50 protein-coding genes, 1 tRNA gene and 1 pseudogene (2 of these 52 only partly in view) are annotated in these 57,671 nt (G+C 51.1%); 23 read left to right on the top strand and 29 right to left on the bottom strand.

Features of this window, described 5'->3' with window-relative positions; all coding sequences use genetic code 11:
- On the bottom strand, positions 1-468 hold the beginning of the coding sequence (pcrA, locus tag CFREI_RS03690; protein WP_084170798.1) for a DNA helicase PcrA. It extends 1,962 nt beyond the left edge of the window; only the first 468 of its 2,430 coding nucleotides appear in the window; its start codon is at positions 466-468; its stop codon lies off the left edge, out of view.
- A 44-nt stretch (positions 469-512) separates the two neighbouring features.
- On the opposite strand from pcrA, the gene CFREI_RS03685 reads away from it, so the two are divergent.
- Positions 513-830, top strand: coding sequence for a chorismate mutase (locus CFREI_RS03685; protein WP_027013132.1), 318 nt, complete (start codon positions 513-515; stop codon positions 828-830).
- A gap of 427 nt (positions 831-1,257) precedes the next feature.
- On the opposite strand, the gene CFREI_RS03680 is transcribed toward CFREI_RS03685, so the two are convergent.
- The gene (locus tag CFREI_RS03680) at positions 1,258-1,389 is read right to left on the bottom strand and encodes a hypothetical protein (RefSeq protein WP_276201892.1); all 132 of its coding nucleotides are present in this window, start codon (positions 1,387-1,389) and stop codon (positions 1,258-1,260) included.
- A gap of 61 nt (positions 1,390-1,450) precedes the next feature.
- On the opposite strand from CFREI_RS03680, the gene CFREI_RS03675 reads away from it, so the two are divergent.
- Positions 1,451-2,044, top strand: a complete 594-nt coding sequence (locus CFREI_RS03675; protein ID WP_027013131.1) for a DUF7822 domain-containing protein — start codon at positions 1,451-1,453, stop codon at positions 2,042-2,044.
- A 9-nt stretch (positions 2,045-2,053) separates the two neighbouring features.
- Here the strand turns inward: CFREI_RS03675 and CFREI_RS03670 are convergent, their stop codons facing one another.
- Positions 2,054-3,529: an NAD-dependent succinate-semialdehyde dehydrogenase gene (locus CFREI_RS03670; protein ID WP_035112308.1), complete on the bottom strand. Its 1,476-nt coding sequence runs from the start codon at positions 3,527-3,529 to the stop codon at positions 2,054-2,056.
- 78 nt (positions 3,530-3,607) lie between these two features.
- On the opposite strand from CFREI_RS03670, the gene pgi reads away from it, so the two are divergent.
- Positions 3,608-5,248: a glucose-6-phosphate isomerase gene (gene pgi, locus CFREI_RS03665; protein WP_027013129.1), complete on the top strand. Its 1,641-nt coding sequence runs from the start codon at positions 3,608-3,610 to the stop codon at positions 5,246-5,248.
- Between the two features lie 892 nt (positions 5,249-6,140).
- Positions 6,141-7,649, top strand: a complete 1,509-nt coding sequence (locus CFREI_RS03660; protein WP_027013127.1) for a hypothetical protein — start codon at positions 6,141-6,143, stop codon at positions 7,647-7,649.
- A gap of 75 nt (positions 7,650-7,724) precedes the next feature.
- Here CFREI_RS03660 and CFREI_RS03655 read toward each other — a convergent pair whose 3' ends face one another.
- Together CFREI_RS03655 and CFREI_RS03650 are read right to left on the bottom strand one after the other, a co-directional pair.
- Complete coding sequence (locus CFREI_RS03655; RefSeq protein ID WP_027013126.1) at positions 7,725-8,111, bottom strand: YccF domain-containing protein; 387 nt, start codon at positions 8,109-8,111, stop codon at positions 7,725-7,727.
- Between the two features lie 39 nt (positions 8,112-8,150).
- Positions 8,151-8,705: a lipoprotein LpqH gene (locus tag CFREI_RS03650; RefSeq protein ID WP_027013125.1), complete on the bottom strand. Its 555-nt coding sequence runs from the start codon at positions 8,703-8,705 to the stop codon at positions 8,151-8,153.
- Between the two features lie 94 nt (positions 8,706-8,799).
- Between CFREI_RS03650 and CFREI_RS03645 the strand changes: the two genes are divergently transcribed.
- Positions 8,800-10,059, top strand: a complete 1,260-nt coding sequence (locus CFREI_RS03645; protein WP_051256029.1) for an MFS transporter — start codon at positions 8,800-8,802, stop codon at positions 10,057-10,059.
- Here the strand turns inward: CFREI_RS03645 and CFREI_RS03640 are convergent.
- Positions 10,010-10,822, bottom strand: coding sequence for a DNA-formamidopyrimidine glycosylase family protein (locus tag CFREI_RS03640; RefSeq protein WP_027013124.1), 813 nt, complete (start codon positions 10,820-10,822; stop codon positions 10,010-10,012). The genes CFREI_RS03645 and CFREI_RS03640 overlap by 50 nt on opposite strands.
- Before the next feature lie 408 nt (positions 10,823-11,230).
- Between CFREI_RS03640 and CFREI_RS03635 the strand changes: the two genes are divergently transcribed.
- Positions 11,231-12,580 (top strand): HNH endonuclease signature motif containing protein, encoded by a 1,350-nt coding sequence (locus CFREI_RS03635; RefSeq protein ID WP_027013123.1) that lies wholly within the window; start codon positions 11,231-11,233, stop codon positions 12,578-12,580.
- On the opposite strand, the gene CFREI_RS03630 is transcribed toward CFREI_RS03635, so the two are convergent.
- Positions 12,577-16,740, bottom strand: a complete 4,164-nt coding sequence (locus CFREI_RS03630; RefSeq protein WP_035112350.1) for a DEAD/DEAH box helicase — start codon at positions 16,738-16,740, stop codon at positions 12,577-12,579. The genes CFREI_RS03635 and CFREI_RS03630 overlap by 4 nt on opposite strands.
- Before the next feature lie 35 nt (positions 16,741-16,775).
- Here CFREI_RS03630 and CFREI_RS03625 point away from each other — a divergent pair, with 35 nt between their 5' ends.
- Genes CFREI_RS03625 through CFREI_RS03615 form a run of 3 tightly spaced genes read left to right on the top strand, consistent with a single transcriptional unit; the run spans position 16,776 to position 19,074 of the window.
- Entirely contained in the window at positions 16,776-17,534 is a 759-nt protein-coding gene (locus CFREI_RS03625) for a 3'(2'),5'-bisphosphate nucleotidase CysQ (protein ID WP_027013122.1), read from the top strand.
- Between the two features lie 8 nt (positions 17,535-17,542).
- Positions 17,543-18,391 carry a DNA-processing protein DprA gene (locus CFREI_RS03620; protein WP_027013121.1) on the top strand — a complete coding sequence of 283 codons (849 nt, stop codon included), beginning with the start codon at positions 17,543-17,545 and terminating at the stop codon, positions 18,389-18,391.
- Complete coding sequence (locus CFREI_RS03615; protein ID WP_027013120.1) at positions 18,370-19,074, top strand: DNA alkylation repair protein; 705 nt, start codon at positions 18,370-18,372, stop codon at positions 19,072-19,074. Before CFREI_RS03620 ends, CFREI_RS03615 begins: the two co-directional genes overlap by 22 nt.
- A gap of 9 nt (positions 19,075-19,083) precedes the next feature.
- Here CFREI_RS03615 and nagE read toward each other — a convergent pair.
- The 3 genes and pseudogenes from nagE to CFREI_RS03600 form a co-directional block, all read right to left on the bottom strand.
- Positions 19,084-21,138, bottom strand: a pseudogene (gene nagE / locus CFREI_RS03610) (N-acetylglucosamine-specific PTS transporter subunit IIBC).
- A 28-nt stretch (positions 21,139-21,166) separates the two neighbouring features.
- Complete coding sequence (locus CFREI_RS03605; protein ID WP_035112305.1) at positions 21,167-21,991, bottom strand: PRD domain-containing protein; 825 nt, start codon at positions 21,989-21,991, stop codon at positions 21,167-21,169.
- 323 nt (positions 21,992-22,314) lie between these two features.
- Positions 22,315-22,644, bottom strand: a complete 330-nt coding sequence (locus CFREI_RS03600; protein ID WP_035112303.1) for a hypothetical protein — start codon at positions 22,642-22,644, stop codon at positions 22,315-22,317.
- A 467-nt stretch (positions 22,645-23,111) separates the two neighbouring features.
- Between CFREI_RS03600 and CFREI_RS03595 the strand changes: the two genes are divergently transcribed.
- The 3 genes from CFREI_RS03595 to CFREI_RS03585 are packed head-to-tail and all read left to right on the top strand — an operon-like array spanning position 23,112 to position 24,663.
- Positions 23,112-23,912, top strand: coding sequence for a thymidylate synthase (locus CFREI_RS03595; RefSeq protein WP_027013115.1), 801 nt, complete (start codon positions 23,112-23,114; stop codon positions 23,910-23,912).
- A complete protein-coding gene (locus CFREI_RS03590) occupies positions 23,913-24,380 on the top strand; it encodes a dihydrofolate reductase (protein WP_027013114.1) in 468 nt (155 codons plus the stop codon). It begins immediately after the preceding gene.
- A gap of 28 nt (positions 24,381-24,408) precedes the next feature.
- Entirely contained in the window at positions 24,409-24,663 is a 255-nt protein-coding gene (locus CFREI_RS03585; protein WP_027013113.1) for a mycoredoxin, read from the top strand.
- Here the strand turns inward: CFREI_RS03585 and cobF are convergent.
- From cobF to CFREI_RS03570, 3 genes are all read right to left on the bottom strand, one after another.
- The gene (gene cobF / locus CFREI_RS03580) at positions 24,660-25,397 is read right to left on the bottom strand and encodes a precorrin-6A synthase (deacetylating) (protein WP_027013112.1); all 738 of its coding nucleotides are present in this window, start codon (positions 25,395-25,397) and stop codon (positions 24,660-24,662) included. The genes CFREI_RS03585 and cobF overlap by 4 nt on opposite strands.
- 71 nt (positions 25,398-25,468) lie before the next feature.
- Complete coding sequence (locus CFREI_RS03575; RefSeq protein WP_027013111.1) at positions 25,469-25,747, bottom strand: cg0963 family protein; 279 nt, start codon at positions 25,745-25,747, stop codon at positions 25,469-25,471.
- A gap of 135 nt (positions 25,748-25,882) precedes the next feature.
- A tRNA-Arg gene (locus CFREI_RS03570) sits at positions 25,883-25,955 on the bottom strand.
- Positions 25,956-26,127: 172 nt separating this feature from the next.
- Between CFREI_RS03570 and CFREI_RS03565 the strand changes: the two genes are divergently transcribed.
- Positions 26,128-26,961: a DUF1906 domain-containing protein gene (locus CFREI_RS03565; protein WP_035112302.1), complete on the top strand. Its 834-nt coding sequence runs from the start codon at positions 26,128-26,130 to the stop codon at positions 26,959-26,961.
- Between the two features lie 4 nt (positions 26,962-26,965).
- Here CFREI_RS03565 and CFREI_RS03560 read toward each other — a convergent pair whose 3' ends face one another.
- The 7 genes from CFREI_RS03560 to CFREI_RS03530 all read right to left on the bottom strand — a co-directional run bounded on the left by CFREI_RS03560 (position 26,966) and on the right by CFREI_RS03530 (position 35,397).
- Positions 26,966-28,327 (bottom strand): cation:proton antiporter, encoded by a 1,362-nt coding sequence (locus CFREI_RS03560; RefSeq protein WP_051256027.1) that lies wholly within the window; start codon positions 28,325-28,327, stop codon positions 26,966-26,968.
- Positions 28,327-29,106, bottom strand: a complete 780-nt coding sequence (locus CFREI_RS03555; protein ID WP_051256026.1) for a hypothetical protein — start codon at positions 29,104-29,106, stop codon at positions 28,327-28,329. Before CFREI_RS03555 ends, CFREI_RS03560 begins: the two co-directional genes overlap by 1 nt.
- Before the next feature lie 82 nt (positions 29,107-29,188).
- The gene (locus CFREI_RS03550) at positions 29,189-30,835 is read right to left on the bottom strand and encodes a monocarboxylic acid transporter (RefSeq protein WP_027013109.1); all 1,647 of its coding nucleotides are present in this window, start codon (positions 30,833-30,835) and stop codon (positions 29,189-29,191) included.
- Positions 30,836-30,838: 3 nt separating this feature from the next.
- On the bottom strand, positions 30,839-31,183 hold the full coding sequence (locus tag CFREI_RS03545) for a DUF485 domain-containing protein (protein WP_027013108.1): 345 nt from the start codon (positions 31,181-31,183) through the stop codon (positions 30,839-30,841).
- A gap of 338 nt (positions 31,184-31,521) precedes the next feature.
- On the bottom strand, positions 31,522-33,801 hold the full coding sequence (locus CFREI_RS03540) for an HAD-IC family P-type ATPase (RefSeq protein ID WP_027013107.1): 2,280 nt from the start codon (positions 33,799-33,801) through the stop codon (positions 31,522-31,524).
- 40 nt (positions 33,802-33,841) lie between these two features.
- Complete coding sequence (locus tag CFREI_RS03535; RefSeq protein WP_027013106.1) at positions 33,842-34,573, bottom strand: enoyl-CoA hydratase; 732 nt, start codon at positions 34,571-34,573, stop codon at positions 33,842-33,844.
- Complete coding sequence (locus CFREI_RS03530; protein WP_027013105.1) at positions 34,570-35,397, bottom strand: aldo/keto reductase; 828 nt, start codon at positions 35,395-35,397, stop codon at positions 34,570-34,572. The genes CFREI_RS03535 and CFREI_RS03530 overlap by 4 nt, the downstream gene beginning before the upstream one ends.
- A gap of 771 nt (positions 35,398-36,168) precedes the next feature.
- Between CFREI_RS03530 and CFREI_RS03525 the strand changes: the two genes are divergently transcribed.
- From CFREI_RS03525 to CFREI_RS03515, 3 genes are read left to right on the top strand one after another with little or no spacing between them, the layout of a single operon-like run.
- A complete protein-coding gene (locus CFREI_RS03525) occupies positions 36,169-37,671 on the top strand; it encodes a carboxyl transferase domain-containing protein (protein ID WP_027013104.1) in 1,503 nt (500 codons plus the stop codon).
- Between the two features lie 11 nt (positions 37,672-37,682).
- Positions 37,683-38,846 carry an NAD(P)-dependent malic enzyme gene (locus CFREI_RS03520; protein WP_027013103.1) on the top strand — a complete coding sequence of 388 codons (1,164 nt, stop codon included), beginning with the start codon at positions 37,683-37,685 and terminating at the stop codon, positions 38,844-38,846.
- A 15-nt stretch (positions 38,847-38,861) separates the two neighbouring features.
- Positions 38,862-39,365: a hypothetical protein gene (locus tag CFREI_RS03515; protein WP_027013102.1), complete on the top strand. Its 504-nt coding sequence runs from the start codon at positions 38,862-38,864 to the stop codon at positions 39,363-39,365.
- Here the strand turns inward: CFREI_RS03515 and CFREI_RS03510 are convergent.
- The 4 genes from CFREI_RS03510 to CFREI_RS03495 all read right to left on the bottom strand — a co-directional run bounded on the left by CFREI_RS03510 (position 39,338) and on the right by CFREI_RS03495 (position 43,269).
- Positions 39,338-39,526: a hypothetical protein gene (locus CFREI_RS03510; RefSeq protein ID WP_156907787.1), complete on the bottom strand. Its 189-nt coding sequence runs from the start codon at positions 39,524-39,526 to the stop codon at positions 39,338-39,340. The genes CFREI_RS03515 and CFREI_RS03510 overlap by 28 nt on opposite strands.
- A 598-nt stretch (positions 39,527-40,124) precedes the next feature.
- A complete protein-coding gene (gene fkpA, locus CFREI_RS03505) occupies positions 40,125-40,484 on the bottom strand; it encodes an FKBP-type peptidyl-prolyl cis-trans isomerase FkpA (RefSeq protein WP_027013101.1) in 360 nt (119 codons plus the stop codon).
- A 133-nt stretch (positions 40,485-40,617) separates the two neighbouring features.
- Positions 40,618-41,856 carry a citrate synthase gene (locus tag CFREI_RS03500; RefSeq protein ID WP_051256059.1) on the bottom strand — a complete coding sequence of 413 codons (1,239 nt, stop codon included), beginning with the start codon at positions 41,854-41,856 and terminating at the stop codon, positions 40,618-40,620.
- A 510-nt stretch (positions 41,857-42,366) separates the two neighbouring features.
- Positions 42,367-43,269, bottom strand: a complete 903-nt coding sequence (locus CFREI_RS03495) for an aldose 1-epimerase family protein (protein WP_027013099.1) — start codon at positions 43,267-43,269, stop codon at positions 42,367-42,369.
- A gap of 86 nt (positions 43,270-43,355) precedes the next feature.
- Between CFREI_RS03495 and serC the strand changes: the two genes are divergently transcribed.
- On the top strand, positions 43,356-44,483 hold the full coding sequence (serC, locus tag CFREI_RS03490) for a phosphoserine transaminase (RefSeq protein WP_027013098.1): 1,128 nt from the start codon (positions 43,356-43,358) through the stop codon (positions 44,481-44,483).
- Here the strand turns inward: serC and CFREI_RS03485 are convergent.
- Positions 44,480-45,916, bottom strand: a complete 1,437-nt coding sequence (locus CFREI_RS03485) for a TIGR01777 family oxidoreductase (RefSeq protein ID WP_035112296.1) — start codon at positions 45,914-45,916, stop codon at positions 44,480-44,482. The two genes, serC and CFREI_RS03485, sit on opposite strands and share 4 nt — an antisense overlap.
- A 210-nt stretch (positions 45,917-46,126) precedes the next feature.
- On the opposite strand from CFREI_RS03485, the gene sepH reads away from it, so the two are divergent.
- Together sepH and CFREI_RS03475 are read left to right on the top strand one after the other, a co-directional pair.
- Positions 46,127-47,053 carry a septation protein SepH gene (sepH, locus tag CFREI_RS03480; protein ID WP_027013096.1) on the top strand — a complete coding sequence of 309 codons (927 nt, stop codon included), beginning with the start codon at positions 46,127-46,129 and terminating at the stop codon, positions 47,051-47,053.
- Between the two features lie 3 nt (positions 47,054-47,056).
- Positions 47,057-47,914, top strand: coding sequence for a DUF6928 family protein (locus CFREI_RS03475; protein WP_027013095.1), 858 nt, complete (start codon positions 47,057-47,059; stop codon positions 47,912-47,914).
- A 673-nt stretch (positions 47,915-48,587) separates the two neighbouring features.
- On the opposite strand, the gene CFREI_RS03470 is transcribed toward CFREI_RS03475, so the two are convergent.
- Positions 48,588-49,502 (bottom strand): hypothetical protein, encoded by a 915-nt coding sequence (locus CFREI_RS03470; RefSeq protein WP_027013094.1) that lies wholly within the window; start codon positions 49,500-49,502, stop codon positions 48,588-48,590.
- Positions 49,503-49,642: 140 nt separating this feature from the next.
- Here CFREI_RS03470 and CFREI_RS03465 point away from each other — a divergent pair, with 140 nt between their 5' ends.
- A complete protein-coding gene (locus CFREI_RS03465; RefSeq protein WP_051256025.1) occupies positions 49,643-50,338 on the top strand; it encodes a CPBP family intramembrane glutamic endopeptidase in 696 nt (231 codons plus the stop codon).
- A gap of 2 nt (positions 50,339-50,340) precedes the next feature.
- Here the strand turns inward: CFREI_RS03465 and CFREI_RS03460 are convergent, their stop codons facing one another.
- Positions 50,341-51,189, bottom strand: coding sequence for a CPBP family intramembrane glutamic endopeptidase (locus CFREI_RS03460; RefSeq protein WP_169719167.1), 849 nt, complete (start codon positions 51,187-51,189; stop codon positions 50,341-50,343).
- 109 nt (positions 51,190-51,298) lie between these two features.
- Here CFREI_RS03460 and CFREI_RS03455 point away from each other — a divergent pair, with 109 nt between their 5' ends.
- Both CFREI_RS03455 and CFREI_RS03450 read left to right on the top strand, forming a co-directional pair.
- Positions 51,299-52,480 carry a sensor histidine kinase gene (locus CFREI_RS03455; RefSeq protein WP_169719166.1) on the top strand — a complete coding sequence of 394 codons (1,182 nt, stop codon included), beginning with the start codon at positions 51,299-51,301 and terminating at the stop codon, positions 52,478-52,480.
- Positions 52,477-53,136 carry a response regulator transcription factor gene (locus tag CFREI_RS03450; protein WP_027013090.1) on the top strand — a complete coding sequence of 220 codons (660 nt, stop codon included), beginning with the start codon at positions 52,477-52,479 and terminating at the stop codon, positions 53,134-53,136. The genes CFREI_RS03455 and CFREI_RS03450 overlap by 4 nt, the downstream gene beginning before the upstream one ends.
- 11 nt (positions 53,137-53,147) lie before the next feature.
- On the opposite strand, the gene CFREI_RS03445 is transcribed toward CFREI_RS03450, so the two are convergent.
- Together CFREI_RS03445 and CFREI_RS03440 are read right to left on the bottom strand one after the other, a co-directional pair.
- Positions 53,148-53,975 carry a TrmH family RNA methyltransferase gene (locus CFREI_RS03445; RefSeq protein ID WP_027013089.1) on the bottom strand — a complete coding sequence of 276 codons (828 nt, stop codon included), beginning with the start codon at positions 53,973-53,975 and terminating at the stop codon, positions 53,148-53,150.
- A gap of 429 nt (positions 53,976-54,404) precedes the next feature.
- Positions 54,405-55,868, bottom strand: a complete 1,464-nt coding sequence (locus CFREI_RS03440; protein ID WP_027013088.1) for an NCS2 family permease — start codon at positions 55,866-55,868, stop codon at positions 54,405-54,407.
- Between the two features lie 110 nt (positions 55,869-55,978).
- Between CFREI_RS03440 and CFREI_RS03435 the strand changes: the two genes are divergently transcribed.
- Positions 55,979-57,671 carry the 5' portion of a chorismate-binding protein gene (locus CFREI_RS03435; protein ID WP_027013087.1) on the top strand. The gene runs 128 nt beyond the window's last position, so only the first 1,693 of its 1,821 coding nucleotides appear in the window; the start codon lies at positions 55,979-55,981; its stop codon lies beyond the right edge, outside the window.

Raw genomic sequence — 57,671 nt, 5'->3', positions numbered from 1 at the left:
GATCAGGCGCTTTGAATCATCCGAATCATAGATAGTGAAATTAGTATTGAGCCCCTCCACCAACTTTGCATGCTGACGCAAAATCCGCACACACGTGGAGTGAAACGTAGACACCCACATCCGCTCCGCCACCGGCCCCACCAAATCAGCCACCCGATCACGCATTTCTGCAGCAGCCTTATTAGTGAAAGTAATGGCCAAAATCTGCCCCGGCTGCACCCGACGATGCCCAAGTAAAAATGCAATGCGACGAGTAAGTACCGCTGTCTTACCCGACCCGGCACCCGCAACAATCAATAATGGGCTACCAATATGCTCTACCGCAGCACGTTGCTGCGGATTTAAACCAGCCAACACATCCGGACCAGTCCCAATAAACGCCTGGGCGGGCTGCATGGAAGAAGTACTTGTATTGCTAGGGACTTCGGCTTTTTGAGCAGGAAACGGGGAAGAATCTAAATTCGTCATAGTGCTTCCAAATTACCCCACCGCAACATGGCAAAATGTTCGATATGAGTGAAGCACAAGCCACCGCTGGGGAAGACTTTGCAATCCGCATGCCTTCCGGCACTGACGATCCCCTTTCTGATGCTGAAATCCAACAATACCGAGAAGAAATCAACCGACTCGACCGACTCATACTCGATGCCGTAAAACGCCGCACCAAAATTTCCAAAGCAATTGGCAAAACCCGCATGGGATCTGGAGGTACCCGGTTAGTACACACCCGAGAAGTAGCGATTATCAACCAATTCCGCGAAGAACTCGGCCCCGAAGGCCCCGCCCTAGCTAATGCCCTCCTCCGACTTGGACGCGGCCGCCTCGGCTAGCCCTGCGCCACCCCACGAGACAGCAGCTATCAAGCCCCCTATCACGGGGAGTTTATTTAGAAAACTATATATCCTAGGCAAATCGCATGCCTTGATTATTGATGTTCAGCTACCTCCTGAAGCAAAGTAATGTTTATTGTCTCTGCAATCGAATTCGAATCTTTATAAGTAAGAGAACGGAAATATACTCACTGTAACTAAAATATGAAATCCGAATTTCACTTTACATACGATCCGGATGCAGATGCAGCTTATCTAACTCTGGTTGCCACAAATAATTTTCCTGAAAAGTAAATTTCTGGAATTACAACCTCCGGTATGGATGGGGAAACTTGTGTCTTGAAATCCGAGGTCAGTGATGACGTATTCGCTATACCGGTTCGGGCTGCTTTCGGGTTTGTGTCTGTCTGGCAGATTGCGCTATCAGCTATTTACATTCCTGCACCCCGCCTCCGCGATCAACTGCGGAGGCTTTAACGTTTCCCACCGCCGGCATAGCAGACATAGTAGCGAACACAACATTCATATTATTGCTACGCTTAAGATGCGTAAGGCTCATGCACTTTTAAGCTAACTATTCGCTACCATATGTTCTAAAGACGCTCTGGAAGGCTTCTATTATGGCGAACCGCACTTACCTTTACGCCGAACGCCCACACGAAGACGGCAATTCTAGGATTTTCTCCATCGGTGAATTTTCATCCGGAATCCCTCTCGCATACCGGCTACTTTGCAGTGCGAATACCGAGCGAGTTCCATCAAAGATCTTTGATGATCACCCAAATGACGAAACCGGCGAAATCATCGGCCCAGGTGCTTTCCGCGGATCATTCCCAGAAGGCCGGGAAATACTCCTGCAATTTATGGAGCGCCTTGCAGACACCAATAGCAAAAACCTCCACCTGCCAGAAGACACACTGGCAGAAGAGTTCGCCAGCACCCGTAAAGAACTCTTCCACGAACGCCTACTCGGCTGCACACATTTCTGGCTCGAACCATTAGAAGTCCTTGCACTCGGCGACAATATTCCTGACGAACTAGAGTCCCTAGCAGCGGCAATCCCACAAACGGAATCCGAGATCAACTACGTACTAGACATGTGGGAATCCGGTGATTTTGAACCCTACAATTCCGCACAGGAATACTTCTACTCCCTGGGATTTGGTTCATGGAGCGATATTCTCTACTTCCAATTCCAAAACCCAGACAACTAGATGTAACTATTACATCGGCAAAGCAATAAATTTAGGTTCCAAATACTCATGGATACCTTCAAACCCACCCTCACGCCCCACACCGGATTCCTTCACCCCACCAAAAGGCGCGGCAGGATCAGAAAGCACACCACGATTCACCGCAACCATACCGGCTTCAATCTGTTCGGCGACCATGAGGGCGTCAGGCAATGGTCCAAAAACATATGCAGCTAAACCGAATGGGGTTTCATTTGCGCGGTAAATAGCTTCATCAATGCTGGAAATCTTAGTTACACTCACTACTGGACCGAAGATTTCCTGCTTATGGATAAGAGATGATTCCGGCGCACTCATAAGTACCGCACCGGGATACCAATATCCAGAATCAAACTCATTTCCTAAGTCTGGAATTGGGCCAGCCCACACCAAGCGTCCTCCGCGAGCAACCGCGTCATCCACCAAAGTACGTACGGTTTCTACCTGGTCCGCACCAGAAAGCGGACCAAAGGTTACGCCTTCATACCAACCCGGACCAAGCGTAAACTTTGCCATTTCTTCGGCTACTTTATCGGCAAATTCTTCTGCAATAGATTCATGAACAAGGAATCTATTCGCAGCAATGCACACCTGGCCAGCACCACGCATTTTCGCCACTGCAATTTCACGGGCAGCAAGATCCAGGTCCGCGCCTTCCAAAACTATATATGGAGCATTCCCACCCATTTCCAGGCTTGTACGGATTGAATGTTTTGCTGCTTTCATCGCAAGTTTTTGCCCAACCAATGTAGACCCAGTGAATGTGAGTTTGCGTAGGCCTGGGGCGTCGAGAAGCGATGAAATGCGGGAAGCATGAGCAGATGGAAGCACACTTAATACGCCTTCAGGCAGGCCCGCCTCCTGCAAAAGTTTAGCCAAATAAAGCATGGTCAGAGGGGTTTTCGAGGCCGGTTTTGCAATCACAGTGCAACCTGCAGCAAGCGCCGGGCCAATTTTGCGGGTGCCCATTGCCAGCGGGAAGTTCCATGGGGTGATGGCTAAGACAGGACCGACCGGCTCTTGACGAACAAGTATTCGTCCAGTTCCTGAGGGGTTGGTTCGGTAATCACCGCGAATACGCACAGCTTCTTCCGCGAACCAGCGGAAAAATTCAGCACCATACGCCACCTCCGCCCGAGAATCCGGCAGGGCGCGCCCAAGCTCTAGGGTTTGCAGGAGCGCTAATTCTTCCGAGTGTTCGTGAATTAATTCGAAGGTCCGGTAGAGGATTTCAGAACGCGTACGAGGAGGCGTGTCCGCCCATTGCTTTTGCGCGGATAGCGCGGCGCGTAAAGCGGACTGGGCGTCGTCAGTAGTTGCCGAAGCAACCTGTGTGAGTTCGAAACCAGTTGCGGGATTGTGGACGCTTAAAGTGCCGCCGTCGGAAGCCGCAGTCCAGCGTCCCGCTAAGAACAAATCTTTGGGCACGGACTCGATAAGTGCATGAATGTGGGATTGCTCTGCCATGCAACCCACAGTAGGTGTTCTCGGACTAGTGTGGGGAAGGAAGTAACGCTCATATCAAGAAATACACAAGGAGACAGCATGGCTGCTGATATCACCGCCACCGAACAGTGGAAGGCACTTAAAGCGCATCACAACGAGCTCAGCGAAACTACACTTCGCACAATGTTTGCCGCCGATGCCGAACGCGCAAACAAACTTACTTTCGACGCCGCTGGGCTTCATGTAGATCTTTCAAAGAACCTGATCAACGATAAGACAGTCGAACTTCTTATTGATCTAGCCAAAGCCGCAAAACTCCAAGAGCGCACCGAATCCATGTTCAATGGCGAGCATATTAACAACACCGAGGATCGGGCCGTTCTTCACACCGCCTTGCGGTTACCTGTAGAGCGTGATTTACAGGTTGATGGCCAAGATATTGCCGCTGATGTACATGAAGTACTTGGCCGCATGCGTGATTTCGCTCACGCTCTTCGCTCCGGTGATTGGTTAGGCCATACCGGGCGCACAATCAAAACGGTAGTGAATATTGGTATCGGTGGTTCCGATCTTGGCCCAGCCATGGCCGTTCTAGCATTACGCCACTACGCCACCGCGGGCATTTCCGCGCGGTTTGTGTCCAATGTGGACCCTGCGGATATTGTGGCCAAACTTGAGGATCTAGACCCAGCTTCCACCCTCTTTATCGTTGCTTCAAAGACGTTTACCACTCAGGAAACGCTGGCGAACGCACATGCAGCAAAACGCTGGCTTTTAGAGGCTTTCGATGGCGATGAAAGCGCCGTTGCTAAGCACTTTGTGGCGGTTTCAACCAATGCTGAAAAAGTGGCTGAATTCGGCATTGATACCAATAATATGTTCGGTTTCTGGGACTGGGTTGGCGGCCGTTACTCCGTCGATTCCGCTATTGGCCTTTCCCTAATGTCTGTGATTGGCCCCATGGACTTTATGCGATTCCTCTCCGGATTCCATGCCATGGATGAGCACTTCCGCACCACACCACTAGAACAAAATATCCCAGTACTCATGGGTTTGCTGGGTGTTTGGTATGGAGATTTCTATGGTGCCGCCACCCACGCAGTGCTTCCCTACTCCCAAGACCTGGCGCGCTTCCCTGCCTACCTGCAACAACTAACTATGGAATCCAATGGCAAGTCTGTCCGCCATGACGGCACTTCAGTACATTGCGATACCGGCGAAATCTATTGGGGCGAACCAGGCACCAATGGCCAACACGCGTTCTACCAGTTAATGCATCAGGGCACCCGGATCGTGCCCGCCGATTTTATTGGCTTTGCCCGCCCGAAAACAGATTTGCCAACTGCCGATGGCACCGGCAGTATGCATGACCTACTAATGAGTAATTTCTTTGCCCAGACCAAGGTCCTCGCTTTTGGTAAAAACGCCGCCGAAATTTCCGCTGAGGGCGTTCCAGTCGAACTAGTAACCCATAAGGTTATGCCCGGCAACCGCCCAACCACGACGATTCTTGCAGAGGAACTCACCCCCGCGATCCTCGGCGCACTAATCGCGTTATATGAGCACATCACCTTTGTCCAAGGCGTAATTTGGGACATCAATTCCTTCGACCAATGGGGTGTGGAATTAGGCAAAAAACAAGCCGGCGATTTGCTGCCTGCAGTGACTGGCGCTGAAGCCCCCGATTCCGGTGATTCCTCCACCGACAACCTAATCACCTGGTACCGCGATAAGAAATAACACCCCCACATCGCGTTTCGACGCCCCTACCGCACAACATTGCAAAATGCTTGCGGTGGGGGTTTTGACATATTGAGGTGGTGCGTTGGAGTGCGTTAGATCTGCCTGATGCTCTGGGCTGGTGGGCTGGTTTTCAGGGCTTCCCGGGGGGTTACGTTGGTTTCCTGGGGTGTTTGAGCCGGCTTCCCGAGCTTTTTGAGCCGCTTTCCCTGCAGTTTGAGCTGTTCCAGCCGCTTTCCCTGCGGTTTGATAGGCTAGCCCTATTGAACTAGTGATGTTTTCATACTGAGTGTCGCAGATTCCATAAAATCGCCTGAAAAAATGGAATTCGTGACAGCAACCAACATTGCACACAAGCGTTGACCTGGGGTTTGTCGCAGATTCCATTAAAACAGCGAAAAAAATGGAATTCGTGACAGGTTCCCTACCTATCGTGTCGCAGATTCCATAAAAACAGCCGAAAAAATGGAATCTGTGACAACACGCCCAACCAGCACCCAAAAAGGCCGTTCAGCGCCCACCCTGCCATTGGGGGTAATTTAGGGCGCGAAGCAATCTTTGACGCATCCAAGTATCTATTTGTTTTCCGCCCCCACAATCACAGAAGCACAAATATTTAACTACGCCACAAATTAATAGCGCACTTCATATTAGGAGAGCATTTTTGTCTCGACCATTTGTTCCATTCCCCAATATATAATTACGCAATTTAGTTACCCGCAATCCAATTGTGCGCATTTGGATTACACTCTTGATATATAATCGTTGAAACTCCAACAAGTTTGTTCAATGACGATAATTCGCATATGTGATAATTCCGGCCATTAAAACACACATGCTAGACTAAGGAAACCCAAATAAAGCCACGAAAACCAGTTAAGGCAAGTCTGCAATGTCTGAATCAAAATTTCGAACTGTAGAGAAATTAACAAGTAAACCTGCCCGGGAAACTGTTATTGACCTTCCGGAAAATGGTGCCCTTGCCACATACTCCTCAACTGTCGAAGTTTCCTCTTCTAGCAGCGAATATGGCCAAGATTGTGAACCCAATCAGAGCACGCACCATATTACCGGGGCATCGCGCGAGCCAGCCATTGGTTCGATGGCCGCATTCCAAACAATGTCATCGTTTTACCGCAATGAAAAAGGCAAGCAGCGCGGAACTACATTACTCCAAGCTCTTTTATTCTGCGCAACTTTTTTCATATTCTCGGCAAATTTCCAAACCCTTGGAATGTTTTTTGGAGGAGCCGAGCCAAATCCTCCGTTTGCAATAACAATCACTATTTTAGCCTTGTTTATTGCCATATCCGCATACCTAAAATCAACGGCTACGCGCGCGGAGTCGAAAATAAAAACTACACTGGGTAAACTGCGCCCAAATAATCAATATACAGCGCGCCCCGAGCATCCAGAACACTATGTGAAGAATGCGGCGCAGTATATTGTGACATTTAGCAAAATTGACTCCACATTGAAATTATTGCAGCACAGCTTAATCTATGTATTAACTGTACTTGCCGCAATCTGGACAGTTTTTGCTATTCATATTTCAGTAAGTCGCTTTGAGTCTATTGCCTTTGCAATTACATGTTTACTTGTTGCCGGCATTATTCAAATTATTTTGCGGATGGACTTCTTCGGCTATGACGAGGACGTAAAGAAGCTTCTTCGCACTATTGAAAATGATTCAAAATACTCTGCGGTGCTTCACTGGGCGCGTATCCCTGCCGAAGACCAAGAACAACGCAAAGTAGTGCAAATTTCCCATGCGGAATTTGAAGAACTTCCACCCGCTATTTCATTGAATCTTTTGCGCCTCATCCTTATGTATGGCCTTGCAGCGTTTTTTACCGGCCTGCTTAATATGGTGTTTGCAGAACGATTCTTGAGCAAACCAATTTCGGATGTCTTTACATTGACAGTGATTACTTCTGTTCTTTCGCTGCCGATCATTGTGTCCAGCTATAAACGGCTTCGCTTCCCCCTTGAATTACGGAAACGTTATCTACTACACCAACGCCTACTGCTTATTATCGTTCTCGTTGGCGCATTTATGGTGTTTGCTTCTCCGGTATTTGCAATGTCTGAGGTTCTTGCCAATCAGTACGGTGTAGAACCACCTATTGGGCTCATGCTTGCACAGGTTGGGATCACTGCAATCATTCCATTTTGCCTTGCTGTTTTGGAAAGCACACGGTTTGCCCATGCAGCAAATAAAATCCTCCGCGGAACTCTTACACCGTATACATCGCTAGTGACTTTGCCATGGCGAGCCGACCGCCCAATCCGGCTAAGTACCATTCCTCGAGGCTTTGCTCAAGATATTCTGGATATTAAAAAGCAGCTCAGCGCGCATATCGTGGATAAAGAAGCGACAATGCGCCCACTGATTACCTAGCGGTAGATACGAGCACTGGGGTTGGAATTTCTTCCAACCCCAGTTGTTCTACCCGACTGTTATTCCTCCTTGGGCCTATAGAATACCGCCTTGAGAAGAAACAATCGCTTTCCCAAAGGGGAAGCACGTTACTGGAATCATTTTAATATTGGCTATAGCCAAGGGAATACCAATAATTGTTAATGCTTGAGCAAAAGCGGTGGCAATGTGCCCCATAGCTAACCAAATTCCCGCCACTACGAACCAAATAACATTGGAGATGCCTGCAAGCGGTTTGGTACCGGGCGTCGATACTACTTCCCTACCGAATGGCCACAGTGCATAATTTGCCATCCGAAATGATGCAACTCCAGCAGGAATAGTTACAATAAAAATACAGGAAAACAGACCGAATATAATGTAGCCTGCGGCAAGCCAAATTCCTCCGGTAATTAACCAAAGGATATTTAAAATAAGTCGCATATTCCCTCTTGCCTTTCTGGTTAGGTTTTCACCTTTACATTACGCCGGGCAAACAACACGAACTTTTACTTTGGCTGGCAATTCGGTGTCATTATCACCTTTGTGCACACCTTCGCCCTCGATATTCCACGTTTCACCTTCACGAATAACCATTGCCTGCGCCTGGAAACGCTCATCGATCTTAACGTCAAGCGTAGTTGTCTTAATTTCTAAATTTGTTAGAGAAGGCATCCCATCAGGATCGCTGATATGCGCATCGATTTCCGCGTGATTTTCAATGCCGCCCTCAATCTTGAGACCTTGTGGCGGATCAACATAGTCACTGATACATACCACCGGCGTAAATTGTTCCTCAATTACTTTGCCATCAACTTCAACTTTCACCTCTCCAGGGGCAGTTTCATTCATTACTGAAGTTGGTGAAGTTTCCGAGCCTTTATCCACCGCTGGTGTTGAAGATGTTGAGCTTGTAGAAATTGCAGACGCAGATTCAACACCAGACTGTGCTTGACCAAATTCAGGCTCACCGTTATCACAGGCCACTAAACCACACACCACCACTGGCACCATTGAAAAAATCGCGATTTTCTTCATACTTCTACCTCCTGCTTAGTAACTCTCGAGCCCCAGAGTACTCACCTTGGGCGACCCCAGCTATAGCAAAACTGAATAGTATAAAGTGTTACGAGTGCTTCAACGGCGAACTTCAGGTTTAAATAACCCTAAATTTATTGCGCTCCTTGCAATTATTTTGACGGCGCTTAATTTAAGAGCTGCTGTAACTGCGCTTCCACCACTTATTCCCCGCATCCAAGAAGCGCTAGGTATTTCTGCCACGTCTATTGGCATCCTCGGTATGATCCCCACTGCAATGTTCGCCATGAGTGCATTTACGACGCCCTGGCTCCTCCGCAAGCACTCACTCCATGCCGTGCTTATATCGGCCATGGTCCTTACTGCAAGCGGCCAAATCTTACGTGTCCTGGGGCCCTCATTCCCCATGCTTATTACTGGCAGTATTATCACATTGTTCGCCATTGGTGCGACGAACGCCCTAATCCCTATAGCCATTCGAGTACATTTTCCATTACGTATTTCCGGGCTTTCCACCACATATATGTTCGCAATGCAGGTTGGAATGTCTACCGCACCACTGTTTGCCGAACCTATCGCCGCCGCCACTAGTTGGCAGTTCTCCTTGGCTTCCTGGGCATTCCTCGCCATCCTCGGCGCCCTGGCATGGTTACCACTATTCCACGCCAGCTCTCGCACCTCACCTACTCCCAACACCAAGCGCCAAAAACTCGCCGTATGGCGGACTCCAGTCGGGCTTGGAATGGCCATCATGTTCGGCTGCACCAGCCTGGTCACATATTCATTAATGATGTTTATCCCCCGCATCTACGTCGATGCCGGCGCAGACCTGCAATTCGGCGCCACAATGCTCGCTTGGTGGTCCGCCCTAGGATTACTCCTGGCATTTGTGGGACCTTGGGTCGTCGCACGTTTTAACGATCCCTTCCCAATTGTCCTGGTATTTATCGCGCTGTTCCTTATTGGCAATGCTGGCATGGCCTGGGATGCTATGTCCGCACCCTGGCTTTGGATCACCCTTTCCGCACTAGGCCCTTGCAGCTTCCCCATTGCCCTTACCCTTATTAATCTCCGCGCCAAAACTATCGACGGCGCGACCGCACTGTCTGCATTTGGGCAAGGCGCTGGCTACACCACGGCCTGTATCGGCCCTCTAGGATTCGGTCTTTTATACGACTACACCGGCGACTGGTTCGGACCCACAATATTTACCTCTACCAGCTTGCTTTTTGTCGCACTAGGTAGCTGGTTTGCCACTCGAAACATCCATGTAGAAGATCAACTACCGCATGTTATTTCGAAAGCTACTGAGCGAACATCGGTTTTGGCTGGCAATTCGGACACCACCAGATAATTCGCTCCAATTCATCGATCTCGCCACCCAAATCGGGCCCGCCCAACGAACCTTGAGCAATAAGGGCCCCACACCGGCGACATGGGCGTCGAAACCTTCTAAACACATATGCGTTCGAACCGTGTTTACGTATGCCGGTGCTCGTACGTATTGGCGATTTTCGGTTTGCCCACATTAACTTTCGTGTCACCTCAAGCACATGGTCTAAATCCACCTGCGATACCGGAGTCGCCGGATGCACCCCACACAAAAAACAAATTTCCATTCGATATTCATTCCCCACACCAGCAAGATTCCGCTGATCCAGCAGTGCTGTACCGATCGGCCGCATAGGCTTTTCCGCTATACGACGCCGCGCTTCCACAGCGTCCCAATGCTCTGCAAGCACATCCGGACCAAGGTGCGCAATACGGTCGTGGTACTGCGAAAAATCAAACACACGTACAAACCCAAGCTCGAACCCCACGAGTTCGATGCCGTGATCGAATTGCAATACCACTCGCGCCTTAAATCCAGGCTTACGCCAGCGCTCCCCAATCCGATGCACCGACCACGACCCCTCCATTTTCAAATGCGTGTGCAAAACAGTTTGATCGAATCGCATAAACAAATGCTTGCCATACGGCCAAACCCTTTCCAATTGCAAGCCATTAAAAGATACGTTTGCATACTGCGGCACCCTGAACTGGGTTCGCTCAACCGTTTTATTGACAAGTGGCTGCAAGCGCTCGGAAAGCTGCAATACGGAATCACCTTCAGGCATACAGCCCATCTTAGGCCGCACAACTTAACACCAGTGGGGGTAACTAAATAGCCGAACCCACCCCCGTCAGTGTACTTTTATCTGTGCCTAGTATCACTATTTTTATTTTTAGCGGCGTTCAGAGCTCAAGGGTTACTTTTTCATTCAAACTAAGAAAAACTCATTTTATAGCAGGTTTTCAGCACATATAGCACCTATACTATTAGGCACTGTAGCGCTTTGAATTCAAGGCGAACAATATATTAGCCCACCATAGAAAAATGTTGTTTCCCCAGGTCAAAACATCGCAACGGGGGTAGCGTCTCTATAGTGCAAAATATGTCTTGACCTGCGATAACCCTTGTTTTAGCAGGTGTTCCCCCATATACTGGGAGTTACATCAACAAGTTCGGGCGGGAGGTGAACACAATGACGGCGCAAATAGCACCCTTCTATGAAATTCACGCCAGCGATAATCCGCTTGGCTTAGATTCAGTTGAAGAAAATAAATTTATGCTGCGGCGGTTTCTTCGCCTAGCCAAAGATATTGATATTGCCGCCGATGAATTCAACTCCCTGGCCACAAAACTTTCCGCCCGCCTAGGAACATGGCGCGAAGGAAAAGTAAAGAATATCCTTGCCGCCTGCCACCGTCTCCACACACAACTCCCCCAATTTCGGGACCACGCCTTGAAATTCGGTCATATTGACTATGCCATGTTGACCGCAATCGACCATATTTTAGTGGAGATCCCGGACAATCCAGAACCAGAATTCCTCGCGGCCCTAGACACCCATCTGGTTAAGCTTTTCACCCCAACCACCACGCATGAAGCCCTGCCCACCATTGGGTTTATTCGTCGTCGGGTCAAGCGCTTTTTACGCACCCACCAGGTAACGGTCCACGACGCCCACAAAGAACCACAACACTGGCTTATATTTGCACCACACTCCACCGCTGGCACCACACTGCTTACCGCCGAACTCGACAGTATCGACGCCCTCACAATCGCCGACCACATTCATACTTTCGCCCGTAAACATCACTGCAGCGAAGCAGATGCACTTGTCCGCATCATAAATGGCGAACAACATCAATGCAGCCGACGTCATATCACTTTTGGCATTGGCAAATTCCAGCCACACCAACAACTCATCACCGAACACCTCCACGGCGCCGAAGACCTTACACCAACCCAACAAGCCATCCTGGCTAAACAACCCACCGAATACAAAGACGCCACAAACATCGCAACACTACGCCAAGCACACCACGACCCAACCCTAGATTTACGCCTCCTGGTCATACTCCGCGACGGCACGTGCCGCTTCCCCGGCTGCAATACTGACGCCGCAACCTGTGACATCGACCACGTAATCAACTTCGAAGCGGGCGGATGGACCACACTCTCCAACCTCCAATGCCTATGCCGCCACCATCACAATGCCAAAACTGACCGACGTATCCAGGCAACAATGAACACTCAAGGACACGTCACCTGGTATCACGCAGATGGCACGCTCATCGCAACTACAACACCCCAAGGACTCCTACCAAATATCACCGGCACCCAACAAGGAATAGACACAAGACATTCCAAAAAATCACCGGCACATGACAACACAAACCAACCAATACGAAACGGCCTGGGCAGATGGGGATCAACCCTGCGTCAGCAAATCCAACGAGCCCGAAAACATCGAGCCCGAAGACCCAAACCAAAAAACCCAATAACCCTACAACCATCCACAGAACACGAACTCAACCCGCCGTTCTAAAAACGAACGCCCTGCGGGCTGATTCGCGCACCCAACTCCCGAAACTGCAAAAGATACGGCGAAACCAACACCCCCTCACCATTCACTTTTGCAATAACATCCCCAGAAACAGCCAACGCAGCAGCAATATGTCCAAGGTCATCCTCGGAAATAATCGTCAAGTTCTTACCACCCCGAGTAAGGAAACCCACCAAACGACCATCAGCCAAAATAACACGCGCACCCGCAGCACGACTCAAATTCGACACCGGCCACGGCAACGCAGCGCCATACGGATTCGCAGGATCAGCAGCAGCAATCACGTGTACTTTCGGCTCAGCACTAACGCGGTCCTCCCAGCCACGCAAGCGGTCAACCACCGCAGAAGTAGAAAACTGAGAAGCCCCAAGACCATCCACAAGATATCCACGAATCGCCCGGCCACGCTCCTCGAATGTACTTAATACGCGATACGCCAGCGCGAAACCACCGACCAAGTTTTCATTAACGACGCTCCCACGGGTAACTACCCCATAGCGCCCCAACCAAATATCAGCCAATGCTTTACCACGAGCAGTCGGTTCCATTGAGGATCGAGATACCGAAGACCATCGCCCGACCAATGCAGGCGGAACCTGTACACGCGTGCGAGAGGGTCGTCGAGAAGCACGATGAGCAACACGGCCACCAGAACCAAGGTAGGCGCGTACCGCCTGGAACCCATCAGGAGCGATTAAGCCCGCCTCGAACAAGGAAAACATGGCGGTTTGAAGATCCCCCGGAGAAGCCTGAACATAGGATCGAATTTCGGGATAGAGGTAAGCGCCACCATTCGAAAGGAAATCCACTATTTTTTGTTCCAATGGACCAAGCTCAGGTAAATCATCGAGAGGTTCGAGGAATGGTGCGGCGTCGTCCGCAGGTAGGAGCATAATCCAAGGGTCTCGAGTACCAGCCTTGCCAGCACCAACCACAAAAACTTCGCCATTGATCGTTAGTTCGTCAAGCCACGCGGGATTGTAGTTTGCCACCCGAGACGGAAGTACCAGCGATTCCCACGCGCTAGCTGGAAGCCTTATACCGGCTAATTGTTCGATTGCAGAATAGACACCATCAATGCCAGACAATGTGGGGGTATCCCCCAATGGTGCAACCTGCTGCCAATCCAGGAGGAAACGAGCAAACGCCTCATGAGACACCGGAGACACTGCCGCACGAGCTGCATTCAAACTCCGCAATCGTAGCCGCCGCAGCACCTTGGGATCGCAAAATTGTTCGTCTGACGATGTGTAGTGGCCAGGTAATACATCCAAGGTTTGCAACACACTGTGTGCCATCGCAATCGGAATGCCAAACGCTCCAGCCAACGCCTCCAAAGTAAAAGGCAAATTCGTGCGAATCCATCGACCGAGCAATTGTTCTAAAGCATCGGTGATTATGGTGTTTGAAGCCGCCACCCCAGCTGGCACCGGAATCCCCAAACCATCCCGGAGGAGCGCGGCGTCGTGAACCAATGCAATATGTTCAATACCGGCTATGCGCACCCGCATTATCTGATGGGTTAGTGATCGTACGGCATCTGGATATGAGGTGTATAGATCCAGTTCAGAAACCGGAAGTGGGCCCAGGATTCGGAGCGTATCCTCAAGTTCAGCGGGCGTGCGGGCATAATGATGCCTGCGAAGTTCCGCTTCCACTGCCGCAATTGCATCAAGGTCTAGTAAATCCCTAAGCTCAATATTGCCCAATAATTTCGCCATTAAAGACGGATCAAGTGCCAACGCCGCCGCACGTTTTTCTGCAAGTGGAGTGTCGCCTTCATACATAAAAGCGCCCGTGTAATGGAACAATAACGAAGACGCAAATGGGCTTGGTTGATCCACCGTAACTTCAACGATTCGAACCCGGCGCGCCGCAATATCATGCAAAAGTGATAGGAAAGCAGGCAGGTCATACACATCCTGCAAGCACTCGCGAATAGTTTCTAAAATAATCGGAAAGTTTGGGTATTTCCGCGCCACCTCCAATAATTGCGACGCCCGCTGTCGCTGCTGCCAAAGCGGAGAGCGCTGGCCAGGCTTTTTCCTGGGCATTAATAATGCACGTGCGGCACATTCGCGGAACCGTGAAGCAAAAAGGGCAGAATTGCTCACTTCCCGGGGCACAATGTCTTCCGCTTCATGAGGATCAATTTGGAATATCCCCGCACCTGGATCAATATCGGAGTCTGGGACGCGCAGAATGATTCCATCATCGCCCGCGACTATCTGGGCGTCGAAATCAAATTTAGTGCCAATGACTAATGCCCAAGCAGCATTAACTGGTCGGCCATATGGGGAATGCAGGATCACCCGCCAATCGCCAAGCTCATCGCGGAAACGCTCAACCAAGAGGGTTCGTTCATCAGGAATAATGCCGGTAGATTCACGCTGCTCATCTAGGTACTGTTTAATACTTGCTTGTGCGAATTCCCCGAGGTCAGCGCTGTACTTTGGATTACGCCGAAAAGCCCCAATAGCTTTACCAAGTTCGGCGGGCCGACCCTGCTGATCTCCAAGCCAGAATGGTAACCGCCCAGTATGGCCCGGCGCAGGAGTAACAAGGACCTGATCACGGGTGATTTCCGCGACCTGCCAGCTGGAAGCTCCAAGGGTAAAAATATCTCCAACGCGGGTTTCATAAACCATTTCTTCGTCGAGTTCGCCTACTCTCCGGGCTCCCTCATCACCGCCAAGGAGAAACACACCAAATAGTCCGCGATCTGGGATGGTTCCACCATTGGTCACTGCTACACGTTGCGCACCTGGGCGTGCTCGTAAGGTTCCACTAATGCGGTCAAAATCCACACGGGGACGAAGTTCAGCAAATTCAGTGCTTGGGTACGAACCACTTACCAAGTCGATTACAGTATCGAATGCTTCACGGGGTAATTCGCGGTATGGGTAAGATTTTCGCACCGTAGCGAACCAATCATCGACATTGAGTTCGGTCATTGCGGCAGCCGCTACAGTTTGCTGAGCCAATACATCCAAGGGGTTGCTAGGTATGGAAAGTTCTTCAATACTCCCATTACGCATCTGCTGCACTACTACTGCACTTTGTACAAGGTCCGCATTGTGCGTTGGATAGATTCTGCCTATCGACGTCGCACCCACAGCGTGTCCGGCACGCCCAACGCGCTGCAAACCTGCGGCTACACTCGGTGGGGATTCCACTTGAATAACCAGATCCACAGCACCCATATCAATACCTAATTCCAGGGAAGATGTGGCTACTACACACCGGATTTCGCCGGCTTTTAGGAGCTGCTCAGTAAGGGCTCGTTCGTCTTTACTTACGGAACCATGGTGAGCCCGCGCAATTTCGGATTCATCGATTTCATTTAAACGCGCGGTCAAGCGTTCTGCGGCCCTTCGGGAATTTACAAATAATAATGTCGATCGTGCCGACATAACTTGGGCATAGATATCTTCTTCGAATTGTTCCCCATAGTGCACATGCAGGTTCCAGAGTTTTTCAGCCGGCGGCGCAATAATGGATGTGTTCGGACCTAGGAAATCCGCAACGCGTTCAAGTGGTCGAACTGTGGCAGAAAGCCCAATGCGTTGAAATGTGGTCATTGTGGCTAGTCGTTCCAGGCTTAATGCAAGATGCGTACCGCGTTTCGTCCCGGCAAGTGCGTGTATTTCGTCGATAATTACGGTTTCCACTTCACTTAGAATCGCGGCAGCTTTTGAAGTGAGCATGAGATAGAGCGATTCCGGGGTAGTAATAAGGATGTCTGGGGGGTTGCGTACAAGGCGACTTCGTTCCGCTGAAGTGGTATCTCCTGATCGCACACCCACCGTAATATCGGGTACGGGTAAGCCTAGGCGTTCCGCGGTCATGGCGATACCGTGTAGTGGTGCCCGAAGATTGGTTTCCACATCCACACCAAGGGCTTTAAGCGGGGAGATATAGAGGACTTTTACCTTGGAGCGCGGGGCGTCGACAAGCGAATTAAGGGACCATAAAAACGCCGCAAGAGTTTTACCAGAGCCGGTGGGTGCAACCACTAACGCATTGCGGCCTTGGCTAATGTGTTCCCATGCTTCGGCCTGCACACGGGTGGGTTGTGCGAACACATTGCGGAACCATTCGGCCACCTGCGGACAAAAACGCTCCAAAATAACCTCTGGCATGCCTACCATCCAACCAGAAGGCTAGACTAAAACACATGACTGCACACTTTGAAGACGCGAACCTGACCCGACGACTCGCACAAGGTACTGGTGAAATCCTTAAGGGCGTGCGCAATGTCGGTCTACTTCGCAGCACACACCTCGGTGATGCTGGTGATGAACTCGCACAGAACTGGATTGCTCGAGTATTGGCCCAACACCGTCCGGACGATGGTTTCCTCTCCGAAGAAGCAGCTGATAACCCAGCCCGTCTTGAAAAAGATCGCGTATGGATTATCGATCCCCTGGACGGCACCAAAGAATTTGCCACTGGCCGCCAAGACTGGGCCGTACACATTGCGCTTATTGAACACGGCACCCCAATCCATGCCGCTGTTGGGCTCCCTGACCTTGGTGTTGTGTTCCATTCTTCCGACGCGAAGGCTGTGATGGGACCACTAGCGCGGAAAATCATGATTTCCCATAACCGCCCACCAAAGGTTGCAAACCACATTGCAGAAAAGCTTGGATTTGAAACTGTGTCCATGGGTTCAGCGGGCGCTAAAGCAATGCATGTTCTGCTTGGTGATGCCGACGCTTATGTGCACGCCGGTGGCCAATATGAATGGGATTCTGCAGCTCCCGTTGGGGTGTGCCGGGCCGCTGGATTGCACTGTTCGCGTCTCGACGGCAGCGAAATCACCTATAATAATAAAGACACCTACCTGCCCGACGTGCTGATTTGCCGTCCGGAACTCGCCGAGGAAATCCTTAGCATTGCCGCCGATTTCCATGCAGCCAACGGCAGCTACTAGAACACACCATGAACGCGGAACAGCAAATCATTGAGATTCTTGCATGTCTCCGCGTTCCTGCCGAGATGCGGGCACCACAGCGCGAACGCATTCTACAAACCGATGGCATTGCCGCCTTATGTTCCGCGCTTAACGACGCCGACCTCGCCGCCGCCCGGAAGGAAGCACAACGTAATCTACTCCAATGGCAGGCAAATGGGTATTCGATAGTTCCAATTGTTGCAGCCGAGTATCCGAAACTGCTTTTGGATTTATTAAAGCCACCCCCACTGTTATTTATTGAAGGCAAAGCATTTCCCTACGGGCCGATTGTAAGCATTGTGGGAGCGAAAAACCCTTCGCCGCTGGACATTCAAGCCGCAAAAGACATTACAAAACTCCTAGCTCAAGATGGCATCCCCATTGTTTCTGGATTCACCACAGACACTGATCTGGCAGTCCACCGAGCTACGCTTGACGCCAAGGGCCACCCAATCGCCATTATGCCATCTGGTCTCGATGACTGGTCACCAAAGAAAAACGCCGGATTGCGGCGCCGTATCCAACGCAATGGGACCATCTGCTCACGCTTTTATCCAGACCAAGAAAAAACCGAACACACCTATGGAATGCCTGAAATTGTCGCAGCCGGTATAAGTAGTACCACCATTATTATTAATTGCGATGAATATTCCAGTGTTCGTGTTCAAGCCCGCGCCGCCCGAGAACATTCCCGCGGACTCATCCTTACACCTGGAGTAGCCCGCAACACCACATGGGGACGGTTGCTAGCCCAACACAATCTAGTATCTATAGCCGAAAATCCTCGACATGCAGCAGAACTCGCACAAACATTATGCAAGCAAACACCACGATAATTTCCGAAATCTATACACAACTACCGCAATACGGGAATGCCGATTTCGCCCAAAGCCAACAAAAATATCTTAAATGTTCTGAACCACTGCTGGGGCTTCGAGTACCCGAACAACGAAACCTTATTCGCCGCATAGTACAGACACACGCTCCCGCCGGACTGTCCCTTGCTGAACTTCTCGCAACCGCCCGTAAACTTTGGGATGGCGCCACACACCGCGAATATCGTCGCAGTGCCTTAATGCTTTTGCTCCTTCCTAAACATGCCAAGCTTCTCGACGCCACCGCTATGCCAACAATCGAGCACTTTATTCGCACTGCAGCCTGGTGGGACCTTGTTGATGAATGCGTCCACACCCATAACTACATTCGACAAAACTCTCATAAAGAATTCGAGCGAATGATTCAGTGGGCTCAAGATCCGGATATTTGGATTCGTCGCTACGCCATACTCTGCCAGCTTCAGGCAAAAGAAAACACCGACACTGACCTATTAAGCGGAGTGATCGTCCCCAACCTGCAGGAAACCGAATTTTTTATTGCGAAAGCAATAGGCTGGGCCTTGCGTGACTATGCCCGCACAAATCCTCAGTGGGTGCGGGCATTCCTTGCTCAACATCCCGAAATCCAACCACTCTCCCGCCGGGAAGCAACGAAACATCTCAATGCAACGACGGAAGAGTAGCGTTATGAATTAGGCAAGGGTCACTGTACAGACAATGTCATTGGTAGGTTGAAGCGCTAATGAAGAAACCTGCTTTTTATTGGTAGCAACCACTGGGGTGATCAAACTACATCCGTGGTCTGTAAGCACGGTGGCGTCGACACGCAGTATCACATCACCTGCAGAGACCGTATCACCGCGGGCTACCATGCTGGTAAAACCTTGACCTTGAAGGGATACGGTATCCAATCCAACATGCACAAGCAGTTCCAACCCTTGTTCGGTTTTCATTGCAAAGGCATGCAAGGTGGGAAAGATCGATACAATTGTGCCATTCGCAGGAGCACACACCTGGAAAATACCCGTCGTGGTTTCCGGCACCACTGCAAAACCCTCACCCACAATACCTTGGGAAAATACCGGGTCAGGAACATCCGTAATCGGAACGACCTGGCCTGCGCAAGGGCGTTGCAAATGTACTTTCTTCTTTCCAAAACCAAACATGAGACAAACTTCCTTTTAAATTGTTTGCTCAATGTCTGATTTACCGAGCTGGCGGGCTGCTTCATCAAACACAAATTGAACACTTGGGCCAATGACTACCTGCACGCTCTTTTGAGAAGGACGGATCACTCCAGCAACACCAGCTTTTTTGATTTTCGATTCGCTGACTTTTACATAATCATGGATGGTCACGCGTAAACGAGTTGCACAGTAGTCCAGCGTATCAACATTATCTTTACCACCTAGGCCTTCAATAATCGTGCGTGCCACCTCGGCCATATCCGCGTCTCCGGATAATTCGGCGCCCGCATCTGTCTCATCTTCATCCTCTCGACCAAGGGTTTTAAGGTTGAGTTTGTCAATAAGGAAATAGAAGATTCCGAAGTACACGCCAAAGTACACAACGCCAAGTACCAATAGCATCCACCATTGCTGTGCCAATGGGTTTTGCGAAGAAAGGACCATATCAATAACACCAGCGGAGAACCCAAAGCCCGCGGTCCATTCCATTGATGCCGCAATAAACAGTGAAATACCAGTGAGCAATGCATGCACCACATACAACAATGGGGCAACAAACATAAACGAGAATTCCAAAGGCTCAGTAACACCCGTCAGGAATGAAGATAGCGCGCCTGCCAACATAAGCGAACCGACAACTTTCCTGCGAGAAGGCTTCGCGCGAAGATACATTGCCAAGGCAGCGCCTGGAAGACCAAACATCATCACAGGGAAGAAGCCACCTTGGTAGCGCCCAACAACACCTTCCACCGTGCACTTTCCATCAGCCCAAATGCCAGGACAATCAGCAGCACTTGTAGCAGCGGCAGCAGCGGAAATAGTCTTGCCACCCTCTAAGAATTTGCCAATATCATTAATGCCCAAAACATCAAACCAGAAAATTGAATTCAATGCGTGGTGTAAACCAGTAGGAATTAATAACCGGTTAGCCACACCATAAATACCTGCGCCAAGCGCACCCATACCCTGAATCCATTGGCCGAAGGTGAAAAGATAGTAATAGAGGAATGGCCACACAAAATACAGCACACCAGCAAGAACAATGGACAATAATGCCGTCATAATTGGTACCAACCGACGCCCAGAGAAAAATGCCAAGGCATCCGGCAGGCGCGTTGTATGGAACTTGTTATATGCCCAAGCTGCTAATAAACCGGTAGCAATACCAATAAGCACGTTTTTATCGCCGACAGCGGCCCAACCTTGCGACGCCCACTCAATCGCCGCATCACCTTCAAGGTTTTCATAATCCACCCCCTGATAACCTGCCACTGCCTTTGGGCCAATCAATGCGGTTACTGTGCTAAACCCGATAAATCCCGAAAGCGCAGCGGCACCATTGGAATCTTTTGCTAACCCGAATGCGATTGCAATAGCAAAAATAACACCAAGATGGTCAAGTACTGCCGCACCAGAACTAATCAATATCGAAGCAAAAAGATTGCCACTACCCCAGCCTTCAGGATCAAGCTGATAACCAATACCCATTAAAAGTGCTGCAACAGGCAGTACCGCAACAACGCCCATCAGCGCTTTACCTAGCCGCTGCAGGCTCGTCATTACTGCGGATTTCACGACAATGTTCCTTTCATAATGCTTGCTCTTGCCGCCATCCATGAAGGAAAACAGCAAGAAACGCCACTTCACCTTCAGTGGCACGCGATAATGTTGAAGCTCCCAAAATGTGCCGGATTATTTCTTCACTAAGAACATAATCAGCAAACATTTCTCGGCGAATAGCGCGGCCAGCAGCATTCGTGCGAAAACGGCCGGATCGAATGCGCTTATTCAAACGAGTGAGTTCAAGAACAAGGCCATCTGTAGGCTCTAGCCCCAGGCGTTTTCGCACCAGGGAAACCAAATCAGCCACGGCATTTGCTGTTGCTAGTGGCTGTTTTACAGTCACCCCGGAACGGGCTGCTTTTAAGTGAAGGGCAATATAGACGGCTTCGTCGACCGGCAGACTAACATCATCAAGATTCGCATTAATGTAGCTCACGATGAGTTCTGCCGCATTGAACTCTGCGGGAAATACCGCTCGGACTTCGTTTAATAATGAGGACTCAATGGTTTCCCCACGCCCCACACGCTCTACAGCAAATGAAAGATGCTCTGCAAGAACCACATATACCGATGGATGTAGTTCTCCTAAAAGCTCTACTGCAAAATCAATAGCTGCAGAAATGGTTTCTAAAATTCGGGGATCAATAACACCCAAGAGCTCTAAATATTGTGCTTTATCCGAGCTGAGTTCGATGTACTGCCTGTGAGTGGGATCTACGGTAACAATGTCTCCAGGTTTCCGCCCAAAACCAATACCCTTCCCCACCATGACGCGCTCATCAACATGATCGCGAGCAAGCACAGCATTGTTGCTGAGCACACGCACAATGCGAAGATCAGGCGCAACCATAGCTACAACACTCCTTGGGGAGATGGAAACACAGCCCTATTGCGAGAATAAGCCTGCGTTTTGGCTTGGCGGTAATGCCTGATCGTGTCAGTAACACCCACTGTGGTAATACAAACCTGAGTTTATAATTTGAATCACGCAGAGCAAAGAATGTGTATCAGAACACATTGATTCCAAAATGTGCAGCCGGTTTGAGCAGGGCAAACAGAAAGTCCCCCGAAATGTTATAGCTACATTCGGGGGTGTTATATGGGCTTTAATTCCATATAGGGAGAAGAAACGGGCATCACGCTTACGCTTTTCTTAGGATTGCCCGATGGGCCTTACGGAAGCTGCATAAACGTGGCGTGGATATGCCCGTCGTCACCGCGTTCATGTTGCACTACAAGATCAACAAGCTCAGCTAAGCCAGCGTCACACACTTCAACCAATGTGGCGGGTCGAATCTTTGTTTCACCATCAATTGGAATGGCGTCTTCCAATTCCCCCACATCTTCCAATGAGTCCCAAATCAACATGTACTCATTGCAGTAGAAGTAAATTTTGCCGTCTTCACGGGAAGGGATCACACAAAGATGAACTCCATCACTCTGGCGTTCGTCTGCGCCCTCATCCCTGTGAACAAAAAATACAGTGCGTAAACTATTTTCCATTACCGTTTCCACTTCATGTGAAGATCTCTTGCGCAAAATTCTACGGGATAGCATCCTTATGGGTGCCCATTCCCAGGCAGTCCGTTTTCAGGGTGCTGCTTCTGAAACACGTGTTCACCTGCCAGATTTATTTCCCAAAACCATCACAAAGAAAACTCCCTTTAAGACACTTTTGGGCGAGTTGTTAAGATTTTTGTAGGGTAATTTAAAAAATAAACACCCACACATTCACGGTAGCACTATTTGCTACGAATGAAGCTCTTTGAAGCACAATAAAATCCTATTTGTAACAATTACGTCCTTACAAATTCACGAACACATTGCTCAAAAAGCCCTAACACTCTGTGGTTTAGAAGTGATTCCTTATCCGTAACCTCACACTAGAATACTTGCACATAACCCCAAGCTCCAAGTCGCACAACCATTTGGTCAACCGGCGATTTGCCGCAATGGTTAGACTATGTGACATGAACGCCCCTACCCCGTACGAGGATTTGCTCCATAAGATCTTGGCGGAAGGCTGCCGGAAAGACGACCGCACCGGCACCGGAACAACAAGCTTGTTCGCCCAACAAATGCGCTTTGATCTGCAGGAATTTTTTCCGCTGATTACCACAAAGAAAGTGCATTTTAAGTCGGTTGTTGGGGAGTTATTGTGGTTCCTTCGTGGGGATTCCAATATCCAATACCTACACGATAATGGCATTAGCATTTGGGATGAGTGGGCTTCCCCAGAGGGGGAATTGGGGCCAGTTTATGGTGTCCAGTGGCGCAGTTGGCCAACACCAGATGGGCAGCACATCGACCAAATTAGCAATTCTTTGCGACTCCTCCAGAAGGATCCAGATTCCCGGCGAAATATAGTCTCTGCATGGAATGTATCGGAATTACATAATATGGCGCTGCCGCCATGTCATTTGCTATTCCAGCTGTATGTTGGCCAAGGTAAATTGTCGTGTCAGTTGTATCAACGGAGCGCCGATATGTTTTTAGGTGTGCCGTTTAATATCGCTTCCTATTCGTTGTTAACGCATATGTTTGCACAGCAAGCCGGGCTGGAAGTGGGAGAATTTATTTGGACTGGTGGCGATTGCCATATTTATGACAACCACCGCGAACAGGTAGCATTACAGCTTTCTCGTATGGCTCGGCCATATCCACAACTCAAGCTTAATAAGGCTGAATCAATGTTTGATTATCAGCTTAGCGATATTGAACTCATTGGATACGACCCACACCCGGCCATTCGTGGCGAGGTAGCTGTTTAAATGCTAAAAGCAATTTGGGCAGAAAACCTCGACGGCATTATTGGCCATGCAAATACCATCCCCTGGGATGTTCCCGAAGACCTTGCGCACTTCAAACAAACAACCCTTGGCGAACCAATAATTATGGGCCGAAACACCTGGGAATCCCTCCCTTTTAAACCACTCCCCGGTCGCCGAAATTACGTACTAAGTACCCGCAGCGAAGGCACCTGGTCTACGGGCGCGACCGTCGTAAAGCAACTGCCCAAACATGGATGGATTATTGGCGGAGGCAGGGTATACGCCAACACCCTCGACATCGTTCAAACAATTGAGCGCACGCTTATCGACGCCCCCGTCGCCGCCGATAAACATACCGTTTACGCCCCCAAAATCCCCGCCGAATTCAAATGCATATCCGAAAGCGAATGGCGGGAATCCAAGACGGGGGTACGGTACAAATTTCAGACCTGGCAGCGCGCGGAATGATTCTTAGGCGACGCACGTTACAACTATCATGAGCAAAGATCACATCACCCTCTACACCACCTCCTGGTGCCCGCACTGCGTTCGTCTAAAGAACTCCCTTGATCGAAGCGGCACTCCCTATACCAATATCGACGTCGAACAAGACGAAGCCGCGGCCGAATGGGTGAAATCCGTAAATAACGGCAATCGTGTCGTGCCCACCGTCGAATACTCTGATGGCACCCACGCCACCAACCCACCAGCCGCAGACGTTCGCCAAAAACTCGCCGAACTTAGCGGCTAAGCTGCGCTACTCCGCACCAGGTAGATATCCATAATCCAGCCATATTGCTTGCGTAGCTCCTCCTTAAGCTCTGCAAGCTCATGGCCGATCTCCGCAATGCGTCCATGACGAATTACCTGGTGCTCCATCCCTAAATAAGCCCCCCACCATAACTCCGCATCGGGGTCCTTACTCGCTAGCCAACCAGCACCTCCATCCAACATCACCACACAATTGTTCTGGTCTTCCCGAATGCTAAACCGACGGGCAGTGGTAATAATAATTTCCCCACCAATAGTATTAAGAGTAATTCCGTGCGCCGCCGTTAATGCCTGAATCGCAGTAATCCCCGGAATAACACGAGTTTCTACCTCAATACCAAGCTGGCCAATAATTCGAAGCGTGGAATCATAAAGGGAAGGATCACCCCACACCAAAATCGCTGCAGCTTCACCCTCCTCAGTATGTTCAATAAGCGCATGTTCAAGCAATGCAGCGCGCTCATCGAGCCATCGGCGAACCTCCCCAATATATTGTTCAGGGTTTCGATCACGCGGGGGATCCGGCATAAGCACCAGCGGTATATCAGGAGCATGGTTAGCCAAAATCTCGCGCCGTAACGCCAATAACGCATCCTTCGACTCCCCCTTATCAAACGCCAATACAACCCCAACATCCCGAAGCGCATCGACCGCCTCCAGCGTTACATGTTGCGGACTCCCCGCCCCGATGCCAATCACAAACAACCTGCGCATATTACAAACCTGGACCTTCCACGAAAAAAGCCTGCCGCAATGCAGGCAGGCCTTTATTCTAACGCGCGAAATTAATCGTCATCTTCGCCAAAAATATCCACGCGGTCAGTAGGTGTAAGGTGCCCCGAAAGATCAGCAAAGTTACGCGCCACACTACGCTGCATAAAAAGATCGCAAGCCTGAGACAACCGCTTTGCGTCATACATATTCAAACGCAGCAACTGAGTGGTGGACTGACCATCTTCAGAAATCTCCTCGACGGAAAGATACTCAAAACCATTCGAGTCAACTAACTTAGTGATGATCTTACGAGCGTCAACATCAGTAAACGTAGGCTTTAATTCCGCCATGTGATACCTCCAAAATGGAAAAACAATGTCCCCCAAGTGTATGCGCTCGCCCATAGGCAGCGGGCCAAAATCCCTATATTGGGGTAAACACGCTGTACAGGCAACATCACATGGATAATTCGACGCAAAATAAAGCGCCCCAGAGAGGAATCGAACCTCCGACACCGGCTTTAGGAGAGCCGTGCTCTATCCACTGAGCTACTAGGGCTTGGGCTTGTTCATATACGAAGCGAGCCGCCGATAGAAATAGTAGCTCAAGGCATGGGCTACCCCAAACCGTCCACTGTTGCTAATGTGAAAATTGTCAATCTATGTTGTCCTTGTGGTTATTTTGTGCTGTTTTGCAAGATAGCCAAGGCAACAAACCTTTGAGGAGCACTATGATTTCCCGCCGGAATTTCTTAAAATCAACGGCCTATACCCTTGCCGCAGGCACAATTGGAGCCGCCGCTGTGCAGCAATCGGCAACCGCAAACGCCGCCCCTATTCTCGGCACGGTGATCGATTTTTCCGCTCATGTTCCTAACGCAAGCGCCATTCGCGAAGCTGGACATATGGGGGCCATTCGGTATGTTTCGGAGCGCCGCCCAGGCGCGGAGTGGATGCTCGGCAAACCAGTCACTCTTAATGAGACAAGGGCAATGGCCACAGAGCATCTACATACGGCCAGTGTCTATCAATTCGGCAAAGCAGAAACGGCGGATTGGAAAGCAGGGGCGGCAGGTGCGCTCACCCATGCGCCGCAAGCAATCGCTTTGCATTTCGCGGCCGGAGGACCAACTCAGCGGCCGATTTATGTGGCAATTGACGATAACCCCACCCGGGACCAGTATGTTAACCAAATCCGCCCCTATCTTGAGAGTTTTAAAAACGCTCTAGCTGCGGCGAGTTTGCAAATGGGTGTGTATGGCAATTACAGCACAATTGAATGGGCCATTAATGATGGACTCGGAGAATTTTATTGGCAGCACGATTGGGGTTCGCAAGGCAAATTGCACCCGCGGGCACATGTTCACCAAAAGGCCGGTTATCGGGCACATATCGATGGTGTCGAAGTGGATATTAATAATGTATATGCCGCCGATTGGGGCCAGTGGCTACCGGGGAATATCGTGGTCCCCCCAAATACCGACGATGCGCCAAATGCAAATAATAATGCGAGTACAGACTCAATATCCACACTTATTAGGGCACTTGGAACATCGTCTTCGTAGCCTACTAATCTAGGGTGATGTCTCCGGCCTCAAGGGTACTGCTTTGGGGTCGTTGAGGCTTGGGGGTTTTGCGCTCTTTCAACGCTTTGGCACGCCGGAATTCTTTATCCTCAGCACGGGCGGCAGCTTCTTGCTTGGCTTTATCATCTGGGTTTTCAACTTTGGGCTGTTTGGGAATAGCACCAGCAAGGATTGGGAAAAGCAAGACTGTAATAGCGCCGGACGCAACTAGTATGGAGCCGAGCGCGGCGTCGATAAGCTCGCGGGAGAGCGCAATTTCAGTAACCGCAACAATAATTGGAAGGCCGGTCGCGGAATATAAACCCAGCTGTAATTGCTCCCCCACAGTGCGCAAACCTGAGCCGGTATTAAGGAAACGTTCGGCAAGAAAAATAGGCAGGCCACGAGCAATTAAAATAACAACGACACAAAATAGCACAATCATTGGTGCGCGAATAACTTCGGTAACCTCGATGGCCATTCCAGAGGTAATAAAAAAGACGGGAATTAGTAGGCCATAACCCATGACATCAAGGCGGGCCTCAACGGTTTTCCGTGACCGTACCGGCACTAATGCACGCAAAATTAAACCCGCAGCAAACGCGCCTAAAACAACATCTAATTCAAATACAGCAGCAAGCGCCATAAGCACCGTAAGAAGCGCAATCACCGCACGCATAACGGTTTGTGCGGTATGGCTGGCACCGTCACGAACCGCAGGACCAATCCACGGTGCAATAATCGCAACAGTACGAGGCACAAACGCAATAATCAATGCGCCACCCATAAACACCAATAACACGATAAGGGTCAGCCATGTACTGCGGGTGGAAAGCAGTAACGCCATTGTAAAAATCGGCCCCAGCTCACCAACCGCCCCATGCACAAGGACTCCCCTGCTTACTGGTTCAGATACGCCCGCCGTTTTTATAACCGGCAATAATGTACCCATTGCAGTTGATGTCACTGCAACCGCAATAACGACGGCCGCGAGGCTATCGCCCCAAAACAGCACCAGCGCCGCACAAAACGCAAAAATCGCACTGAATACCCACGTTCCAGCAGCAAACTTGCCTTGGCGTCCACGCATAGAATCCGGATTAATTTCCCAGCCCGCGAGTAAAAACAACATGCCCAAGCCAAGCTCCCGCAACATGGCATTACTTTCATCAGCATGCGCAAGACCTAAAACCTGAGGCCCAATAAGCACACCAAGCATGAGCAAAAACACCACCGCTGGGATTTTCTTACGCACAAGATAACTCAGCAGTGGTGAGGTTAGCGCTGCTATGGAAATCCACATCATTGAGATAATGGCTTCCGGCGGAACCGAGGCTCCGGCAGCGAGAACCAAAGGTTCGGGCATTATTCCTCCATAAGACCGGCGACTTGTAGTTCCACTAAGTCTGTCAGGTCTTCGGCGGTACCAGAAATAGCCACGGCAACCACGAAATCATCGCCGTAGGAAACGGATGAATGCAATGTTAGGTCATTTGACCAACCCCACTTTGTGCCGATAACACCCGGCAAAATCGCGGTGCCAAAATTCTGCTTATAACCATCTGCGGCTACCGCATCGGATTCTTTCATGGCCCGTAAGATTGGGTCATTGCGATTTCTGCGGAGTTTCTGAGATACAAACGAAACCACATCATATGTAGACGTGACACTATACCCCCAGGTATCACGTGATTTTGTGGAAATTAACCCATATTCTTTTGCAGTAGTATCTATAGACTCAGGATATTTTTCAAAAAGCTTTTCGGCAATTTTATCGTCGGAGCTGCGGATCATTTCCAACGCATCAGCACGATCCTTTAATTCCCCGTGTTCTAACACATATTCGGCGATATACAATTTAATAAGGCTCAATGCAGGACGTGCAAAGCGTTCCGTCGCACTGCCCGTGTGAAAACCGTCATGCATACGGAAAACCGTTACCTGGGAGCCTGTTGTATTTTCTACAAAAGTGTCAACCTCACCCTGTTGCAAAGGTTGTGTCCCATCCTGGTAAATACCAGCACTGCTCAGCTCCGCTTGCCCAAGCGCTGGCTGTGCCCCTCCATAGACGGCAGCAAACGGCATGGCAACGAATGCTACCAAAGCGACAACCACTGGGGCCGCCGTCACAGCTCGAGAATTCATGAAGAAAATAATAGCCCCGACCCCGGCCGTACGTGCGGCGAAGGGGTGGAGCTACCGAAAAAGGGGGATAGAATTTTTCGTTCTAGTGATCGACTGGGGCTTCGACGCCGACGCCGGTAAGCGAACGAACTTCCATCTCGGCCTGGAGGTCATCCAAATTGTCTGGGGATCCTAAGAAGGTTCCAATAATGCCCGCAATAAAGGCTGCTGGGATCGAGACAATACCCGGATTTGCGAGCGGGAAGAGTGCGAAGTCAACATTCGGGAACATTGCATTTGGAGCACCGGAAACCGCTGGGGAGAAAATAATCAGACCCAAAGCCATAATTAAGCCGGTGTACATCGCAGAAACCGCACCAGCGGTATTGAATTTCTTCCAGTAGAGGGAGAACAAAATCGTTGGCAGGTTAGCGGAAGCGGCGATAGCAAACGCCAGTGCCACCAGGAACGCAACATTTTGCCCCATCGCAAGAATACCCAGGATAATGGCCAAAATACCGATAACCACTACGGTGATCCGAGAAACCCGAACCTGCTCTTCTTCTGTAGATTTACCGCTACGAATAATCGAGTGGTAGATATCATGAGCCACAGAAGCGGAAGCGGTAATGGCCAGACCTGCGACCACAGCCAACACGGTAGCAAACGCCACTGCGGAAATAATAGCCATAAAGATGGATCCACCGAGTTCAAGAGCAAGCAGCGGTGCAGCGGCATTCGCGCCACCTGGTGCTGCGAGAATACGGTCTGGACCAACAAAAGCGGCAGCCGCGTAACCGAGGACAAGGGTCATAAGGTAGAACGCACCAATAAGGATAATCGCCCAGGTCACAGACTTACGAGCTTCCTTAGCGGTAGGAACCGTATAGAAGCGCATAAGCACGTGTGGCAGACCTGCGGTACCCAATACTAGGGCGAGGCCAAGGGAAACAAAGTCCAGCTTTGTAAGGTCGTTTTTGCCATATTTCAGGCCTGGCTCCAAGATTTCGCGTGCATCATATCCAGCCTTTTGGAGGGTTTCCGAGCTGGCATGCATATTTACGGCCTGCTCCAATAGTTCGGAGAAGCTACCTTTTACGAACCATAGGATCATTAGCGTCATAACACCCACGCCACCGACCAAAAGAACAGCCTTGATCATTTGCACATATGTGGTGCCTTTCATGCCACCAAGCAGAACATACAAGATCATAATGACGCCCACAACCGCCACAACAATAGCCTGAGAGCTCTTGTCGTGGATATCCAAAAGTACCGAAACCAAAGAGCCCGCTCCGGCCATTTGTGCGATTAGGTAGAAAAGGGAGACAGCGAGGGTACCAAAGGCCGCTGCAAGTCGCACAGGCTTCTGCCGAAGTCGGAAAGACAATACGTCCGCCATAGTGAAACGACCGGTGTTTCGCAGCGGCTCCGCAACCAAAAGAAGAGCCACCAACCAAGCCACGAAGAAACCGATGGAGTACAGGAAGCCGTCATAACCGGAGAGTGCTACGGCGCCCACAATACCCAGGAAGGATGCTGCGGAAAGGTAGTCACCCGCGATGGCCAAACCATTTTGCGTACCGGAGAAGGATGCGCCACCGGTATAGAAATCTGAAGCTTCCGAGGTGGATTTACCTACCCTCATTACAATCGCCATCGTTACCACGATAAAAGCAACGAATACCGCAATATTCAGGATTGGGTTTCCCGCAGAGGATTCTTGCGCTACGACAAGTGCGTTTTGCATGGATTAACCTTCCATTTCTTGCCGGATTGCAGCGGCGCGAGGCTCAATCTGCTTATTGGCAAATTTGATATACCACCAGGTAATAATGAACGTGGTGACAAACTGGGCAAGTCCAAGCAGGATTCCAACGTTAATGGAACCAAAGACCACCTTGCCCATTGTGTCGCCCATGTAGGTTGCCATCAACACGTATGCGATGTACCAAACAAAGAAGGCCGCGCTCATTGGGAAGGTAAAAGACCGGAATGTCTTTTTCAGCTCAATAAATTGAGGGGCCTCCTGCATGGCACGGAATTCTGCCGCCGTAGGTTCACGACGTCCCGAGTGTGCCTGAGGGTTGGCGCTCACTGGATGATCGCCTCGCTTTCTGCATTGTCGTCAAATGGATGAAGTAGTGGCGTACAGAAAACTATTTTCAAGTTTCCTGCAATCGTCACTACATTCGTTGCTGAAGCCAAGTTACCCAGCTCACATTGCAATTTGGAAGTGGAATAGAGACGTCTGATCAATTCTCGCTAAGCTTTTACCCCCGAAATCCCCGTAACCAGCATGTAAAGATTTCACTCATTCACCCCCGAAACCACACAATCTTTACATCTGCAAAGTTTGCAAATTTTGTTTGTGGCACAGTTCACCCTCTTATTAGGAGTGCTCAATAATATAGGGAGTGCACAATGCCTTTTCAGTTAGCGTTGATTCAACCGACGCAATTGCCAAAAACCTTCAATGATTGCGGCGCCACATGCCCCTACAACAAGACCTCGCAACAATAACCCATGGTCTTCTGGGTGCAGCAAGAAAAAGTTCGCTAGCCATGGTGTTGAAAACAGCACAATATAAAAACTCACAGACGTTAGCAGCAAAAGAGCTTTCCACCAGGTATATGGTCGCGCCACAATCCCCAATACCCATAAAGCCATTACCAACAATGCGGCAAGCGCTGCCGTACCAACCTGCATTTTGAGCTCTTCAGGAGCAGCTGCACCTGGATATAACCAAAGCCACATGCCCGCAGTAAAAGTCCCAATAGTAATTCCAGAGGGCACCGCAAAACGCAGCACTCTAGGAACAAAATTAGGTCGTGCCCGTTCGTAGTTTGGGGCAAGTGAAAGGATAAAAGCTGGAATGCCAATGGTAAACCATGCGGTTACCGTCACATGGATTGCTTGGAATGGGAATTTAATCCCAACTATCGCAAAAATTAGCGCCATTAATACGGAATAGACGGTTTTTGTAAGAAAGAGATTTGCTACCCGCTCAATATTGCCAATAACGCGTCGTCCTTCCGCTACCACATGGGGTAAAGATGCAAATCGATTATCCAAAATGACCACCTGGGCAACAGAACGTGTGGCCGGGGATCCAGATCCCATGGAAACACCAATATTGGCGTCTTTTAAGGCAAGCACATCGTTCACACCATCACCAGTCATGGCTACTGTATGCCCGTTTTCTTGCAAAGCCCGAACCATTTCTCGTTTTTGTTCGGGAGTCACTCGCCCAAATACAGTGTGCTGTTCAATGGCCTGCCGAAATGCTTCAGGATCTTCAGGAAGTTGCCGTGCATCAACCACCGAACCACAAAGACCAAGTTCACGAGCCACCGCGCCTACCGACGCCGCATTATCGCCGGAGATAACCTTTACATCAACGTCTTCCTGCCGGAAGAAATCAAGAGTATCTAGCGCATCATCACGGATTTTCTGACGCAATACAACAAGTGCTGCAGGTGTTCGATTTTCATCGCAAAGCATAAGCACGCGCAAACCTTGGGCTGCCAGAGCTTCGGCCGCTTCGGCATCACTGCGGCTTACCAAAACATCCGGGGCACCCAAATACCAACGCCCGTGCGACTCTAAGTTCACAGATGCAAATTTCTTTGCGGAATCAAAGGCATCAAAACTAATTACTTCAAAAGGCTCAGCATCCACTGTTGCAACCGCTTGCAATGTATCGTTTGGGCGGTTTTCTACAGCCACAAAGGAGGCTAAAATCCGCGCAATTGGGGCGTCGATAAGCTCCTTTATTTCTGCTAGCTCCATGCGGTTTTCAGTTAATGTGCCCGTTTTATCCACGCACACCACATCGACACGAGCTAGACCTTCAATCGCCGGCAATTCATTAACCAGTGCTTTTCGACGCCCCAACCGTACAACGCCCACACCAAAGGCAATGGAGGTCATAAGCACCAGACCCTCTGGAAGCATAGGAACCAGCGCGGCAACCATTGCCAAAATTGATTCTCGTAGTGGTTCTCCAGTCCGCGATAATTGCGTCCACACGGTAAGTAAACCGGTAGGAATTAATAGCCAAGTAATAGTTCGAAGAATCTGGTCAATCCCCGCCTGCAAGTGCGAATCGGTTAATTGGAATTTCCCAGCCTCTGCCACGAGTTTCGCAGCATAAGCATCTTCACTAATCGCGGTTGCCTGATACGTGCCGGCGCCTGCTACAACATAAGATCCAGACCATACTTGATCGCCAATGTTTTTGAGGATCGGTTCGGACTCCCCCGTTAGCATGGATTCATCCACCATAAGCCCATCAGCCGATCGGACTTCCCCATCAACAACCAGCTGATCTCCCGAACCAAGTTCAATAAGGTCATCTAATACCAATGCATCACGCAGGATTTCCTGGGCCTGGCCATCTCGAATCACTGTGGGTAATGATTCCCCGAGGATCGTAAGTTTATCCAGTGTTCGCTTTGCCCGCAGTTCTTGAATAATGCCAATAGCGGAATTGGCAATAATTAATGTACCGAACGCACTATTAATCCACGATCCGAGCGAAAGCACAATAAACAGCAGCACCCCCAAAATCGCATTAATCCGTGTAAAAACGTTCGTGCGAATAATGGTGCCCACGCTACGTCCGGTGCGACGTGGCTGGCGATTCACTAACCCCGCCTGTACCCGATCAGCAACTTCTTGAGCAGTCAGGCCAAAAGGTGAGGTATACGTCATACCAGAAGATAATAGCGACGAATGACCTCACCGGTTATTGTTATTGCCCTTTAAATACTGGAGAGCGTTTTTCTGCACGAGCCGAGCGGGCTTCTGCGGCGTCATCACTAGACCAGCAAAGGTCATAAAGCTGCTGCTGATTTGGGCGCAATGTAAAGCCAAATCCCTCATCATTAAGCACACCTTTTAATTGCCGCAATGCCAATGGTGCATAGCCTGCAATTCGTTGTGCATATGCCCATGCGTCATCTGCGTCTCCACGTAAATTCGCAAACCCTACAGCGGCTGCGGTATCAGCATCGACTTTTTCTGCAGCCAATAACACGGATCGGGCAACAGAACCACCGAGCATGGATACTGCACGCCGTATAGTCCAATTGTCCAGAGCGAAACCCAGTTCAGCAGGTGGCACCCGGAACCAACCACCGTCACCAACAACACGAAGGTCACACGCCAATGCGAGCTGAGTGCCAGCACCAACAGCGGGGCCCTGGACGTCGGCAATCACAGGCACTGGGCACTCCAAAATACTGCGCAACATCCGGTGAAGTGCACCATGGAAGTCATCCCCATACACTCCGCCCTTAAGATCAGCGCCGGCACAAAATGCGGATCCCCTTCCACGAATAAGCACCGCACGTATATCGGGTGACTCCACTGCATCAATTGCATCCGCCACTTCCGAGCACACCTTTGTAGTTAGTGAATTTCGGTGTGGGTCACGGTCCAACACAATAGTTAGCAAATGCCCGTCTCGTTGTTGAATAATCATTCGGGAAACTCCATTGGATCGGGGCCAATTCGTCCGGAATCCAGGGCGCTTAACTCCGCTATTTCGGCTTCCGTAAGTTGGAAATCAAAAATATTCAGATTTTCCGCAATGCGATCATTATGTGCAGACTTTGGCAATGGCACTAAACCTTGTTGAATGTGCCACCGAAGGATCACCTGTGCCGGGGTCTTCCCATGTACTTGTGCAATACGCACCGTGGTTGGCTCCGCAAGGATCTTTCCCTGCCCTAATGGAGACCAAGATTCTGTAATAATTCCCAATTCCTTATCGAGTTTCTGCAATTCAAATTGTGGGAACCCGGGATGCAATTCGATCTGGTTCACAGCAGGAACCACACCCGTTTTTTCAATGAGTTCAATAAGGGCCGCTGGGTAAAAATTACACACCCCAATAGACTGCACAGTCCCCAATCCCTGAATATGTGCCATTCCCTCAAATGCCGAAATATATTGCTGCTGCTTTGGACATGGCCAATGCAATAAATAAAGATCAATATAATCTAACCCTAAACGGGCCAGTGATTGTTGGAACGCAACTTCCGGTTCATGGTGTTGGTTGTTCCACAATTTCGTCACAATAAACAGTTCGTCGCGGGTAGCGTCCCCAGCAGCGATAGCATCCCTGACTGCTCGCCCGACTTCTTCTTCATTGCCATAAATCGCGGCAGTATCAATATGACGATAGCCAAGCTCAATGGCTTTACGAACAGCCGGATAACACTGCTCATCAACGAGCTGCCAGGTCCCAAACCCAAGTTGCGGCATTGGGGTGCCATCATTGAGTGTGATTGAAGGAATATTCATGTCCCCCATTAAACACGGATGAACTGCTCTCCGTTTGTTGGACTGGATTGTGCTGGGGTTTGTGGTTTGGCCTGGTTTTGTGGTTTTGTTGTGTGCGTCCGGCGGCCTGGGATTTGGTAGGGGTTGGGTGGGAGGTGCTCAGTCTTTTCGGGCGCAGGTCGGTCTTTTTGGGTCTGGTTGGTCCTTCCTGGGGGTCTGGTTGGGCGCTGGTTGGGCGTGTTGTCACAGATTCCATTTTTTCGGCTGTTTTTATGGAATCTGCGACACGATAGGTAGGGAACCTGTCACAGATTCCATTTTTTTCGCTGTTTTTATGGAATCTGCGACAAACCCCAGGTCAACGATTGTGTGCAATGTTGCTTGCTGTCGCAAATTCCATTTTTTCAGGCGATTTTATGGAATCTGCGACAGTAGGGATGAAAACATATCTAGTTCAATAGGGTGCGCCTATCAAACCGCAGGGAATGCGGCTCGAAGGCTCGGAAAGCCAGCCCACACCCCAGGAAACCAGCTCAAACCCCCGGAAAGCCCTGAAAAACCAGCCGACCCGCCCCAAAATATCAGGCAGATCTGACACCCGACACCCCGAAATCAGGCAGATTTCACATCACCCACAACCCACCACCACATTTCCCCAGGCCATAGGGCCAGTCCCACTGGAGACAAGATAAAAGTGCCTTTTCATCAAACGCACCCCAGGAAAGTTCACGCATCACCCCCATTGTGTTGGAAACCCCAGTTTCATATTCCGCAACACGTTAGATTCTGTGTATGACTCGTACCGGTGCCCACGACCTTATCCGCCAAGTTCTCGACCACGATTCTTTTGTAAGTTGGGATACTCCACCCGAATACGGAGACATCTCCGAGCAATACCAGCAAGCATTGAAAAAAGCACGCGAAAAAAGCGGAGTCGATGAAGCTGTAATCACTGGTGAAGGCACTGTCGGTGGCACCCGAGTGGCATTTGTATTAAGTGAATTTGCGTTCCTCGGCGGATCGATTGGCGCAGCTACAGCACGACGCATTATTGCCGGAATCCACCGCGCCACCGACCAAGGACTCCCTCTGCTTATCTCCCCGTCCTCTGGGGGCACGCGAATGCAAGAAGGTACCCCCGCTTTCGCACTTATGGTCTCAATCACAACGGCAGTGTATCGACACAAAGATGCGCACTTACCGTTCTTGGTTTATCTCCGGAACCCAACAACCGGTGGGGTACTTGCCTCCTGGGGGTCTGCGGGACATTTTACTTTTGCAGAACCCGACGCACTCCTTGGGTTCCTGGGGCCCCGCGTCGTCGAACTCACCACCGGCATTCCAATGCCCGATGGTGTCCAAACCGGTGAAAACCTAGCTCAACATGGGGTTATAGACGGCGTTATTTCACCAACCCAGCTACGGGAAGCTGTACGAAAAATTATCGACGTCCTTCGCCCAAGCCAGCAATATACCGAACCAAGCGCCCCTTCCGTTCCGGACCCTACATCCATTAAGGGGCCATGGAATGCCATTGAGTGCACCCGCCGTATAGATCGACCAGGAGTGCGAGAACTGAAAGCCGCACTTGCCAAACATTGGATCGAACTTTCCGGCACCGGTGAGGGCCGCCGCTCCCCAGCCGTTACCGTCGCATTAACTCGCCTAGGAAATCGACCAGTAGTTCTTATTGGCCAGGACCGCCACAATCAGCCACCGCACGCAAAAACCGAGCTTGGGCCTGCAGCTCTCCGCTTTGCCCGACGTGGAATTCAACTCGCACATGAGTTGCAGCTACCGCTTATCAGCATTATTGACACACCCGGCGCCGAGCTTTCCCAAGCCGCCGAAGAAAACGGGATGGCTGGTTCCATTGCACGTACGCTTGGGGAGCTTGTCGACGTCGACGTCCCCACCATATCCGTTATCCTCGGCCAAGGCTGTGGTGGCGCTGCTTTAGCCATGTTGCCATCAGATCGCGTCCTGGCGGCAGAAAATGCTTGGCTATCACCATTACCCCCAGAAGGGGCTTCGGCCATTATCTATCGCGATACCAATCACGCCGCCCAAATGATGGAAGAACAAGGAGTCGGCGCACCCGCACTACTCGATGCTGGCATTGTTGACGGTCTTATTTCCGAGCATGGCGATGCAGCCGAGCACCCAACGGAATTTATTGAAAATGTTATCGCCCATATAAATCACACGCTCTGGCAATTGGAAAACAACCCACAACGCGTGGGACGCGAGCAACGTTTCCGGCACTATGAGGCACTTCCCGCACGTCTGATCTAGTGTTATGAGTCATGAACGACCATGACTACGGCGCTTTAACGGATTCCGAGATTTTCGACGCCCATATCGGCGGCAAACTTAGCACCACTTCACGCCGACCCTTGGAAACCGTCCGCGACCTATCCCTCGCCTATACCCCAGGTGTCGCCCGCGTATGCGAAGCGATTGCCGATGATGCATCCTTAATTCGGGATTACACCTGGGTCGGCAAAACCGTCGCCATTGTTTCTGATGGCACAGCCGTACTTGGACTCGGCAATATTGGTGCCAAGGCCGCTCTTCCCGTTATGGAAGGCAAAGCCCAATTATTCGGAAGGTTCGCAAACCTTAACGCGGTTCCGATCGTTCTGAACACCACGGACGTCGATACGATTGTAGAGACGATTACCGCTATGGCACCAAGCTTTGGTGGCATTAATCTTGAGGATATTTCTGCGCCCCGGTGTTTTGAAATCGAACGGCGCCTTAACGATGCGCTTGATATTCCGGTTATGCACGATGACCAGCACGGCACCGCCATTGTTATTCTGGCAGCACTACAAAATGCGTGTTCGCTACTTGGCCGCGAACTCGGGGATTTACGGGTCGTCATTTCCGGCGCTGGCGCCGCCGGTGTGGCCTGCACAAAAATTCTCATTGGTGCAGGTGTTCGGGATATCACTGTGCTTGATTCCCGTGGCATAATTCATAAGGGACGCACCCCACTAAACGCTATTAAACAAGAACTTGCGGAGCTTACAAACCCGCGCGGAATCGTGGGCGGCGTTACCGAAGCCCTTGAAGGTGCCGATACGTTTATCGGTCTTTCCCGTGGCCATATTCGTGAAAAAGAACTCCAACATATGGCCCCTAAACCGATTCTATTTTCGCTAGCAAACCCAGATCCCGAAATCGAACCAGCTCTCGCCGCAAAATACGGCGCCGTCGTTGCCACTGGCCGCAGCGACCTACCAAACCAAATTAATAATGTCCTCGCATTTCCAGGTATTTTCCATGGAGCAATGGCTGCTGGCGCAACCTCGATTACTACACAAATGAAACTCGCGGCATCCCGTGCCATTGCAGAGATCGCCGCAGTAAACCTTGATGCCGAACACGTAGTCCCTTCCCCATTAAATCCTCACGTGGCGCATGCAGTTAGTGAAGCCGTACAAGCAGCTGCGAAAATACGATAGAAAGGAGCATAAGCAATGGTGCTTGGATCATTTCACTCCCCCAAAATACTCACCGAACTCGCTGAACATCGGCAATGGTGGGAGTATGAAGGCTGGGAATGGAATTACGCTCCGGAAACAGCTGAACAAATACACGAATTCGCACCGGGCGTTGTGCTTACCCAACAACCACAACATACCCCCAGCCACAGCACCTTGTACTTCACAATCGATGGATCGCCGATCATGTGGTTGAGTTCCACGGACTATAGTAAAGATCCGCTATTTCCACATAGCGAACACCAAGCCGAGCTTGCAGAACTCGATAAAAAGGTAGGTCTGCGGAGCTTTGATATTGCAAGTTTATTTGGTCTTGAAGCTACCCACCCGCAAGCAATCGGGCTGACCATGGGATCTCAAGAAATTCGAGACCAAAGCTATATTCGTGATCGGCCACACTATTTTATTACCAGTGAAGATTTTACTGGCGAGCATCATATTGAAGCGAAATTTCAATACACACACACGGTATTGAAGTGATCTACACTCGCACCAATCGCACCGCCGAACTTCGCCATATTGGAATTAGTATTGATGGACAGTTGGCGCTGGTCAGTTGCATGCACCCAATCTGGCGCAATAGATAGCATGTGCGCCTGAGAGCCAGCTGGTGAGTTTTCCTTTGAAAGCGCGTTTGCCACTTCGGGATGGGGTGGTTTTTCTGAGGGTGCAGACCGCTTTTTCAGGGTGTGGGCTGGTGCTCCAGGGTGTGGACTGGTGTTGATCTGGCCGTCTCTGCTTTTCAGGGTGTGGGCTGGGCTTTCCCAAGCCTTTGAGCCGCTTTTCCTGCGGTTTAATAGGCTCACCCTATTGAACTAGTGATGTTTTCATCCCTACTGTCGCAGATTCCATAAAATCCGCTGAAAAAATGGAATTTGTGACAGCAACCAACATTGCGCACAATCGTTGACCTGGGGTGTGTCGCAGATTCCATTAAAACAGCGAAAAAAATGGAATCTGTGACAGGTTCCCTACCTATCGTGTCGCAGATTCCATAAAATCGCCCGAAAATCCGCCGAAAAAATGGAATCTGTGACAACACGCCCAACCAGCACCCAAAAAAGTCCGGCCAGCAGCCCGAAAAGACCAACCAGCGTCCAAGCAGCCCCCCCCAACCAAACCACCAGCAAGCTCCACTAGGTGCAAATACTGCACCTTGATTTTGGGCAAGCTACATCGCCACAACAACTCAAGGTGCAGTACTTTCAATGCCAAAAGCGGCTTTTGCTTTAAAAAGCACTAACCGACATTCAGAAGGTCAATCACAAAGACCAGGGTCCGACCAGATAGAGGATGTCCACCACCAGCAGGACCATATGCCGCCTCTGGTGGAATTGTTAGCTGCCTGCGACCACCAACCTTCATGCCAGGAATACCTTCCTGCCAACCTGCAATTAGTCCGTGCAGCGGGAATTCGATGGATTGACCACGATCCCAGGAGGAATCGAACTCTTCACCAGTTTCAAAATCCACGCCAACGTAGTGGACCTCCACCATGCCACCCGGCTGAGCTTCGGGTCCGTCACCTTCAACAATGTCTACAATGACAACATCTTCTGGTGCAGGGCCCGGTTGGACCTCAATCTGGGGTTTTTCCATGAGGGAATACTCCTTAGTTGTACGTGCAAAGCGAATAACCAAAACCAATAAAAAGCTGGAATTGATCACACATATCCGCTAATTATACGCGGATTGCGATCAGTTCCAGCCTTAGAAAACTCGCTACCGTTGCTTAGCGCTGGTCGCGAGGCACAAATGGACGCAGGGTTTCACCAGTGTAAAGCTGGCGTGGACGGTAGATCTTTGAAGTTGGATCTTCAATGAGCTCACGGTACTGAGCAATCCAGCCTGGTAGACGGCCCATAGCGAAGAGGACGGTAAAGAAGTCCGTTGGGAATCCCATTGCGCGGTAGATAAGGCCAGTATAGAAGTCAACGTTTGGATACAGGCGACGGCTAATAAAGTAATCGTCAGCCAGCGCAATTTCCTCAAGGTTCATGGCGAGTTCGAGGGTGTCATCTCCGCCGAGCTTTTCAATGACCTCATGTGCAGTCTTCTTAATAATGGCTGCGCGAGGATCGTAGTTCTTGTATACGCGGTGACCAAAGCCCATTAGGCGAACGCCAGGTTCCTTGTTCTTCACGCGGTTCATAAAGTCAGTGGCGTCACCACCATTAGCCTTGATTTCATCAAGCATTTCCAAAACAGCTTGGTTTGCGCCACCATGTAGCGGGCCGGAAAGCGCATTGATACCAGCAGCCACTGCCACAAACATATTTGCTTGCGAGGAAGCAACCATGCGAACGGTGGAAGTAGAACAGTTTTGCTCGTGATCGGCGTGCAGGATAAGCAACTGATCAAGGGCTTTGACTAGTAGCGGATCAACCTCGTATGGCTCGGTTGGGAAGCCGAACATCATGCGGAGGAAGTTCTCCCGAGCATTGAGCGAGTTATCTGGGTACATATATGGCTCACCATTGCGTGCACGGTGAGCATATGCCGCCAGCATTGGGACCTTGGCCATAAGTCGGACGGTGGCCTTTTCCAGGTGCTCTGGATTCAGCGGATTCAAGGAATCCTGGTAGTAGGTTGAAAGAATATTCAGGGATGAAGCGAGCACAGCCATTGGGTGTGCATTACGTGGGAACACGCTAAATTGCGCCTTGAAATCCTCATCCAGGAGGGTGTGGTGGCGAACGTCGTCATTGAACTTCAGAAGCTGTTCCTGGGTTGGAAGCTCACCTTTGATAAGGAGGTAAGAAACCTCGTTAAAGGTGGCGTGCTCGGCAAGATCTTCAATGGCGTAACCACGGTAGCGGAGGATGCCTTTATCACCATCAATATAGGTGATCTTGGACTCGGTGGAACCGGTGCTCACATAGCCGGGGTCATAGGTGACAAGGCCGGTTTCGCTCAACAATTTACCCAGGGCAATACCATCATTACCTTCGGCAGCTTTGAGGATGTCCATTTCGAACTCACCACCGGGGTAGTGAAGTATCGCCTTATCCTTGTTATCAGTAGCCACTATTTACCTTTCGAACGTAGGTTTCAAGGCCCTTACCCAGCGTTTGCGCCAACCGCCGATCCATTACCTCTGGGCGAGATCCCCGTATGGTTCAGATAAAGACACACGCATTTCACACCTGGCGGGCATGCCTACAACCTATACCGGTATTGCTGTTTTAGCCACACGGTTGTGCTTGAATTAGCGAACCTTTACAGCGCGCTGGAGCCATAAAAGAAAGACTCACAAAATGAACACCCTTCCAATAATGCGCCTCATATATTTGACAAAAAATGAAGTAAAAAACCACTTTGCGGTACCGTTTTTGCACGATAACCCAGTTCATAGCCCTAGAAAAAAGAGAGTGTCACAGAATTTTCCAAACTCTGTGACACAGAATACAAAGCACCTTCATCACCTGTGGTGCCACTACTGCAAATAAAAGAAGTTCAAAAAAGTAAATCTTTGCAAGATTTACTTTTTACCCTCACCACCTACCCCCGCTACACCCCAAGATGCTTCCCAATGCTCTCCGGGTTGGAGGTATATCAACCCAACACCGGTACGTAACGCATTTGGTGGGCATGTCATTGGCTCAATAGCTACTGCCCTGCCGCGCCCTGGGAAATCAGGTGCCGTATACACCTGGACCCAACCAAACGATCCGTCAAACCAAAGTTTCGAACCAGTATTACGAGAGTTCATTACAGAACACTCGATCTTTGCGGCTTTGGCTACAGTAAATGCATCATCAAGCCACGTCCCAGCCAACGGCCGATTCTGTAAGTCAAATTGGGTTCCTGCCACAGAAGCCAGTGGACCACACGGTAGGTTTCGATCAGGGTCTAACGGAAGCCGTTCGCTGGCTGGTACATGGAGGGTACAGTCATTAAGCGGCGCATCTTGGGCGTTAATGTATGTGTGCACACCAATTCCAAAAGGAATATGGTGGCGGGACATATTAGTTACCCGGGTTGTACAGGCAAGGCCGTCGTCACTGAGTTGATAATGGTTTTCAAACTTCATTCGCCAGGGCCACCCAGATTGAGGCTCTAACATATATTCCAGGTGAGCCGAATCTGGTGTAGCAGCTTTTACCTCCCATTCTGCATTTCCAATAAATCCGTGAATCGCGTTATTTCGTTCAGGTTCATTGATTGGTAACCGGTAGATGTGTCCACGGTGGGAGAAGATTCCGTCTGCGGTTCGGTTGGGCCACGGTCCGAGCATTACTCCGCAGGCGAGTGGCGCGGGGGTTCCTGCCGCATATGTATCAGTCAGGTTTTTCCCACCTAATGTAAGACCACGTATGCCACCACCAAGGCTTGTGATCCAGGCATGATATCTCCCACTTTTGAGGGCAATGTCAGCAGTCATATTCCCAGGGTACGCCGAATCGATGCGTAGGGGACTAAAGTAGTGGGCACCCTTTGTACGCTCACAGAAAGTGTCTTCGCTTCGACATGTCCGAGTTCCCCTCTCTCCCACAAGAACTTCTTCCCGTCGATGGCCGCTTCGGCTGTGGCCCGTCCAAAGTTCGCGCCGCACAGGTGCAAGCCATCGTTGATGGACAGTCCACAATTATGGGCACATCTCACCGTCAACCTGCGGTAAAGAATGTTGTTGGATCGATCCGTGAAGGTCTCAGCAATCTATTCCAACTTCCTGATGGTTATGAGATTATTTTGTCATTGGGTGGCGCCACCGCGTTCTGGGATTCTGCAACCTTCGGGTTAATCGAAAATAAGTCCGGGCATCTTTCATTTGGTGAATTTTCAGGCAAATTCGCTTCGGCGGCGAAAAAAGCACCATGGCTCGCCGAACCCACAATCGTTTCCGCAGAACCAGGCGACGCCCCCGCACCACAGGCGATGGAGGGCTGTGATCTCCTTGGCTGGGCTCATAATGAAACTTCCACCGGCGCTATGGCTGAAGTAATTCGCCCGGATGGCGACGCCCTGGTGGCTATCGACGCTACATCAGGTGCAGGTGGTCTGCCGGTAGATATTTCCCAAACCGATGTGTACTACTTCTCTCCGCAGAAATGTTTTGCTTCAGATGGTGGTTTATGGTTTGCCGCTATGAGCCCAGCTGCGATTGATCGCATCGCCAAGATTCATGCATCTGATCGTTTTATCCCAGCGTTTTTAAGCTTGCAAACAGCCGTGGATAATTCCCGCAAGAATCAGACCTATAACACTCCAGCTGTAAGCACCCTTCTGCTTATGGATAATCAAGTCCAGTGGATGAACGCCAATGGTGGCCTAGCCGGCATGGTGGAGCGCACCACCGCGTCGTCGAAAAGCTTGTATACCTGGGCCGATGCCCGTCCTGAAGCTTCCTGCTATGTCACCGACCCCGCAAAACGTTCCCTCGTGGTAGGCACCATCGATTTCGCAGACACTATCGACGCCGCGAAAATCGCCAAGACCCTGCGTGCTAACGGCATCGTCGATGTGGAGCCTTACCGCAAGCTTGGCCGCAACCAACTGCGCATTGGTATGTTCCCTGCCATCGACTCCGCCGACATCGTCACGCTCACCAAAGCAATCGATTATATTCTCGATTCCGGCATCGCCGCAGCCGACTAATACCTCCCTAATGTGTGCGAAAGTGCCTGTTCTAGCATTGGATGCCGGAATGGGTACTTCGCCTTTTCCAATACCTTTGGAATCGCTTTGCAGGAACTTAGTGCAAGTTCCTGTGCACCCTGCTCACCTAGCAATAGTTTCGGCGCAAATTTTGGGGTTGGGGCAATACTTGGACGGCGTGTAATACTGCCAAGTGTTCGCGCAAAAGTCTTTTGCTGCACCGGATTTGGGGATACTGCATTCACCGGTCCAGAAATCGCACTATTAAGCGAAACGAAGCAATAGGTTCGAATAAGATCCTCAATGCCTATCCAGGGCAGCCACATGTCACCGCCCGCCAATGGCCCACCCAAACCGGCAAAATACAACGGCAATTGTGCACCCAAAATGCCGCCCCGCGCCGAAAGCACCAGTCCGGTTCTCACCCGAACAACCCGCACCCCAAACTTTTCAGCTTCGCTTGCTTCACGTTCCCAGTCTTTACATACATGGGCAAGAAAATCATCCCCAGGCTCAGCGTCTTCCGAAACATTTTCGACGTCGCGCCCATACCACCCCGTCGCCGAAGCCGATACCAGGGTTCGAGGACCACCTTGATCAATAACGGTACGCATCGCCTCTACTAAAGTGCGCGTCGAGTCGATACGCGAATGGTAGACCCGATCTTTATGCTCCTCAGTAAACCTGCCAGCGATTGGGGCGCCCGCAAGATGAATAACAATATCCACTCCTATGAGTTCATTTGCATCAAGAAACCCATTTGCTGGATCCCAAACAATTTCCTCCTGCGCACCGCTAGATTTCCGAACTAGCCGCCGAACCTTATGGCCCATTGAACGTAATAGTGCGGAAAGCTCCGTCCCCACCAATCCGGTCACGCCAGAAATTGCAAAGGTTTTCTGATCCCTTTCCGAGACATATTCCCGCATAAAATCTTGGAACTCTAGATCCGCTTCGGTTTGTTCCGTGCGATACGCAAACATCCGTCGAAGTTGAGCATTCACACCCTGTTCAGTAAGCGCTTGCAAACGTTCCGGAAGCGCACGAACGATAAATTCCAGTGGCATTTCATAGCTCACTTTATCGCGAACAATAGTTTTATTTTCCTTAGTGTTTTCAAATTCATGTTCGTGAATCCATGAGCGCATTGGTCCAGATCGCATCTCATCAACAAATCGTTCATGAGGTTGAAGAACCGTGTGCTCTGCCACCCACCGTGCACCTAGATTTTTATGCGATAGCGCCTGTGCCCACGGTGGTCCCATTACAAATTCCGTCTGTGAACCAGGTGAAAACCCGGCTGTGGGCTCTTTCACCACAGTGGCCGCCCAATCAGGCGTTAAGCGCACTACGGTACCTGGAGATTCGTAATAGTTATGCACATCACTCAATGGGTAATCAAACACTGCTTCGTTATAAAAGTGGAATGCCATTGTTTCTCCTAATATTTTGCTGATACGACCATGCCAAAATCTATAACACTGACATGGTGGCAAGTTTATTGAATTTCCTGACTTGCAAAATCGATTACGGGTTTGACGGCGATTTAGCCCACAGGTAGCAAGAAATTCGCGTTATTGTGGATACATCTACCCCAAGTGGGTGTATCACAACGTTGCTATTACGAGCCTTTGAGGAGAATCATGCGCGAGCTGCACCTTGTCGCACACGAGTCAAACGCCACATCTCTGGTGTTGTGTGCTGAGGATTCCGGCGAGCAATTCTTCCTTGCCGTAGACGATTCGCTATTAGAAATCCTTACCGCCCCAACCCCACAAACATTTGAACCACAGGAAGCTACACCAGAACCAGTCGAAGAGCCAGACGACAGCCCACCTCCCGAACCGCCAATCGAACAAATCCCCGTTCCACAACAGGACCCAGAACAACACCGCTCGGGCCCACTTACAATGCGACCCCGCGAGATCCAAGAGCGTATCCGCGGCGGGGCGTCGATAAGCGAAATAGCAGAAGCCATCGGCGTGCGCGAATCCCGAATCGAGCCTTTTGCCCACCCCATTCTTTTAGAGCGATCACGCATGGCCGAACTGGCAAAACGCGCCCTCCCCGTGCGTGATGATGGTCCAGCCTCGCTCACACTATGGGAAATCTTGGCGACCGCATTTGCTGCGCGCGAAATAGACCTGACTACTTCCAAGTGGGATTCCTACCGAGATGCCTCCGGGCAATGGGTCGTTCGCGTGAGTTGGCAATCCGGCATATCCGAAAACACTGCCGAATGGTCGTATCACCCCAAAGGCACCGCAGCCTCCCCCACCGTTGTCGCCCGAAACGCTAGTGCAGCAGACCTTATCGATCCTCAGTTCTCACGACCAGTCCGCAGCCTCCCACATTTTGACGTACCCACCACCAACGAGCAGACCGCTCCGATCCCAATCGTGAATGAGGAACCCCAACAGCACGGCGATGGAATCCTCGAAAGCGACGAGAAAATACGGCCGCAACCAGCGAAAACGCCGGAGCCTAAGCGACGTCGAAAAGCAGTAACACCACATTGGGAAGACGTGCTCCTCGGGGTGCGCACCAACACCAAGCGCCCCAGGAGCTGACGCATGCCCGCACCCCACCAGGCAGTAGTGACCATCTGGTTCGTTACCGCCGCCAACCCCGCGCGCGTACTCGCCGCCGAACCAAAAGCCGACCGGGGCTTCGGTCGGAAATATCTTGCACAACTGAACCCGCGGTGGCCGATCACGATTTTCGGACAGTTCCCCTTGAACCGATCCGCCAAAACCTCCCGCGGTGAGTACTATATCGGCGGTTACCCAGGTGTCACCGTGGTACAAACAATCCTCGATCAAGCTCACGAACTTTCGAACCTCAGTCCGAGACTATTAAAGTCTCTCCCCGCCACCGACATCTACGTCTTCGCCGTAAATGAACACACTGGCCTCGGCGGCATTGCCCACTGGCGCGCCGGACAACTCAAACGCGCCCTCTGCGCACGCCGCACTCGCGTCTACGAAGACTTCGGGGTTCCTGAACCGTTCGAAGAACCGCTGTGGGGCGGCGAGGGGCACGGAATCGAACTGCCATTCCACCCGCACGATTTGGTGAAGGCGGCGCAGCAGGGCTGGCTTGGCATTACTGACGACGGCCCGGACATCAACGTGGTTGCATACGCTATCGATGGGCGACCCGAACCGCGCATGATTCCTCCGGTAAAACCCCAGGCCATGGACCTGGAAACGTTAGTGACGCAGTCCAGCACCAAACTGGGGTTCTCATCCACAGACCCCGATTACGACGACTACGAGCTCCCCGAAAACACCCCACCCAACGAGCTCAGCCGATGGCTCGCAATCGCAAGTGAGTTCAGAACGCGCAAAACCCGAGAACTCCGCAAAACCCTCAAAGCCAAAGCCGAAGACCTCCGCTGGCGTATCCGCCACATCGACCGGCCGAAGTAGGGCCGCTGGGGCGTTGATGTTTGGGCGGTGGTGGCTGCGTGGACCCTGTGGCTATTGCGCCAAATGGTGCTGTTGTTATGCCAGGGACTTCTGGGGTCCAGTTACCGTTGCCTTTGGCGTGCACACAGCTTGGGGATCGATTGAAAATAGTGCTCGATCAATAATTAATGTCGCTTTTTACACCATGTTGTGCCCAATTTGTGCCCAATTGGTGTATTTGGCGACAAAATTTTGGCCTCAGAAGGGGTTCGGTGTCGCTTTTTACACCAATTGTCCACAAGATGGTGTTTTTGGCGACAATACCCAGGTAACCAATTGTACGCAATTCAATACTTCTCGACGGCGTGCACGTCAGCAACCCCGAAAGTGCAGGCAGTTGCAGGCGTGGCGTCGAAAAGCTAGGGTCATGAGCGCTGGGTCGTGATAGATCCATAAATGATGTCGCTTTTTACACCAATTGTCCACAACATGGTGTTTTTGGCGACAAAACCCAGGTAACCAATTGTATACAATTCAAAGCTGCGAGACTGCGCGCGCGTCAGTAACTCCAAAACTGCAGGCAGCAGCGGGCGCGGCGTCGAAAAGCAAACATCAAGGGGCGGGGGACGATGACGAACTTATAAATAATGTCGCCTAGCCCCCGCCAGCCACCATACACAACGGTGGGGTTGCGCTAGGTCGAGCGCCACTCGGCGTAGTTGTGCCCGTAACGATTGAGGCGCCGCACCACGTCACTGTATGCGATCCCGGCGAACACCTGTTTGGCAGAGTAGGACCAGACTGTGTAGCCAGCGGTGACTAGCGCGTCAAGCCGCTCCGTAGCCTTCTTTAGATTGAACTCTTGTTCGTCCACAGTTGCGCCATACTTTCCAGCGCCAGAGACTTCGATCAGAATTTTGGTGTTTTCAATTTCGAAATCCGGCCTGCGCAACACCCCGCGAGCATCCTTCACAGACACCTGCGGCAACACACTGAACAAATTTTCTTTTCGAACCTGCGCCAAGAAATACGCCTCGGCTGGGGATTCAACCCTTTCATCAGCAGCGTCGATAATACGCAAGAATGTTTTATCACCCTGCGCGGCTAGCCGAAGTTCTTCGCGCGTTACCTCCCCATTTGCCAGCAACCCACAGACCGCGATGAAGCATTCTTCGAACGTATGAAAGCGAACCAAATCAAGCGCAGTTCGCGCCCGTGACGTCAGCCAAACTTCGCCAATGTTTTCGATCTCAGCGCGCTGCAAGCGGGCGCGCAACCGTCGCCCAAAATGCGGAGCGTCTTTGCGGCTACGCACGAGGTAGTATTCGACAGGCCGCGGCGTAAACACCATATTCCACATCCTCCAAAGTACGGCCGCAGAATGCCCACCAATAATTCGAACACCCTTTCCTCCAACAGCAAGTGCTTTCAATTCGTGTTGCGACCATGGAGGCAACCCTGCGAAGTACTCAGCGTCAACATACGTGCCAGGCGCGAGTCGCTGATGGACGTCGTCCCGCGCACTACGTTGTAGTTGTCTCGCCCTAGATTTCACATTTGCAGATGCGCGTACCAATGTTTTACCAGTCAGGCTATTCCCCCGCTTCATATCCGCTAGTCTAACACATCTTCGCTGGCCAGACTACATTTACTGCAGTTATTATATTGCTCAAATTTCCCAAAGCGTACAGTGATGTGTCGATCAATGTTTAAACAAAACTTCTTAACATCGGCGCTATATTGGACTATATGGACGCCACGAGATTATCACCAAAAACTGCCTGGTCCCAAGCCCTCGGAATGACATTTGTTGCATGGATTGTGTTGGGTGTGGGCTGTTTTAATGTCGGCACAGCTTGGGTTTTTCGGCAATGGGGAGATAGTGTCCAGGGCGCTTTTATACTGGGGCTTTTGTTTTGTGTTGGTGCGGTAATTCTCATTGGGATTGTATTTGCTTTACGACGCCGCGAAGGTGAAGATTTTACAGCGCTAGGGCTCCGCACAAAAGCAGGAACAAAAGTTTGGATAATCGCAATTATTTTCGGTTTGTTGTGGGCTTCGATGACATACCTTCGCGGCGCCGATCCTTTCGAATGGACTTGGCAACGCCCGATCATGATGTTGCTTGGCCCAGTGTTAGCGTTCGGCGAAGAAATTACGTTCCGTGGTTTTATTCTCAACCGCCTACACCGCGCCAATGTTTCCAAGTGGATCCAAGTGCTGTTCACCGGTCTAACCATGGCCACCTATCACAGTTTCATTGCCTGGACTTTCTTTCCGGAAGCATTCATATTTTCGGCAATTGTGTTCAGTGTGCTTTCAATTCTTTATATTGCTGGCAATCGCAGTCTGCTGCCGCCGCTCGTGGCGCATTCACTCGTGCACGTCCTCGGCGACCCCGAACTGATGCGCGGAATCCTGGTGGTACTCACGTTGGTCCACTAACTTCATGCTTGTCGACGCCGCCACAGCACCAGCAATGCGGCCGCCACCACGCCCTGGCACAACGCACCGATGTACCAGGCCTGCGGCCCCTGTTGGTTATAGGCAAACACCAACGGCAGTAGACCATTGCACAGGTGCATTCCGCCGTGTGTTCCCGCTGCATACCAGGGATTATCGGTGAGAAGAACGACCGCACCAGCTAGCAGTCCCATGCTTAGAGGTAAGACCAAATATTCGACACGCTGCCACATGTTCTGCTGTCCGCCTTGAGAAAGCAGGTGAATGATGGTGAACGCAGCAGTCGTCCATGCGACGGTAAACCAGGGCCGGGCTTTGGTGAGGGAAAATAACCAGCCTCGGTAGATCAGCTCCTCTGGAATGCCTTGCAGGATAAACGACATACTGATGATGAACACGACGCTCAACACAATCATGGACCTGCTCATCCCACTAATTTCCTGCACGCTGGTGCCGTTTTCGGCGAGAGCTGACAGTATCAACGCGCTGATAACGGTAGGAACCGCGACAATGGCGGTGCCACCAAGCAAACCAGGGAGCATCTGCCGGAAATTGCTAAAGCCTGTGCTAGCAAATGGTTTTCGCTCAACGTGCTTCATCCAGAGCAACACCAAGATCCAACACACAGCAAGCGTAATCACCGGCGCCAGTATGTTCCCCACCAACCCGAGTGTGCTTTCACTTCGCATCACTGGCAACGCCATAAGCGGAACACGAAGGAAATTGCCAACGAGCAATATCAACAGGGCCACCACCGCACGTAATAACAATCCCCACCAGCGAAGGGTAATGCGTGGTTGGTGAGTATTCGAAGAAATCAACGATGTAGTCATATCGCGAGAATATTTCTGCGTGAAGCACGCGCGATAGTGTCTCAAGGCACATTTTTCGAGACAAAAAATCATGACCCCGGTCATGGGTCACCAGCACTACTCTGGAATTGTGACCCGTCATTGCATCGCACGAAACAGCGAGCCAGGTGGCCTTGAATCGCCACACGCGTTAGCCCGTGAAGCTCGCCCATTTTTGCGGTTCTTTATCTTTGCAGGGCTGCTTCTTTCCGCACTAACGATCGCTTGGCCCGTTCCTTGGTTTGCCGCAGCTCAGATCGCCTGTTTCCCCCTGCTACTGAGCGCATGGACGTTGTGGGTTCGCGCCGTCGATAATCAGCGACCATTGCGATTACCCTCCTGGTTGCTAGCTACCGCGCTGATGGCGGGCTCTATTTTAAGCAGTAATTCCGTGGGCATTTTCTTTATCTGGGTGGCCGCAACTGTGCTCTACATGTGCGTATCACGCACCGCAAGTTTGATGGTGTGCGCAGTTTTCGCTTTATTCATCGGCGTTGTCCATATTTCCTCCGGCGCACCAGCACGCGCCATCTTCATAGAAACATTATTCGCATTATCCGCCGGCGCGGTCAGCATAGCGCTGGCCGTGTTTTTACAACGGTACGCTCGAGAATCCGCAGAAAAACAACGTACGCTGCACCAGCTGAAGCTCGCAAACGAACAACTACGCGATCTGACACTTGCTCAGGAACGAAGCCGAATCGCCGCAGCTCTCCATGACGCGCTCGGACACAGGCTTACATCCGTGAGCATGTCACTAGAATTTGCGGAACGTTCCTGGGATAGCACACCCGAGCGAGCGAAGGAAGAAGTTGTGCACGCAAAGGAAAGCGTTATCGACGCCCTCGACGAAATGCGCACCGTCGTTCGCGCCATCCATCCCGTGCAACTTGAATCTGGTGGTTTTGTAGACACCTTGCGCAAAATCGGTGATTCTTTCGCCTCGACGGGCCTTGATGTACAGGTGCATGCCCCCTCGGAATTACAACTCGACCATGAAGTCGAACGCGTATTACTCGCCGCTACCCAAGAAGCGCTGACTAATACAGTCCGGCACTCCGGGGCAGACCGCGTGGTCATAGAGTTCACCGAGGATGGCACCCTGTCGTTCGCTGACAACGGTACTGGCAATACTGCCCCATCCCTTGGTTTCGGACTGCGCTCCTTGCACGAACGCGTAGCCGAACTCGGCGGACATGTTGAAGTGGTAGATCACGGCGGCATTGAGAATGGCTTTTTGTTGAAAATTTCGGTACCGGTAGGTGTTGCATGACCAAACGAATCATCCTGGTAGATGACCATGCTTTAATGCTCCGCGGACTTTCGCTTATCTTCGAAACCATCGACGGATGCGATGTGGTTGCCACAACCACCGATGGCCGGGAAGTATCCAAGCTAATAAACGAACACCAGCCCGATGTAGTGGTAACAGACGCGGTCATGCCTGGCTTTGACGGTCTCGCCGTGGTCACCGAATGCGCACGCCTCCACCCAGAGGTGCCGGTGCTCGTACTCACCACCTTCGACGATGCTTCCCTGGTGCGCTCGCTTATCGACGCCGGGGCCGCTGGCTATTTACTCAAAGACGTCTCCGCAGAACACTTATTCGAGGCAATTCAAGCGGCCGCTGAAGGCGGAATTGTCCTCGATCCCCGCATCGCGCGAATCGTACATAGACGCAATTCTGGCACTTCAAAAGTACGTGGCATTATGACGCTCACCCGGGCAGAACGCGCTGTAGCCGAGCTGGTCGCGCAGGGGGCGAACAACAAGCAGATCGCGGCGCAACTCTTCCTCGCCGAGGGAACGGTGAAGAATCATGTGTCTCATCTATTACGAAAACTCGATGCCGCCGACCGCACCGTCCTCGCCTTGAAACTCGCAAAATCATTCGGTTATTTAAATGGCGGACCTGGACACGGCGCGTGAGGAACTCAGCGTCATTCCGGCGCCATGGACTTCATCCGCTCATAGAACGCAATTGCGGCGGCAGTGGCAAGATTCAGCGAATCAGTCCCCTCACTCATGGGAATACATGCTCGAATATCTGTGGCTCGCATCGCGTGCTCAGTTAACCCCGGGCCCTCGGCACCTACAAGCAACCCCACCGGTTTGTTCGATACAGGAGTCAGCGCTTCGGACAGCGTTGTTTTGGTGTTCGGGGTAAGCGAGACCAAGTGGAATCCGCGTCCTTTCAGCAGTTCAAGACTACGCTGCCAGGTCGTTGTTGTGCCGCCCAGGTGTGCGAATGGTAAGCGAAGAACATGCCCCATGGAAACTCTAACCACTCGGCGATACAACGGATCCGCACACCCAGCACCGAACAAAATTGCGTCAACACCCAGGCCGGCGGCATTGCGAAACAACGCACCAACGTTCTCATGATTTCCGACCCCTTCGAGGATCACAACAGTGTTCGCACGTTCAATTACTTCTTCGACACTTAACGACGGCGCGCGGTCCGCCGCTGCTACCAGCCCTCGGTGCATATCAAACCCAGCGACCTTGGCTAATGTTTCCCGAGTTACCTCATACACCGGAACCCCAGGATCACCGTAGGTTTCGAGGAAGCTCTCGAGCTTTGCGCCAAAACCTACGATCATTCGAACAGGAAAACGCGATTCGAGGAGCCGCGAGATTACAAGTGGCCCCTCCCCTATGACCAAGCCCTTGCCACCAGGCAGATCAGACCGTAAGTTCGAGTGATTCAAGTTCCGAATATCGTCGAGCCGCGGGTCTGTAGGGTCAGATAGAAAGATTGATTCCACAGAGCTGAAGCTTAATACAATCTCCCCCTATGACGACGCCGAAACGCCGGTCGTAGATTCTAACACTTCCGTACCTTATATCGCTTTTGCGCCCCCACTAACCAATTGCACACAATTCAATACTTCTCGACGGCGCGCACGTCAGCAACCCAAAAAGCACAGGCAGAGGTGGGCGCGGCGTCGAAAAGCTAGAGTCGCGAGCGCCAGAACTTGATGATCATATAACCAATGTCGCTTTTTACACCATGTTGTGCCCAATTGGTGTTTTTGGCGACAAAATTTTGGCTCCAGAATGGGTCCGGTGTCGCTTTTTACACCAATCGCGCACAAGATGGTGTTTTCGGTGACAAAACCCAGGTAACTAATTGTACGCAATTCAAAGCCCCTCAACCGAAGCCGAAGGATTGAGGGGCTAGTTACGCAATGTGTTTAGTTCAGCACGGTAAGCAATGGGTCGACAGCAAAGTAAATCATGAACAGTACTGAAATGAGCCACAGCAACCAGTGGACTTGCTTCGCCCTACCCGCGGCGGTTTGCATAAGCACATAGGCCACGAAACCGACGCCGATGCCGTTGGCAATCGAATAGGTGAACGGCATGATAACGATCATCAGGAACGCGGGCAGCGCGATGTGGAACTTGGTGAAGTCGATGTCTTTAATCTGGCCCATCATGAGTGCGCCAACAACTACGAGGACAGGAGCGGCCGCTTCAATCGGAACCACTGCATACAGTGGTGTGAGGAACATAGCGGCGATAAATAGCAAACCTGTAATCACGTTAGCCAAGCCAGTGCGCGCGCCGTCGGCAATGCCAGCGGCGGAGTCAATATACACGGTGTTCGATGATGCAGACACCGCGCCACCGACGATTGCACCAGCGCCTTCGACGACCAGTGCGCTCTTCATATTTGGAAGATTGCCCTCTTCATCCACGAGACCAGCCTGCTTACCAAGGGCGGTCATCGTGCCCATAGCGTCGAAGAAGTTAGCTAACACCAGGGTGAAGAGCAACAACGCGGCAGCAAGGGCGCCAATCCGGCCGAATGCACCAAAAAGATCCACCGCACCTACGAGCGAAAGATCGGGCAAACCACCGATAGAGTTCGGCAACTCAGGAACCGCAAGCGACCAGCCAACCGGAACCGGCTTGCCGTCCACGAATGAAGGTCCAGCGCCAGTCAACGCCTCAACGATCATGGCGATAATCGTGGTCACTACGATGCCGATAAATAGGCCGCCGCGAACGTTACGCGCAACCAGCACGCCACAAATGATCAAACCGATCACAAATACGAATGTGGGCCAGGAACTAATGGATCCATTAATGCCTAGCCCTACTGGAACTGTTGTTCCCGCCGAGTCTGGGATGCGACGCACAAAACCAGCGTCCACCAGGCCAATCAACGAAATAAACAACCCAATACCCACGCCCATCGCGGCTTTCAGTTCGCTTGGGATGGCGTTAAATACCGCAACGCGGAAGCCAGAAATAGCGAGGGCGACAATCACCAGGCCGTCGAGGACAACAAGTCCCATTGCTTCTGGCCATGTCAAGCCTTCCGCACGCACGAACGTCACTGCCACCAGGGTGTTAATGCCCAGGCCAGTGGCAATACCGAATGGATAGCGGGCAAGAAGCCCGAAAGCGATGGTCATCACACCGGCAGCCAGGGCAGTCACTGCCGCAACTTGGGGCACTCCCAGCGCGTTACCGTTCATGTCTTCGACGGTGCCAATGATCAGCGGGTTGAGGATAATGATGTAGGCCATGGCGAAAAAGGTCACCACACCTGCTCGAATCTCAGTTCCAACGGTGGATCCGCGTTCTGAGATATGGAAGAAACGATCGAGTGATCCCGATGGTTTTGCTACGCGATTGCTCGCAGTCATAGCTCTGTTCTCCGTAGGCTCAATAAAGAATGAGGGGCCACGGTTACAATGTCATTGCAAGTAGGGTTCCGGCAAATGGAACCGAATTACCTCCCACATGTATAGCTTCCATGACTCGCATCCTTTTAATTGATAACCACGATTCTTTTACCCATTTACTTGGGGATTTAGTATGGCGCGCCGTCGGAATTCGGCCAAAAATTGTGCCAAATAATTCTCCCGAACTTGATACCTCTACAATCGCCGAGGCGGATCTTATTGTTGTCTCTCCTGGCCCTGGTCATCCTGGCAATCCGGAAGACATCGGCGGCTCCGCACTCGCGATCGCGCAAACAGAAACTCCAGTCATTGGCGTTTGTCTTGGACATCAAGCAATTGCATTGGCAGCAGGCGCTGTGGTGGATCGCGCACAAATGCCAATGCACGGCCTCCATAGCAAGGTTTTACACAATGAAAAAGGTGTGTTTGCGGGTATACCTTCCCCAATGAATGTTGTGCGTTATCACTCATTAGATGTCTCTTCGCCAACGCACCGACTCGAAGTATTGGCATATGCCGAAGACGGCACCATCATGGCGCTGCGACGGCTGGATGCGCCGCAATGGGGCGTGCAATTCCATCCGGAATCAATCGGCACTACGCACGGTGTTCGACTGATGCAAAATTTGATCGAGGCAACCGGATGTTTGAAGGACACCACAACATGGGTGCGCCACGCCATCGATCCCGTCGATTTTCCTGCGTTAGCACGGTATTGGTCCACCCAATATCCGCACCTGGTTTGGCTCGATAGCGAGGTCAGCCTGCTTGCCGTGGGCAGAACAACCGTTCATCCATCCCAAATTCCGCAGGGCCGCTTGCGGGCGGATAGCTGTTCGGCTGGCGTGGATTTTATCCCCGGCGCACTTGGCGCCTTGACGTATGAGGCATCCGGAGGATGGGATGGCGCGACTTCGAATCAAATTGCGGACCACGAACGTTTTATCGTTCCCGAGATTGTGGTGCAACGCGATCACCAAGGGACGTACTTGCTCACCAAAGATGGCAGTGATGCGCAACTCCCAGATCTACCACCGGCGATAGAAGTCCCCCAACCACCCCCACACTCCCCCATTCAAATGTTCGATACCCCCGAGGAGTATCACGCAAAGGTGGCCGCTTGTCAGGACTTTATCCGACGCGGCGAAAGCTACGAACTATGCCTGACCACCGCGGCGTCGACACGCACAGATATGCGACCGATTGATCTCTACCTGAGGCTGCGAAATCTCGCCCCAGCGCCGATGGCGGGCTATCTCCAGCACCCTGATGTTGCAGTGCTTTCTGCCTCGCCAGAGCGGTTTTTGTCGGTGCGCGGCGGGGTTGTCACCGCCTCACCAATCAAGGGGACTCGCCCTCGAGGTCGTAATGACACAGAGGATCTACAGCTCGTGGAAGAACTCGCTGCCAGCGAAAAAGACCGCGCGGAAAACATTATGATTGCGGACCTGCTGCGAAATGACCTTTCACGAACATGCATTCCTGGAACGATTGAGGTCCCAGAGTTATGTGTTGTGCATACCTTTGCGCGCGTGCATCAATTGGTTTCCACGATTACGGGTCGGCTGCCGTATGGGACACCAGGTTTTCGGGCCGCGTTGTCGGCGTTCCCCGGCGGCTCGATGACGGGCGCTCCAAAACAACGTTCGATGGATATCTTGGCGGATATTGAAGGGCGCCCGCGCGGTTACTACTCGGGGTGTCTCGGTTATGTGTCCGCAAACGGGGATTGTGATTTTAGTATTTTAATTCGCACGGCGGTAC

Origin of the sequence: Corynebacterium freiburgense, assembly GCF_030408815.1 — a bacterium.
Taxonomy (GTDB): Bacteria; Actinomycetota; Actinomycetes; order Mycobacteriales; family Mycobacteriaceae; genus Corynebacterium; species Corynebacterium freiburgense.
This window is presented reverse-complemented; position numbering and strand designations above follow the sequence as displayed.

What these genes read in the sequence shown, in the direction of transcription:
- CFREI_RS03685 (WP_027013132.1), top strand. Translation starts at nt 513, where the DNA reads ATGAGTGAAGCACAAGCCACCGCTGGGGAAGACTTTGCAATCCGCATG.
- CFREI_RS03680 (WP_276201892.1), bottom strand. Translation starts at nt 1,389, where the DNA reads ATGAGCCTTACGCATCTTAAGCGTAGCAATAATATGAATGTTGTGTTC.
- CFREI_RS03675 (WP_027013131.1), top strand. Translation starts at nt 1,451, where the DNA reads ATGGCGAACCGCACTTACCTTTACGCCGAACGCCCACACGAAGACGGC.
- CFREI_RS03670 (WP_035112308.1), bottom strand. Translation starts at nt 3,529, where the DNA reads ATGGCAGAGCAATCCCACATTCATGCACTTATCGAGTCCGTGCCCAAA.
- pgi (WP_027013129.1), top strand. Translation starts at nt 3,608, where the DNA reads ATGGCTGCTGATATCACCGCCACCGAACAGTGGAAGGCACTTAAAGCG.
- CFREI_RS03660 (WP_027013127.1), top strand. Translation starts at nt 6,141, where the DNA reads ATGTCTGAATCAAAATTTCGAACTGTAGAGAAATTAACAAGTAAACCT.
- CFREI_RS03655 (WP_027013126.1), bottom strand. Translation starts at nt 8,111, where the DNA reads ATGCGACTTATTTTAAATATCCTTTGGTTAATTACCGGAGGAATTTGG.
- CFREI_RS03650 (WP_027013125.1), bottom strand. Translation starts at nt 8,705, where the DNA reads ATGAAGAAAATCGCGATTTTTTCAATGGTGCCAGTGGTGGTGTGTGGT.
- CFREI_RS03640 (WP_027013124.1), bottom strand. Translation starts at nt 10,822, where the DNA reads ATGCCTGAAGGTGATTCCGTATTGCAGCTTTCCGAGCGCTTGCAGCCA.
- CFREI_RS03635 (WP_027013123.1), top strand. Translation starts at nt 11,231, where the DNA reads ATGACGGCGCAAATAGCACCCTTCTATGAAATTCACGCCAGCGATAAT.
- CFREI_RS03630 (WP_035112350.1), bottom strand. Translation starts at nt 16,740, where the DNA reads ATGCCAGAGGTTATTTTGGAGCGTTTTTGTCCGCAGGTGGCCGAATGG.
- CFREI_RS03625 (WP_027013122.1), top strand. Translation starts at nt 16,776, where the DNA reads ATGACTGCACACTTTGAAGACGCGAACCTGACCCGACGACTCGCACAA.
- CFREI_RS03620 (WP_027013121.1), top strand. Translation starts at nt 17,543, where the DNA reads ATGAACGCGGAACAGCAAATCATTGAGATTCTTGCATGTCTCCGCGTT.
- CFREI_RS03615 (WP_027013120.1), top strand. Translation starts at nt 18,370, where the DNA reads ATGCAAGCAAACACCACGATAATTTCCGAAATCTATACACAACTACCG.
- CFREI_RS03605 (WP_035112305.1), bottom strand. Translation starts at nt 21,991, where the DNA reads ATGGTTGCGCCTGATCTTCGCATTGTGCGTGTGCTCAGCAACAATGCT.
- CFREI_RS03600 (WP_035112303.1), bottom strand. Translation starts at nt 22,644, where the DNA reads ATGGAAAATAGTTTACGCACTGTATTTTTTGTTCACAGGGATGAGGGC.
- CFREI_RS03595 (WP_027013115.1), top strand. Translation starts at nt 23,112, where the DNA reads ATGAACGCCCCTACCCCGTACGAGGATTTGCTCCATAAGATCTTGGCG.
- CFREI_RS03590 (WP_027013114.1), top strand. Translation starts at nt 23,913, where the DNA reads ATGCTAAAAGCAATTTGGGCAGAAAACCTCGACGGCATTATTGGCCAT.
- CFREI_RS03585 (WP_027013113.1), top strand. Translation starts at nt 24,409, where the DNA reads ATGAGCAAAGATCACATCACCCTCTACACCACCTCCTGGTGCCCGCAC.
- cobF (WP_027013112.1), bottom strand. Translation starts at nt 25,397, where the DNA reads ATGCGCAGGTTGTTTGTGATTGGCATCGGGGCGGGGAGTCCGCAACAT.
- CFREI_RS03575 (WP_027013111.1), bottom strand. Translation starts at nt 25,747, where the DNA reads ATGGCGGAATTAAAGCCTACGTTTACTGATGTTGACGCTCGTAAGATC.
- CFREI_RS03565 (WP_035112302.1), top strand. Translation starts at nt 26,128, where the DNA reads ATGATTTCCCGCCGGAATTTCTTAAAATCAACGGCCTATACCCTTGCC.
- CFREI_RS03560 (WP_051256027.1), bottom strand. Translation starts at nt 28,327, where the DNA reads ATGCCCGAACCTTTGGTTCTCGCTGCCGGAGCCTCGGTTCCGCCGGAA.
- CFREI_RS03555 (WP_051256026.1), bottom strand. Translation starts at nt 29,106, where the DNA reads ATGAATTCTCGAGCTGTGACGGCGGCCCCAGTGGTTGTCGCTTTGGTA.
- CFREI_RS03550 (WP_027013109.1), bottom strand. Translation starts at nt 30,835, where the DNA reads ATGCAAAACGCACTTGTCGTAGCGCAAGAATCCTCTGCGGGAAACCCA.
- CFREI_RS03540 (WP_027013107.1), bottom strand. Translation starts at nt 33,801, where the DNA reads ATGACGTATACCTCACCTTTTGGCCTGACTGCTCAAGAAGTTGCTGAT.
- CFREI_RS03535 (WP_027013106.1), bottom strand. Translation starts at nt 34,573, where the DNA reads ATGATTATTCAACAACGAGACGGGCATTTGCTAACTATTGTGTTGGAC.
- CFREI_RS03530 (WP_027013105.1), bottom strand. Translation starts at nt 35,397, where the DNA reads ATGAATATTCCTTCAATCACACTCAATGATGGCACCCCAATGCCGCAA.
- CFREI_RS03525 (WP_027013104.1), top strand. Translation starts at nt 36,169, where the DNA reads ATGACTCGTACCGGTGCCCACGACCTTATCCGCCAAGTTCTCGACCAC.
- CFREI_RS03520 (WP_027013103.1), top strand. Translation starts at nt 37,683, where the DNA reads ATGAACGACCATGACTACGGCGCTTTAACGGATTCCGAGATTTTCGAC.
- CFREI_RS03515 (WP_027013102.1), top strand. Translation starts at nt 38,862, where the DNA reads ATGGTGCTTGGATCATTTCACTCCCCCAAAATACTCACCGAACTCGCT.
- fkpA (WP_027013101.1), bottom strand. Translation starts at nt 40,484, where the DNA reads ATGGAAAAACCCCAGATTGAGGTCCAACCGGGCCCTGCACCAGAAGAT.
- CFREI_RS03500 (WP_051256059.1), bottom strand. Translation starts at nt 41,856, where the DNA reads ATGGACATCCTCAAAGCTGCCGAAGGTAATGATGGTATTGCCCTGGGT.
- CFREI_RS03495 (WP_027013099.1), bottom strand. Translation starts at nt 43,269, where the DNA reads ATGACTGCTGACATTGCCCTCAAAAGTGGGAGATATCATGCCTGGATC.
- serC (WP_027013098.1), top strand. Translation starts at nt 43,356, where the DNA reads ATGTCCGAGTTCCCCTCTCTCCCACAAGAACTTCTTCCCGTCGATGGC.
- CFREI_RS03485 (WP_035112296.1), bottom strand. Translation starts at nt 45,916, where the DNA reads ATGGCATTCCACTTTTATAACGAAGCAGTGTTTGATTACCCATTGAGT.
- sepH (WP_027013096.1), top strand. Translation starts at nt 46,127, where the DNA reads ATGCGCGAGCTGCACCTTGTCGCACACGAGTCAAACGCCACATCTCTG.
- CFREI_RS03475 (WP_027013095.1), top strand. Translation starts at nt 47,057, where the DNA reads ATGCCCGCACCCCACCAGGCAGTAGTGACCATCTGGTTCGTTACCGCC.
- CFREI_RS03470 (WP_027013094.1), bottom strand. Translation starts at nt 49,502, where the DNA reads ATGAAGCGGGGGAATAGCCTGACTGGTAAAACATTGGTACGCGCATCT.
- CFREI_RS03465 (WP_051256025.1), top strand. Translation starts at nt 49,643, where the DNA reads ATGGACGCCACGAGATTATCACCAAAAACTGCCTGGTCCCAAGCCCTC.
- CFREI_RS03460 (WP_169719167.1), bottom strand. Translation starts at nt 51,189, where the DNA reads ATGACTACATCGTTGATTTCTTCGAATACTCACCAACCACGCATTACC.
- CFREI_RS03450 (WP_027013090.1), top strand. Translation starts at nt 52,477, where the DNA reads ATGACCAAACGAATCATCCTGGTAGATGACCATGCTTTAATGCTCCGC.
- CFREI_RS03440 (WP_027013088.1), bottom strand. Translation starts at nt 55,868, where the DNA reads ATGACTGCGAGCAATCGCGTAGCAAAACCATCGGGATCACTCGATCGT.